The 54,858-nt window shown below is 67.1% G+C and carries 59 protein-coding genes, 2 tRNA genes and 1 pseudogene (1 of these 62 only partly in view); 38 read left to right on the plus strand and 24 right to left on the minus strand.

The annotated features are described in order from the left end of the window. A pseudogene (locus ACFVAV_RS04665) lies at positions 1 to 105 on the plus strand (alpha/beta hydrolase); the annotation flags it as partial. A gap of 33 nt (positions 106 to 138) precedes the next feature. Here the strand turns inward: ACFVAV_RS04665 and ACFVAV_RS04670 are convergent. Then, positions 139 to 1,035: a LysR family transcriptional regulator ArgP gene (locus tag ACFVAV_RS04670; protein WP_379030013.1), complete on the minus strand. Its 897-nt coding sequence runs from the start codon at positions 1,033 to 1,035 to the stop codon at positions 139 to 141. 72 nt (positions 1,036 to 1,107) lie between these two features. On the opposite strand from ACFVAV_RS04670, the gene ACFVAV_RS04675 reads away from it, so the two are divergent. Next, a complete protein-coding gene (locus ACFVAV_RS04675) occupies positions 1,108 to 1,728 on the plus strand; it encodes a LysE/ArgO family amino acid transporter (protein WP_379030016.1) in 621 nt (206 codons plus the stop codon). 10 nt (positions 1,729 to 1,738) lie between these two features. Here the strand turns inward: ACFVAV_RS04675 and ACFVAV_RS04680 are convergent, their stop codons facing one another. The 3 genes from ACFVAV_RS04680 to ACFVAV_RS04690 all read right to left on the minus strand — a co-directional run bounded on the left by ACFVAV_RS04680 (position 1,739) and on the right by ACFVAV_RS04690 (position 3,498). Next, positions 1,739 to 2,083 (minus strand): hypothetical protein, encoded by a 345-nt coding sequence (locus ACFVAV_RS04680; protein WP_379030019.1) that lies wholly within the window; start codon positions 2,081 to 2,083, stop codon positions 1,739 to 1,741. A gap of 74 nt (positions 2,084 to 2,157) precedes the next feature. After that, entirely contained in the window at positions 2,158 to 2,805 is a 648-nt protein-coding gene (locus tag ACFVAV_RS04685) for a transglycosylase SLT domain-containing protein (RefSeq protein WP_379030022.1), read from the minus strand. A 620-nt stretch (positions 2,806 to 3,425) separates the two neighbouring features. Then, positions 3,426 to 3,498, minus strand: a tRNA-Lys gene (locus ACFVAV_RS04690). Positions 3,499 to 3,853: 355 nt separating this feature from the next. Here ACFVAV_RS04690 and ACFVAV_RS04695 point away from each other — a divergent pair. Further along, positions 3,854 to 5,062 carry an Ig-like domain-containing protein gene (locus ACFVAV_RS04695; protein ID WP_379030024.1) on the plus strand — a complete coding sequence of 403 codons (1,209 nt, stop codon included), beginning with the start codon at positions 3,854 to 3,856 and terminating at the stop codon, positions 5,060 to 5,062. An 87-nt stretch (positions 5,063 to 5,149) separates the two neighbouring features. On the opposite strand, the gene ACFVAV_RS04700 is transcribed toward ACFVAV_RS04695, so the two are convergent. Both ACFVAV_RS04700 and ACFVAV_RS04705 read right to left on the minus strand, forming a co-directional pair. Further along, complete coding sequence (locus tag ACFVAV_RS04700; protein ID WP_379030027.1) at positions 5,150 to 5,503, minus strand: hypothetical protein; 354 nt, start codon at positions 5,501 to 5,503, stop codon at positions 5,150 to 5,152. A 109-nt stretch (positions 5,504 to 5,612) separates the two neighbouring features. Next, positions 5,613 to 5,789: a hypothetical protein gene (locus ACFVAV_RS04705; RefSeq protein WP_379030030.1), complete on the minus strand. Its 177-nt coding sequence runs from the start codon at positions 5,787 to 5,789 to the stop codon at positions 5,613 to 5,615. A gap of 25 nt (positions 5,790 to 5,814) precedes the next feature. Here ACFVAV_RS04705 and ACFVAV_RS04710 point away from each other — a divergent pair, with 25 nt between their 5' ends. Beyond that, the gene (locus tag ACFVAV_RS04710; protein WP_379030033.1) at positions 5,815 to 6,342 is read left to right on the plus strand and encodes a CGNR zinc finger domain-containing protein; all 528 of its coding nucleotides are present in this window, start codon (positions 5,815 to 5,817) and stop codon (positions 6,340 to 6,342) included. 89 nt (positions 6,343 to 6,431) lie between these two features. On the opposite strand, the gene ACFVAV_RS04715 is transcribed toward ACFVAV_RS04710, so the two are convergent. The 3 genes from ACFVAV_RS04715 to orn form a co-directional block, all read right to left on the minus strand. Beyond that, positions 6,432 to 7,742, minus strand: coding sequence for an FAD-binding oxidoreductase (locus ACFVAV_RS04715; RefSeq protein WP_379030036.1), 1,311 nt, complete (start codon positions 7,740 to 7,742; stop codon positions 6,432 to 6,434). A gap of 126 nt (positions 7,743 to 7,868) precedes the next feature. Next, positions 7,869 to 7,941: transfer RNA gene (locus ACFVAV_RS04720), tRNA-His, on the minus strand. A 55-nt stretch (positions 7,942 to 7,996) separates the two neighbouring features. Next, positions 7,997 to 8,635 (minus strand): oligoribonuclease, encoded by a 639-nt coding sequence (gene orn, locus ACFVAV_RS04725; RefSeq protein ID WP_379030038.1) that lies wholly within the window; start codon positions 8,633 to 8,635, stop codon positions 7,997 to 7,999. A gap of 101 nt (positions 8,636 to 8,736) precedes the next feature. Between orn and ACFVAV_RS04730 the strand changes: the two genes are divergently transcribed. After that, the gene (locus tag ACFVAV_RS04730) at positions 8,737 to 10,395 is read left to right on the plus strand and encodes a helicase HerA-like domain-containing protein (RefSeq protein ID WP_379030041.1); all 1,659 of its coding nucleotides are present in this window, start codon (positions 8,737 to 8,739) and stop codon (positions 10,393 to 10,395) included. Between the two features lie 11 nt (positions 10,396 to 10,406). On the opposite strand, the gene ACFVAV_RS04735 is transcribed toward ACFVAV_RS04730, so the two are convergent. From ACFVAV_RS04735 to cmrA, 3 genes are all read right to left on the minus strand, one after another. Then, positions 10,407 to 10,763, minus strand: coding sequence for a hypothetical protein (locus ACFVAV_RS04735; RefSeq protein ID WP_379030044.1), 357 nt, complete (start codon positions 10,761 to 10,763; stop codon positions 10,407 to 10,409). A gap of 133 nt (positions 10,764 to 10,896) precedes the next feature. Beyond that, complete coding sequence (locus ACFVAV_RS04740) at positions 10,897 to 12,198, minus strand: diaminopimelate decarboxylase family protein (protein ID WP_379030047.1); 1,302 nt, start codon at positions 12,196 to 12,198, stop codon at positions 10,897 to 10,899. Between the two features lie 153 nt (positions 12,199 to 12,351). Further along, positions 12,352 to 13,155, minus strand: coding sequence for a mycolate reductase (gene cmrA, locus ACFVAV_RS04745; protein WP_379030050.1), 804 nt, complete (start codon positions 13,153 to 13,155; stop codon positions 12,352 to 12,354). Between the two features lie 129 nt (positions 13,156 to 13,284). On the opposite strand from cmrA, the gene ACFVAV_RS04750 reads away from it, so the two are divergent. Continuing rightward, on the plus strand, positions 13,285 to 13,443 hold the full coding sequence (locus tag ACFVAV_RS04750; protein WP_379030053.1) for a hypothetical protein: 159 nt from the start codon (positions 13,285 to 13,287) through the stop codon (positions 13,441 to 13,443). Beyond that, the gene (locus ACFVAV_RS04755) at positions 13,440 to 14,729 is read left to right on the plus strand and encodes a phosphotransferase enzyme family protein (RefSeq protein ID WP_379030055.1); all 1,290 of its coding nucleotides are present in this window, start codon (positions 13,440 to 13,442) and stop codon (positions 14,727 to 14,729) included. The genes ACFVAV_RS04750 and ACFVAV_RS04755 overlap by 4 nt, the downstream gene beginning before the upstream one ends. A 160-nt stretch (positions 14,730 to 14,889) precedes the next feature. Here the strand turns inward: ACFVAV_RS04755 and ACFVAV_RS04760 are convergent, their stop codons facing one another. Together ACFVAV_RS04760 and ACFVAV_RS04765 are read right to left on the minus strand one after the other, a co-directional pair. After that, entirely contained in the window at positions 14,890 to 16,920 is a 2,031-nt protein-coding gene (locus ACFVAV_RS04760) for an FAD-dependent oxidoreductase (protein WP_379030058.1), read from the minus strand. Next, positions 16,917 to 17,471, minus strand: coding sequence for a PadR family transcriptional regulator (locus ACFVAV_RS04765; RefSeq protein WP_379030061.1), 555 nt, complete (start codon positions 17,469 to 17,471; stop codon positions 16,917 to 16,919). The genes ACFVAV_RS04760 and ACFVAV_RS04765 overlap by 4 nt, the downstream gene beginning before the upstream one ends. Before the next feature lie 114 nt (positions 17,472 to 17,585). Here ACFVAV_RS04765 and ACFVAV_RS04770 point away from each other — a divergent pair, with 114 nt between their 5' ends. Continuing rightward, entirely contained in the window at positions 17,586 to 18,914 is a 1,329-nt protein-coding gene (locus ACFVAV_RS04770; RefSeq protein ID WP_379030064.1) for an MFS transporter, read from the plus strand. A gap of 125 nt (positions 18,915 to 19,039) precedes the next feature. On the opposite strand, the gene ACFVAV_RS04775 is transcribed toward ACFVAV_RS04770, so the two are convergent. Then, positions 19,040 to 19,687, minus strand: coding sequence for a TetR family transcriptional regulator (locus ACFVAV_RS04775; protein ID WP_379030067.1), 648 nt, complete (start codon positions 19,685 to 19,687; stop codon positions 19,040 to 19,042). A 143-nt stretch (positions 19,688 to 19,830) separates the two neighbouring features. On the opposite strand from ACFVAV_RS04775, the gene ACFVAV_RS04780 reads away from it, so the two are divergent. The 3 genes from ACFVAV_RS04780 to ACFVAV_RS04790 are packed head-to-tail and all read left to right on the plus strand — an operon-like array spanning position 19,831 to position 22,430. After that, positions 19,831 to 20,922, plus strand: coding sequence for a ferredoxin reductase (locus ACFVAV_RS04780; RefSeq protein WP_379030070.1), 1,092 nt, complete (start codon positions 19,831 to 19,833; stop codon positions 20,920 to 20,922). Between the two features lie 14 nt (positions 20,923 to 20,936). Next, complete coding sequence (locus ACFVAV_RS04785) at positions 20,937 to 22,085, plus strand: fatty acid desaturase family protein (protein WP_379030073.1); 1,149 nt, start codon at positions 20,937 to 20,939, stop codon at positions 22,083 to 22,085. After that, on the plus strand, positions 22,086 to 22,430 hold the full coding sequence (locus ACFVAV_RS04790; protein ID WP_379030076.1) for a hypothetical protein: 345 nt from the start codon (positions 22,086 to 22,088) through the stop codon (positions 22,428 to 22,430). Between the two features lie 3 nt (positions 22,431 to 22,433). On the opposite strand, the gene ACFVAV_RS04795 is transcribed toward ACFVAV_RS04790, so the two are convergent. Further along, a complete protein-coding gene (locus ACFVAV_RS04795) occupies positions 22,434 to 22,964 on the minus strand; it encodes a DUF4254 domain-containing protein (RefSeq protein WP_379030078.1) in 531 nt (176 codons plus the stop codon). 355 nt (positions 22,965 to 23,319) lie between these two features. Here ACFVAV_RS04795 and ACFVAV_RS04800 point away from each other — a divergent pair, with 355 nt between their 5' ends. Next, complete coding sequence (locus ACFVAV_RS04800; protein WP_379030081.1) at positions 23,320 to 23,640, plus strand: hypothetical protein; 321 nt, start codon at positions 23,320 to 23,322, stop codon at positions 23,638 to 23,640. A gap of 7 nt (positions 23,641 to 23,647) precedes the next feature. Here the strand turns inward: ACFVAV_RS04800 and ACFVAV_RS04805 are convergent, their stop codons facing one another. From ACFVAV_RS04805 to ACFVAV_RS04825, 5 genes are all read right to left on the minus strand, one after another. Next, positions 23,648 to 24,640 (minus strand): ATP-binding cassette domain-containing protein, encoded by a 993-nt coding sequence (locus ACFVAV_RS04805; RefSeq protein ID WP_379030084.1) that lies wholly within the window; start codon positions 24,638 to 24,640, stop codon positions 23,648 to 23,650. A 2-nt stretch (positions 24,641 to 24,642) separates the two neighbouring features. Beyond that, positions 24,643 to 25,476 carry an ABC transporter permease gene (locus ACFVAV_RS04810; RefSeq protein ID WP_379030087.1) on the minus strand — a complete coding sequence of 278 codons (834 nt, stop codon included), beginning with the start codon at positions 25,474 to 25,476 and terminating at the stop codon, positions 24,643 to 24,645. Further along, positions 25,469 to 26,344, minus strand: coding sequence for an ABC transporter permease (locus ACFVAV_RS04815; RefSeq protein WP_379030090.1), 876 nt, complete (start codon positions 26,342 to 26,344; stop codon positions 25,469 to 25,471). Before ACFVAV_RS04815 ends, ACFVAV_RS04810 begins: the two co-directional genes overlap by 8 nt. Positions 26,345 to 26,405: 61 nt before the next feature. Then, entirely contained in the window at positions 26,406 to 27,776 is a 1,371-nt protein-coding gene (locus ACFVAV_RS04820) for an ATP-binding protein (protein WP_379030092.1), read from the minus strand. A 235-nt stretch (positions 27,777 to 28,011) separates the two neighbouring features. Further along, positions 28,012 to 28,962 (minus strand): LysR substrate-binding domain-containing protein, encoded by a 951-nt coding sequence (locus ACFVAV_RS04825; protein ID WP_379030095.1) that lies wholly within the window; start codon positions 28,960 to 28,962, stop codon positions 28,012 to 28,014. Positions 28,963 to 29,066: 104 nt separating this feature from the next. Between ACFVAV_RS04825 and ACFVAV_RS04830 the strand changes: the two genes are divergently transcribed. Both ACFVAV_RS04830 and ACFVAV_RS04835 read left to right on the plus strand, forming a co-directional pair. Continuing rightward, positions 29,067 to 30,926, plus strand: coding sequence for a glycoside hydrolase family 5 protein (locus ACFVAV_RS04830; protein ID WP_379030098.1), 1,860 nt, complete (start codon positions 29,067 to 29,069; stop codon positions 30,924 to 30,926). A 65-nt stretch (positions 30,927 to 30,991) separates the two neighbouring features. Further along, positions 30,992 to 31,171 carry a hypothetical protein gene (locus ACFVAV_RS04835; protein ID WP_379030101.1) on the plus strand — a complete coding sequence of 60 codons (180 nt, stop codon included), beginning with the start codon at positions 30,992 to 30,994 and terminating at the stop codon, positions 31,169 to 31,171. Positions 31,172 to 31,304: 133 nt separating this feature from the next. On the opposite strand, the gene ACFVAV_RS04840 is transcribed toward ACFVAV_RS04835, so the two are convergent. Beyond that, positions 31,305 to 32,216, minus strand: coding sequence for an MBL fold metallo-hydrolase (locus ACFVAV_RS04840; protein WP_379030104.1), 912 nt, complete (start codon positions 32,214 to 32,216; stop codon positions 31,305 to 31,307). A gap of 15 nt (positions 32,217 to 32,231) precedes the next feature. Between ACFVAV_RS04840 and ACFVAV_RS04845 the strand changes: the two genes are divergently transcribed. After that, complete coding sequence (locus tag ACFVAV_RS04845; RefSeq protein WP_379030107.1) at positions 32,232 to 32,840, plus strand: helix-turn-helix domain-containing protein; 609 nt, start codon at positions 32,232 to 32,234, stop codon at positions 32,838 to 32,840. Between the two features lie 108 nt (positions 32,841 to 32,948). On the opposite strand, the gene ACFVAV_RS04850 is transcribed toward ACFVAV_RS04845, so the two are convergent. After that, positions 32,949 to 33,074 (minus strand): hypothetical protein, encoded by a 126-nt coding sequence (locus ACFVAV_RS04850; RefSeq protein ID WP_379030110.1) that lies wholly within the window; start codon positions 33,072 to 33,074, stop codon positions 32,949 to 32,951. 111 nt (positions 33,075 to 33,185) lie between these two features. Here ACFVAV_RS04850 and ACFVAV_RS04855 point away from each other — a divergent pair, with 111 nt between their 5' ends. The 23 genes from ACFVAV_RS04855 to ACFVAV_RS04965 all read left to right on the plus strand — a co-directional run bounded on the left by ACFVAV_RS04855 (position 33,186) and on the right by ACFVAV_RS04965 (position 53,631). Then, positions 33,186 to 33,821 (plus strand): TetR/AcrR family transcriptional regulator, encoded by a 636-nt coding sequence (locus ACFVAV_RS04855; RefSeq protein WP_379030113.1) that lies wholly within the window; start codon positions 33,186 to 33,188, stop codon positions 33,819 to 33,821. Positions 33,822 to 34,014: 193 nt separating this feature from the next. Continuing rightward, positions 34,015 to 34,458, plus strand: a complete 444-nt coding sequence (locus ACFVAV_RS04860) for a hypothetical protein (RefSeq protein WP_379030116.1) — start codon at positions 34,015 to 34,017, stop codon at positions 34,456 to 34,458. A 1,151-nt stretch (positions 34,459 to 35,609) separates the two neighbouring features. Continuing rightward, on the plus strand, positions 35,610 to 35,972 hold the full coding sequence (locus tag ACFVAV_RS04865; RefSeq protein WP_379030119.1) for an alkyl sulfatase C-terminal domain-containing protein: 363 nt from the start codon (positions 35,610 to 35,612) through the stop codon (positions 35,970 to 35,972). A gap of 474 nt (positions 35,973 to 36,446) precedes the next feature. Continuing rightward, positions 36,447 to 36,992 (plus strand): HD domain-containing protein, encoded by a 546-nt coding sequence (locus tag ACFVAV_RS04870; protein WP_379030122.1) that lies wholly within the window; start codon positions 36,447 to 36,449, stop codon positions 36,990 to 36,992. Positions 36,993 to 37,037: 45 nt separating this feature from the next. Next, the gene (locus ACFVAV_RS04875) at positions 37,038 to 37,889 is read left to right on the plus strand and encodes a hypothetical protein (protein WP_379030125.1); all 852 of its coding nucleotides are present in this window, start codon (positions 37,038 to 37,040) and stop codon (positions 37,887 to 37,889) included. A 109-nt stretch (positions 37,890 to 37,998) separates the two neighbouring features. Next, positions 37,999 to 38,673, plus strand: a complete 675-nt coding sequence (locus ACFVAV_RS04880) for a GntR family transcriptional regulator (protein WP_379030127.1) — start codon at positions 37,999 to 38,001, stop codon at positions 38,671 to 38,673. Between the two features lie 159 nt (positions 38,674 to 38,832). Beyond that, positions 38,833 to 39,045 carry a DNA-binding protein gene (locus ACFVAV_RS04885; protein WP_379030130.1) on the plus strand — a complete coding sequence of 71 codons (213 nt, stop codon included), beginning with the start codon at positions 38,833 to 38,835 and terminating at the stop codon, positions 39,043 to 39,045. A 101-nt stretch (positions 39,046 to 39,146) separates the two neighbouring features. After that, positions 39,147 to 39,314 (plus strand): hypothetical protein, encoded by a 168-nt coding sequence (locus ACFVAV_RS04890; protein WP_379030133.1) that lies wholly within the window; start codon positions 39,147 to 39,149, stop codon positions 39,312 to 39,314. Next, the gene (locus tag ACFVAV_RS04895) at positions 39,314 to 39,463 is read left to right on the plus strand and encodes a hypothetical protein (protein ID WP_379030135.1); all 150 of its coding nucleotides are present in this window, start codon (positions 39,314 to 39,316) and stop codon (positions 39,461 to 39,463) included. Before ACFVAV_RS04890 ends, ACFVAV_RS04895 begins: the two co-directional genes overlap by 1 nt. Continuing rightward, a complete protein-coding gene (locus ACFVAV_RS04900; RefSeq protein ID WP_379030138.1) occupies positions 39,460 to 39,864 on the plus strand; it encodes a hypothetical protein in 405 nt (134 codons plus the stop codon). Before ACFVAV_RS04895 ends, ACFVAV_RS04900 begins: the two co-directional genes overlap by 4 nt. Next, the gene (locus tag ACFVAV_RS04905; protein WP_379030141.1) at positions 39,861 to 40,181 is read left to right on the plus strand and encodes a hypothetical protein; all 321 of its coding nucleotides are present in this window, start codon (positions 39,861 to 39,863) and stop codon (positions 40,179 to 40,181) included. The genes ACFVAV_RS04900 and ACFVAV_RS04905 overlap by 4 nt, the downstream gene beginning before the upstream one ends. Then, positions 40,178 to 40,591, plus strand: a complete 414-nt coding sequence (locus tag ACFVAV_RS04910) for an RRQRL motif-containing zinc-binding protein (RefSeq protein ID WP_379030144.1) — start codon at positions 40,178 to 40,180, stop codon at positions 40,589 to 40,591. Before ACFVAV_RS04905 ends, ACFVAV_RS04910 begins: the two co-directional genes overlap by 4 nt. Beyond that, a complete protein-coding gene (locus ACFVAV_RS04915) occupies positions 40,588 to 41,367 on the plus strand; it encodes a hypothetical protein (RefSeq protein ID WP_379030147.1) in 780 nt (259 codons plus the stop codon). Before ACFVAV_RS04910 ends, ACFVAV_RS04915 begins: the two co-directional genes overlap by 4 nt. After that, positions 41,364 to 43,487: a hypothetical protein gene (locus tag ACFVAV_RS04920; RefSeq protein WP_379030150.1), complete on the plus strand. Its 2,124-nt coding sequence runs from the start codon at positions 41,364 to 41,366 to the stop codon at positions 43,485 to 43,487. Before ACFVAV_RS04915 ends, ACFVAV_RS04920 begins: the two co-directional genes overlap by 4 nt. 29 nt (positions 43,488 to 43,516) lie before the next feature. Further along, complete coding sequence (locus ACFVAV_RS04925) at positions 43,517 to 44,032, plus strand: hypothetical protein (protein ID WP_379030153.1); 516 nt, start codon at positions 43,517 to 43,519, stop codon at positions 44,030 to 44,032. Between the two features lie 2 nt (positions 44,033 to 44,034). Continuing rightward, positions 44,035 to 44,616 (plus strand): hypothetical protein, encoded by a 582-nt coding sequence (locus tag ACFVAV_RS04930; RefSeq protein ID WP_379030156.1) that lies wholly within the window; start codon positions 44,035 to 44,037, stop codon positions 44,614 to 44,616. Between the two features lie 33 nt (positions 44,617 to 44,649). Beyond that, positions 44,650 to 46,638, plus strand: coding sequence for a hypothetical protein (locus ACFVAV_RS04935; protein ID WP_379030159.1), 1,989 nt, complete (start codon positions 44,650 to 44,652; stop codon positions 46,636 to 46,638). Further along, positions 46,635 to 47,660, plus strand: a complete 1,026-nt coding sequence (locus tag ACFVAV_RS04940) for a hypothetical protein (protein WP_379030162.1) — start codon at positions 46,635 to 46,637, stop codon at positions 47,658 to 47,660. Before ACFVAV_RS04935 ends, ACFVAV_RS04940 begins: the two co-directional genes overlap by 4 nt. Beyond that, positions 47,657 to 47,986, plus strand: a complete 330-nt coding sequence (locus ACFVAV_RS04945; RefSeq protein WP_379030165.1) for a hypothetical protein — start codon at positions 47,657 to 47,659, stop codon at positions 47,984 to 47,986. Before ACFVAV_RS04940 ends, ACFVAV_RS04945 begins: the two co-directional genes overlap by 4 nt. After that, a complete protein-coding gene (locus ACFVAV_RS04950; protein WP_379030167.1) occupies positions 47,983 to 48,780 on the plus strand; it encodes a DUF2637 domain-containing protein in 798 nt (265 codons plus the stop codon). Before ACFVAV_RS04945 ends, ACFVAV_RS04950 begins: the two co-directional genes overlap by 4 nt. An 87-nt stretch (positions 48,781 to 48,867) precedes the next feature. Further along, a complete protein-coding gene (locus tag ACFVAV_RS04955; RefSeq protein WP_379030170.1) occupies positions 48,868 to 49,311 on the plus strand; it encodes a hypothetical protein in 444 nt (147 codons plus the stop codon). A gap of 1,708 nt (positions 49,312 to 51,019) precedes the next feature. Then, a complete protein-coding gene (locus ACFVAV_RS04960) occupies positions 51,020 to 51,850 on the plus strand; it encodes an HNH endonuclease (RefSeq protein WP_379030173.1) in 831 nt (276 codons plus the stop codon). A 287-nt stretch (positions 51,851 to 52,137) separates the two neighbouring features. Beyond that, on the plus strand, positions 52,138 to 53,631 hold the full coding sequence (locus ACFVAV_RS04965) for an HNH endonuclease (protein WP_379030176.1): 1,494 nt from the start codon (positions 52,138 to 52,140) through the stop codon (positions 53,629 to 53,631). A 726-nt stretch (positions 53,632 to 54,357) separates the two neighbouring features. Here ACFVAV_RS04965 and ACFVAV_RS04970 read toward each other — a convergent pair. Next, a protein-coding gene (locus ACFVAV_RS04970; RefSeq protein WP_379030179.1) for a tyrosine-type recombinase/integrase crosses the window boundary here: on the minus strand, positions 54,358 to 54,858 show its 3' portion. The gene runs 432 nt beyond the window's last position; only the last 501 of its 933 coding nucleotides appear in the window; its start codon lies off the right edge, out of view; it ends in the stop codon at positions 54,358 to 54,360.

The following is a 54,858-nucleotide window of genomic DNA, read 5'->3' on the forward strand; positions in this document are numbered from 1 at the left end:
CCGGGCGCCCGCTACGCCGAGATCGAGCGCTGCGGGCACTACGGCTACCTCGAACAGCCCGACGAGATCAATCGCGTTCTCGTCGGATTCCTCTCCGCCGCTTGATCACCCATCCCGATCGAGCAACCTGACTCCGGTTCAGGAGGGCTGGATCAGCTTGTCCGCCGCGGCTGCCGCGATGACTTCCGCCGCGGCGCTCAGTGCTGGGGAGTCGAGCTTCCACTGCTGCCAGTACAGCGGCACGTCGATGTGGGACCGGCCGTTGAGATTGACGAGAGTTCCTGCGGCCCTGTCTTTTTCGGTTTGCAGATCAGGCAGCATGCCCCAGCCCATGCCGAGCCGCACCGCATCGCCGAAGGCGTTGGAGGACGGCACGAAATGCGTCGGGGGATCGATCGGCCGGGACGACTGGCTGCGGACATGCCGGAATTGCAGGTCGTCCTTGCGGTCGAACTGGATCATCGGCACGTCCGCGTACGAACCGGGGCGCGCGCCGTCGGGGAACCAGTACTGCGCGAAATCGGGGGTCGCGAGTGGCTGGTACCGCATGGCGCCGAGCGGTTCGACCTTGCAGCCCTGCACCGGAGTCGCCGTCGCGGTGATCGCCGCCATCACCGTGCCGTCGCGGAGCAACCGGGTGGTGTGTTCCTCGTCCTCGCGGTGCAGTTCGAAGTAGATCCGGCCGCGCACCTTGGCCAGGGCGGGCATCACCCAGGTCTCCAGCGAATCGGCGTTGACGGCGATCGGAATCCTGGCGGGGCGGCCCGCGGGCCGATCGGTGTCGCCGAGTTCGCGGGCGGTGTCACCGGTGAGCAACTCGACCTGACGCGCCAGCCGCAACACCGCGAGCCCGGATTCGGTGGCGCGCACCGGTTTCGAGCGCTGCACCAGGATGCGGCCCGCCGATTCCTCCAGTGCCTTGATCCGCTGGCTGATCGCCGACGGGGTGACGTTCAATCGCCGCGCCGCTGCCTCGAAGGTGCCCTCGGTGAGTACCGCGTCGAGCGCGCGCAACTGGTCCAGTTGCAGATCCACGTAAGCAATTCTAATGGTAGTGAAGAATCATTAGCTGGCCTGAAAATTGATGGTCTCTTAACGTCGAAAGACGTGACGGCATCTTCCGCGGCACTGGCCGCCCTCTCCGGATTGGGCTTCGGGCTCTCCCTCATCGTGGCGATCGGCGCGCAGAACGCCTTCGTGCTGCGTCAAGGCGTGCGCGGTCAGCACGTGCTGCCGGTGATCGCGGTCTGTGCCGTCTCTGACATCGTGCTGATCGCGGCGGGGGTGGCGGGCTTCGGGACCGTCGTCGAGGCGGTGCCCGCCCTCCTGACCGTCGCCCGGTACGCGGGCGCGGCCTTCCTGATCGGGTACGCGGTGCTGGCGATGCGACGTGCGATGAGTTCGTCGGCGCTGATCGCCGAAGCCGCGGGCGCCTCGGTGGCCGTCGGCGCCTCGGTGCTCACCTGCCTGGCCCTGACCTGGCTCAATCCGCACGTGTACCTGGACACGGTCGTGCTGCTCGGTTCTTTCGCGAGCACCTACGCGAGTCCGGATCGCTGGTTCCTTGCCGCGGGCGCGATGGTCGCCAGTGTCGTCTGGTTCCTGGCGCTGGGTTACGGCGCGCGGCGCCTGGGACCGCTGTTCGAGCGTCCTGCCGCATGGCGCGTTCTCGATTCGCTGATCGCGGTGATCATGCTTGCGCTGGCGGTCGGCCTCGTCGTCTCCTGACAGTGCCCGCTCAGGACTCGGCGGCCCACGGTTTGAAGGGTGGTTTCACCCAGAGCAGCTTCTCGTCCGCGTGCGTGCGCACCGCGGCGGCGTGGTCGGGGTTGCGGGCCGCCCAGGCGTCCTTCTGGTCGAGCAGGTCCGCGACCGCCTGCCAGGTCTCGCCGGTGCTGGGGGGATTGGTGTCGGCGGCCCTGGCCAGTTTGCGCAGGGTGGACGCGGGCAGGTCGAGGAGTTCGGCACCGCGGATATCGCGGGACCAGGCGTAGCCGGCCAGACGGCGGGCCTTGGTGGCCCGGCTCGCGGTGGCCGCGTCGGAATGCGCGTGATCGGGTGCCTGATCGGCGCTGTCTGGCACGGGTCGATTCTACGACGAACGCCCGCGCTCCGGTCGGCGGTGACCGGGGCGCGGGCGTTGACCCGTCAGGAGGCTCAGTAGGCGCTGTTGACGTTGTCCATCGAGCCGTAGCGGTGCGCGGCGTAGTTGCAGGCCGCGACGATGTTGGAAACCGGGTTCCAGACGTCGAACGGGGTGCCCTCGACGTGGTACGCGGCGAAGGTCGGGTCGATCACCTGGAGCAGGCCCTTGGAGGGGATGCCCATCGCGGCGTTGGAGTCCCACAGGTTGATCGCCTGGGGGTTACCGGTCGACTCGCGCATGATGTTGCGGTGGATGCCCTCGTAGCTGCCGGGGATGCCCTTGGCGGCCATGATGTCGAGGGCCTCACGGATCCAGCCGTCGAGGTTGTCCGCGTACACCGGCGGGGCGGGAGCGGGCTCGGGCATCGGGGCCGGGGCGGCCTCGGGAGCAGGCGCGGGGGCGGGAGCGGGAGCGGCCTCCGGCGCGGGGGCCGGGGCGGGGATCGCCTCGATGGCGGGGGCGGGGGCGGCGGCGACGGCGGGGATGCTCGCCGCCTGCTCGACGACCATGGCTGCACGCTCGGGCACGCTGTCGTCGGCGAAGGAGACGGCGGAGGACGCGGCTACGGCGACCAGACCGACCGCGGCGACCGCCACGGTGAACGCCTCACGGCGCGAACGACGGCCGATAACGGTGCTGAGCTTGTCTTTGTTGAGCATGGCTTTTCTGTTCCTTCATCTCTGTCTGGCGACGCAGGCCCTGGTAGGGGCTCGGTGGATCGCGCAGCGCGCGCAGCGGCGCACGCCGGTCAGGCGATGTGTTGTTTCTGTCTGTATGGGAATGTGCGACGCTGTCGGGGTCGGACTCGCTCGATGGCGGTCCGCGCGTCGCACGGTGCTCCACAGCTGGCTGCGGGGAGACCACGCGCTGTTCGGTTCTCGTGCTCCGGAAGTTGGATACCTCGGGGCTAACCAAACCGCAGGTCTGTTTGTGACCTGATTGCAGAATGGTCACGACGGGTTAACACAAGGTGAACGGAATCTGAACGGCAAACGCTGACGATCTTGGTTGCTTCCCCGGGCAGTTGCAGAATCGTTATCTATGCAGGGGGTTTGCCGCTGTTTCGGGTGTGCCGCGCGTCACAGAAAAAGTTTGCCCAAATCTGGTTTCACGATCATTTGCGCAGCTCCAGCGTGTCCGGATCGGGACTGCGGTGGCGTACCGCGGCGCTGTCCAGGTCGGTTTGATAACGACATCGTGACCGTTGTCGAACGTGAAGACCTGACGCAGAAAGACCGCATCCCGGCAGTTTCGGTAACTGCCGGGATGCGGTCTGTTGTGCGCCATCAGGGACTCGAACCCCGAACCCGCTGATTAAGAGTCAGCTGCTCTGCCAATTGAGCTAATGGCGCTTGGTTTGCTCGGATCGCGACTCTAGGAGAGAGCCTCTCGGCTTCTCCGTTCGCCCCGCTCTCCGGTGCGGAACAAACATTAACAGGCTTGGGGCCGGAAAGTGAAATCGGGCTCTGACCAGCGACAATGCGAGCCTGTTCGAGTTGTTAACGATCGGGGGGCCGACGCGTATCTAACGATTGTGACTTGGTCGTGTCGCGGGGGGCTATCCCGTTGGTCACGACCGGGCGGGCTGGCAGAATGGCGGGACGACGATCTCGGTCGCCCCCGTCGACGCGGATGGCACGAACGATAGGCGTCGGTGGGATCTGCGGCGCACACACGTGATTGCGTCGGTACGGAAACGGGGTTGACATGGGTATGAAGCGGGGGCGACCTCGGTCGCTGCGGACGATCGTTCCGGTGGCACTGCTTGCGGTGTTCGCGCTGGGGGCGTCGGCGTGCTCGGCGGCGGAGGGGGCTGGGGTCGAGGTCGCGATCGACCGCAACCCGATCACCGAGCTGATCAAGCCGAAGCTGGTGTCGACGATCAAGGACGGGCAGGTCGGTGTCTCGCCCGGCATGCCGATGGCTTTCCAGGTCGAGGACGGCAAGTTCACCGAGGTCACGCTCACGAACAAGGAAGGCCGTCCGGTCTCCGGGCAGCTGGCCGGCGACGGCCGCTCCTGGGCGACCACCGAGGTGCTCGGCTACGGCAAGACCTACAACCTGACGGCGTCGGCGATCGGTCTCGGCGGGGTGAACTCGTCGACCCTGAGCTTCACCACGAGCTCGCCGAACAGCCAGACCAAGCCCTACCTGCTTCCCGGCGAGGGCGAGGTGGTCGGCATCGGCCAGCCGGTGGCCATCCAGTTCGACGAGAACATCCCCGATCGGCGGGCCGCGCAGGACGCCATCAAGATCACCACCGAACCCGCGGTCGAGGGCGCCTTCTACTGGGTGAACAATCGCGAAGTGCGGTGGCGGCCGGAGAATTTCTGGGCGCCGGGCACCAAGGTGACCATCGACGTGAACGTCTACGGCAAGGACCTCGGCAAGGGGCTCTACGGCCAGGACAACATCCACTCGTTCTTCACCGTCGGTGACGCGCAGATCTTCACCGCCGACGACAACACCCACCAGGTGACGGTGGAGCGCAACGGCCAGGTGATCATGACGATGCCGACCTCGATGGGCAAGGACAGCACGCCCACCGACAACGGCATCTACATCGTCAGCGACCGGCACGAGAAGATCATCATGGACTCCTCGACCTACGGCGTCTCGGTGAGCTCGCCGGACGGCTACCGCACTCCGGTCGACTACGCGACGCGAATCTCCTACAGCGGCATCTTCTTCCACTCGGCGCCGTGGTCGATCGGGCAGCAGGGCTACTCCAACGCCAGCCACGGCTGCCTGAACCTGAGCCCGGCGAACGCGCGCTGGGTGTACGAGAACGCCAAGCGTGGTGACATCACGATCATCAAGAACACTGTCGGCGGCACCCTGTCCGGTGTCGACGGTCTGGGCGACTGGAACATTCCGTGGCCGGAATGGAAGGCGGGCAACGCCGACGCTGCCTGATCAGCGCGCCTGATTCGCGCGTTTCATCCGCATAAAAAGCAAAGGGCCACCGGAACATCCGGTGGCCCTTTGCTTTTGAACGGTGGTTCAGGCGGGTGTCGGCAGGTCGCTGCAGTCCATCATTGCCTCGCCCGCGACAGCCAGTGCGCTGCCGAGTGCGCCGCACAGGATGCGTCCGCCGAACAGCAGCCGGTCCAGATTGGGCAGGCCGGCCGAGCCGGTGCCGGAGGATCCGGTGGTCTCGACGCCGGTGGTGGAGCCGCTCTGCGCCGAGCCGGACTCGGGCTGTTCGGTCGGCAGGCCGAAATCGCCGGTGGCCGTCGGCGCGGCGGCGACATACGGGGACAGGGGCAGGCCGGGCGACTCGGCCGCCGCGGTCCCCGCGATCGGGCCGAGCGCGGTGGCGGCCGCGAGGGCCGCGACGACGGTGGAACGCTTCATCAAGGGGTCTTTCCGGTCGAACTCTGACGAGATATGCCCCACATCTGGGCAGTGGTCCAGAGTGTAGCGGGCAAACGTGACGTTCGTCATGGCTCTGGCCGCCTGCGAGCTACGCCGTGGCGGCGAGCCCGTGATCGTCGCCGTGGAGTTCGGCCGAGATGCTGACGCCGGGGTCGCCGACGACGACCCGCCGGGCCCCGCAGCGGCACCGTTGATAGGCGATGAGGCCCTCGCTCGTCCGGTGGCAGGACTCGATCCGCCAGGTGTGCGTGATGTGGCTGTTCATGCTTCGAGTCTGTTGTAATGGCATTGTGCATTACAACCATTACGGACGGGAGCCGGTGCAGCTCGGGGTCGACCTGCTCAACGAACCGTGTGGGAGCGCCGCGGAGCTGGGGCGGCGCTGTGCGGCGGCGGGACTGGTGCTGTCCTGTGCGCCGACGGCCGCCGATCTGGCGTCGGTGACGGCGTTTCTGGCGCGCTGGCGGCGAGTGGTGGCGTGCGGCGCGGATCGGACCGAACGCGCGGCGCTGCTCAACGCGCTGCTGGCCGAGTACGCGTCGGCGCCCCGCCTGACCGATCACGCGGGTGACGGTTGGCACCTGCATTTCCGTGACCCGGGGGTACCGACCGATCGCCAGATCGCCGCGCTGATCACCGTCGGCAGCGCGCTGCACCTGACCGGGCTGGGCATGGACCGGCTCGGCGAGTGCGCGGCCGAGGGGTGCGCGCGGGTGTATGCCGACACCTCGCGCAATGGCAGGCAGCGTTTCTGTAGCCCCGCCTGTGCGAACCGGTCGGCCGTGCGCAGGCACCGGGCCGGCCGCGCCGCCGGGTGACAGTTCCGGCCCGGCGCCAGGCTTGGCGCATTGCCGGGTGACGGGCCGATGTCACCCGGCGCCGGGAGGGTCGTGTCGCCGGGCCGGTGTCACTCCAGCACAGGGAAATTGGCGCGCAGGACGTTGTGCGGGTCGCGTGCCCGCTTGATCTGGCGGAGCCGGGTCAGCGTCGCCGGGTCGAATGCCGCGCTCGCCGATTCGCCGGGCGCGAGGAAGGTGTAGGGCTTGGCGCCGGTGATGTGCGGGCCGAGTCCGTCCAGGATCGTGGCGAAACCGGCGGTGACGTCATCGATCAGGTGCGGCAGGCCGAGACCGAGCAGGTAGAGGGCGTAGGGCTCGGTGACCTTTCCGCGCGCGCCGTCGTCCGGGCCGCTCCGGGCCAGCGCGCCGCCGAGGCCGCGGATCTGGATGTTGAGCAGCGGGGCCACCGGTGCGTCGATGATCGTCTTCACGACCGCGTCGCCGAGATCGGTGAGCAGTTCGCCGCGCGACAGGGACGGGCTCGGATCGGTGGGCTCGGCCGTGATGGTGCCGATCTGGTCCGGCGTCATGGCGCCACGGGTGTCGGCGAGTGTGCCGGGGAGGGTATCGAGGATGCGGGTCAGGGCACGGCCTTCGGCCGGGTCGCCGAGGTAGGCGAAGTCGATGGCGACCGTCGGCGCCGCGCCGGGCAGCTGATAGCGCTGCAACCACACCGACAGCTCGGCGGGCGCATCGGTGGTGAGCGCGGTGAACATCTCGAACACCGCGCGGGTCTGCTCGGCGGGCCAGCTCACCCGGCCGCCGTAGAGCTGGGGCAGCTCGACGAGGTCGAACTCGAGGGCGGTGACGATCCCGAAGTCGCCGCCACCGCCACGCAGCGCCCAGAACAGTTCGGGATCGGATTCCGCGGTCACCCTGGTTCGTTCGCCCGCGGCGTCGACGAGATCGATCGCGCGGACCGCGTTCGCCGCCCAGCCGTGCGCGCGGGCCAGCCAGCCGAACCCGCCGCCCAGGGTGTATCCGGTCACACCGACGACAGGGTTGCTGCCCGCCAGGCCGGACAGGCCGTGCGCGGCGGCCGCGGATTGCACCCGTCCCCACTGGGAGCCGGAACCGACGCGCGCCAGGCGCCGGTCGGGGTCGATCGTGATGCTGTCGAGCTTGCCGGTGCGGATGAGGACGGCGTCTTCGATGTCGCCGGTCGCGCCGTGGCCGGTCGGCTGGGTCACCACCGTGCGACCGGCGCGGCGGGCGTAGCGCACGACGCCGGCGATGTCGTCGGCGTCGGCGACCTCGACGACGGCGGCGACCGACTGGGTCACCGCCACGTTCCACGGCCGGGCCGCCTGTTCGAAGCCCTGGTCGCCCGGCAGGAACACCGTCCCGCGGACGGCGCCGCGCAGTTCGTCGATACCCATGGCCGAATCCTCATTTCTCTCGGTTGTCTACCGAGTCGACGACGGAGGACCGGCGACTGTGACATCCATGCCAGTCCCGGTGAAACGCAGAAGGACCGGTCCTCGCGGACCGGTCCTTCTGTTCGGGGTGACTGACGGGACTCGAACCCGCGACAGCCAGGATCACAACCTGGTGCTCTACCAACTGAACTACAGTCACCATTGCCGGTTATTCACCGGCGCGGTAAATACTAGCTTGTCTCAGCCCCCAAGCCCTAATCCGCTGGTCGGGGGCTTGATCCGGTCACGTCGATGGCCTCGGTGACGGCTTCGGCGACGGCCGCGATCTCCGTGGTGGAGGGTCCGGGCAGCGGCACGAACGCGGTGCGGCGGTAGTACTCGAGCTCGCGGATGGATTCCTTGATATCGGCCAGGGCGCGGTGCGCGAGGCCCTTCTCCGGCTGGCCGAAGTAGATCCGCGGGTACCAGCGCCGGCACAGCTCCTTGATCGAGCTGACGTCGACCATCCGGTAGTGCAGGTGCTCGTCGAGTTCGGGCATGTCGCGGGCGATGAAGCCGCGGTCGGTGGCGATCGAGTTACCGCACAGCGGCACCGTGCGCGCGGTGGGCGCGTATTGGCGGATGTAGTCGAGCACTTCGGCCTGCGCCTGCTCGAGGGTCACGGTGGAACGCCGAACCTCTTCGGTGAGACCGGATTTCGCGTGCATGTCGGCAACGACAGGTGGCATGCAGGCGAGTGCGGCGTCGTCGGCGTGGATGACGATGTCGACACCGTCACCGAGGATGTTCAGGTCGCTGTCGGTCACGAGCGCGGCGATCTCGATCAGCTTGTCGCTGTCGAGACGGAGCCCCGTCATCTCGCAATCCATCCAGACCAAGAGTTTGTCGGACACCTGAGCCACCCTAACGGGCGATACAGTTTGCTTGGAATTCCCCGCAGACGTTTCGAGCATTTCTTGCGTACGGCAGTGATGACCAGACGGAGGACGCGCGAATGACCACTCCCCAGGAGAAGGCGGCAGCGGCACGCAAGGCGGCCGAGGAGGCCGCGCGGGTCGCCGCCGAAGCGGCCGCGGCAGCGGAAGCGGCCGAACAGGAAGCCGCCGCCGCGGGCACCGAACCAGCTGCGGCAGCCGGCGAGGCCGGGGAGATCGCGGCGGGTTACGCGTTCGACGGACCGGCGCTCGAGCTCGGCACGGTGATGGTCGACGGTGCGGCGGATCCCGCGGCGCGCGTGCGCATTCCGCTGCGGATGATGAACCGGCACGGACTCGTCGCCGGCGCCACCGGCACCGGCAAGACCAAGACGCTGCAGGGCATCGCCGAACAGCTGTCCCGCGCGGGCGTTCCCGTGGTGATGGCCGACGTGAAGGGCGACCTGTCGGGGCTGAGCGAACCGGGCGAGGACAACGAGAAGATCCGCAGCCGCGCCGCCGAGACCGGCGCGAGCGACTGGGCGCCGAGTGGTTTCCCCACCGAGTTCGTGTCGCTCGGCACCGGTGGCATCGGCGTGCCGATCCGGGCGACGATCACCTCGTTCGGCCCGATCCTGCTCAGCAAGGTGCTCGGCCTCAACGACACACAGGAATCCACGCTCGGGCTCATCTTCCACTGGGCCGACCAGCGTGGCCTCGCACTGCTGGATCTGAAGGATCTGCGCGCGGTGATCACCCATCTCACCAGCCCAGAGGGCAAGGAAGATCTCAAGGGCATCGGCGGTGTCTCGGCGCAGACCGCGGGCGTGATCCTGCGCGCCCTGGTGAATCTGGAGGCCGAGGGCGGCGACACGTTCTTCGGCGAACCCGAACTCGACCCGGCCGATCTGCTGCGCACCGCGGGCGGGCAGGGCGTGATCACGCTGTTCGAGCTCGGCCAGCAGGCGGCGCGGCCGGTGCTGTTCTCCACCTTCCTGATGTGGGTGCTCGCAGACCTGTTCCAGACGCTGCCCGAGGTCGGTGACGTCGACAAGCCGAAGCTGATCTTCATCTTCGACGAGGCGCATCTGCTGTTCGCCGACGCGTCCAAGGCGTTCCTGCAGCAGGTCGAGCAGACGGTGAAGCTGATCCGGTCCAAGGGCGTCGGCGTGTTCTTCTGCACCCAGTTGCCCACCGACATCCCGAATCCGGTGCTGTCCCAGCTCGGCGCCCGGATCCAGCACGCGCTGCGCGCCTTCACCCCCGACGATCAGAAGGCGCTGTCGAAGACGGTGCGGACCTATCCGAAGTCGACGGTCTACGACCTGGAGGAGGCGCTGACCTCGCTGGGCACCGGTGAGGCGATCGTCACCGTGCTCTCGGAGAAGGGCGCGCCGACACCGGTCGCCTGGACCAAGATCGCGCCGCCGCGCTCGCTGATGGACACCATCGGCGACGACACCATCAAGTCCAAGGCGCTGTCGAGCGCCCTGCAGGGCAAGTACGGGCAGAGCATCGACCGGGAGTCGGCCTACGAGATGTTGCTGGCCAGTGTGGCCGCGGCCGCGCCGACGCCCGAGATGCCGCAGGCGCCGGGCCGCTCGCAGGCACCGCAGGAAGAGGACTCGGCGGCCGAGCGGATCATGAAGAACCCGGCGGTGAAAAGCTTCCTGCGCTCAGCAGCGAGCGCCGCCGGTCGCGAGATCAGTCGCAGTATCTTCGGCACCCGGCGGCGCTAGCGGAGTCCGGCTCAGCTGCTGCCGAACCAGCCCCAGGGGAACCAGTTGTTCCAGCCGTAGCCGCCGTAGCCGCCGCCGTGGCCGCGGTCACAGCGGTCATAGCCACGGCCGTACCAGTCGTTGTCACAGCGGTAGTTGCGGTCGCAGTTGTAGTCACAGCGGTAGTTGCGGTCGCAGCGGTCGTAGCCGTAGCCGCGGTTCCAGTCGTTGCACCGTCCGCGGTCGGTCTGTACCAGGTCGGGGACGGCGGCGGGCAGGGCGAGTGCTGGGGTCGCCGTTGCCAGCGGGAAGGTGACTGCCACACCGGCAATCGCCATGCTCATGAGTAGCCGGCGCACGCCGACCTCACGCGTTCTGTAGATCTTCATGGCTGCCTTTTCCGGCGCGCTCGTCATCGGACTCGGCGCGCCGTCTGTCGAGTTGGGTTGATTTTCCCCGACTTATCTGATACTAGGCGCGCGACGGTGCCGCCACCAGACCGGTGGCGGCGGAAATCCCCCCTTATTCGGCGAGTTCGCGCATCAGCAGATCGGCGGTCGTTTCCCGGCGCAGCAACTGAGTGGCACGGCCGTCGGCGACGGCGACGATCGGCGGCCTGCCGACGGTGCGGTAGGTCGAGGCCAGCCCGTGGTGGTAGGCGCCGGTGCACGGCACGGCGATGACTTCCCCCGGGCGCAGATCCGCGGGCAGACGCACACCGGTGGCGATGAGCTGCCCGGATTCGCTGTGCCTGCCCGCGATGGACGCGGTCAGCTGCGCGCCGATCGGGTGCCGGTTGACCACGACAGCGCCGCCGTGACCGCCGCCCTGGCCGCAGCCGCCGCCGTCGACGATCACCCTGGTCCCACCGTCGGCGGTCTCGGTGACGGCCAGCACCCGATACAGGGTGACGCCGGCCCTGGCGACGATCGCCCGCCCGGGTTCCATGGTGAGCGCGGGGCGGGGGAAGCGGTGCCGCGCGCAGGCCGCGTCCAGTGCGTCGTCGAGGATGTCGGCGAGCTCGGGCAGGTTGAGCTCGGCGTCACCGCTGCGGTAGGCCACCGCGTGCCCGCCGCCGATGTCGAGATGGGTGAGCAGCAGGCCGTATTCGTTGTCGATCCAGGCCATCTCGCCGATCATCCGGCGGATCGCCTCGCCGTAGTGGTCGGGGTTGTGGATCTGCGCGCCGAGATGGCAATGCAGTCCGATGAGCTGCAGGTTCGGCTGGGTGGCGATCCTGGCGACGGCGGTCTCGAACGAATCGCCGCGGAGCGGGAAACCGAACTGGGGGCCGCCGGGCACCTCGATGCCGGGCTCGACGCGCAGCAGCACCTGCTGCGGTGCGGTCGCCAGCGCGGCGAGCAAGGTGATCTCGGTGAGCGAGCCGATCACGATGCGGCCGACGCCGCAGGCCACGGCGGACTGCAGTTCGTCGAAGGTCTTGCCGTTGCCGTGCAGCACGATCCGGCGCGGTTCGATGCCGGCGGCCAGCGCCACCGACAGTTCGCCCGCGGACCCGACCTGCACGGACAGGCCTTCGTCGGCGACCCAGCGCGCCACCGCGCCGACCATCAACGCGGTGCCCGCGTAGACGATCTCGGCGTCGGGAAAGTACTTGCGGTAGGCGCGGCAGCGTTCGCGCACCTCGGCTTCGTCGACCACGTGGACCGGAGTGCCGAACTGGTCGGCGAGATCGGCGAGCGCCACCGCGCCGAGGGTGATCCGGCCGTCGTGGTCGTAGTGGGTGTCGGCCGGCCAGACCGCGGGGTCGAGCCGCGGCACGGTGGTCGCACGCAACGACGGGAAGATGTCGAGCAACGTCACGGTGGTCTCCTGGGGACGCCCCCGCGCTCCGATTGCGGGGCCGATTCCAGGACTACGCCGCTCGCGGGCCGCTGAACTCGTTGTTTACGGGTCCTTGACCACCTGGACGACGTTCCTGACGGGTTGCTGACGTGGCGGCCCGCCAGGAGGGTGTCAGCTGCCCAGCTTCTTGTAGAACGCGCCCGCGATCGGGGCGGTCACCGCGCGCGGGCCGTAGTTGCCCGCGACGCTCATGCCCTTGCTGATCAGGCCGGGCACGATGCGCATCTTGTTGCGGGCCAGCGCGTCGATGGAGACCTTGGCGGTGTATTCCGAGGAGACCCAGAGGAAATCGGGGACCATCTTGTCGACGATCGACTCGTCCTCGGGCGCCGGGGTTTCGGTGCGCACCGGACCGGGCGCCAGCAGAGTGACATTGACGCCGCTGCCCTTGAGCTCGCCGCGCAGCGACTCGGAGAAGGTGTTCGCGAACGCCTTCGACGCCGCGTAGGTGGCGTTGTTCGGGATCGGCATGTTGCCCGCGGCCGAGCCGCTGATCAGGATGCCGCCCGCTTTGCGCTCGATCATGCCCGGCAGCACGGCCAGGGTCAGGTCGTGCACGGCGGTGGCGTTGAGTTCCATCTGCATACGCTCGTAGGCGAAGTCCAGCTCGGCCACCGGGCCGAAGGTGGCGATGCCCGCGTTGTTGCACAGGATCGCGATATCGCGCACCGCGAGTTCGTCGACCAGGCCGGCCCGCTGCGTGCGATCGGCGAGGTCGACCGCGCGCACCTCGGCGGTGATCCCGTGCGCCAGCGTCAGCCGCTGGGCCAGTTCGGTGAGGATCTCACCGCGCCGGGCGACCAGGATCAGCGAGTAACCGCGCCCGGCCAGTTCGGCGGCCAGTGCGGTGCCGATGCCGGAGGACGCGCCGGTGACGACGGCACGATTGTCTGCAGTGGGGGAGGGCAAGCTCACACGGGGAGCTTAGGGGATCGGCGTCGACCGGGCGGTGGCCACGTCGGGCGGCCGGTGCGACGCGAGCGGGGCGGGTCGTCCGCGGAGGTCGCGAGATCCGGTCGCCGGGCCCATAGGCTGAGAGCTGTCATGACGACCGACGCACCAACCAGCCGGGCCGACCGGGAGGCGCCGCTGCCGCTCACCACCGAGCCGCCGCGCACCTTCGGGTTCACCGACCAGCCCGCCTTCTGGACCACGGCCCCTGGCATCGGCGGACCTCGACCGACCCGAGCGTGCCTGTCGTGACCGACCCGCAGGTGTTCGGGATGGGTGATGAGCCGACGGCCGCGCCCACTTGGCCTTCGCCGACCGAGGACGAGATCGCCAGGGCTGTCGCCGCGACCTGGGGCGGACCCGAGCCCGCCGAGATCGAATGGCGCAGCGCGCGTCCGCTGTCCTCGACGGTGGGCGTGCGATTGAGCGACGGCGCGCGGGTTGTCGTGAAGCGCCTGCCGCTGCGGCTGCGTGACCAGGCGGCGCTCGCCGAGGAACACCGGTTCATGGCGCATCTGCGCAACGCGGGCATTCCGGTGCCCGAAGTGCGGTCCGCCGTGGGTAATTGGGCCACACCATCCGGTCTAACGCGGGAACCTGCCGGGCACGTAGGCGACGCCGACGACTCGTCGCCGGACACAGAGGCGCCGGGAGCCGCTGCTCGAGCACCGGAAGCCGCCCACATACGGTGGCGAGCCACCACCGTGCTCCCGCAGGGGATGGCCGGGTATGCCGCGGCGCAGGGCGGGGCTGCTGCAGCTGATCGAGTGTCCGACGGCTTCGTTTACGAAGTGCACCGTGCGGGTCTGGGGGAGGACCGGTACCGTGCCGACTTCTCCTGGACGCCGTACCGCGACCCGGGTGACGTCACTGCGGCCGGGATGATGCTGGCCCGATTGCACCTGGCTGCAACAGGTTTCGAAGCGCCTGTCCGCCCCGCGCGTCCCCTGGTGGCCAGTCTGCACGGCGACAGCGTCGCAGGCGCCTTCGAATGGCACATCGCCCACCGGCCGGCCGTCGCACGGTTCCTCGCCGACCGCGAGTGGCGTGCCGAAATCCCTGATCTGCGCGTCGATCTCACCGTCGTCGCCCCGCTGTGGACGCACGGTGACTGGCACCCGACCAATCTGCTGTGGGAATCCGACGAGGTGACCTCGGTGTTCGATTTCGGCCTCGCCGACCGGACCACCGCCATCTTCGACCTCGCCACCGCCATCGAACGCGTTGCGGTGGACTGGGTTTCGCTCCGTGACGGCGGACCGGCGCACGTCCGCGAGGATCAGGTGCGCGCGCTGATCCAGGGGTACCGATCGGTGCGCTCGCTGTCCGGCGCCGAACAAAACCTGCTCGCCGACCTGCTTCCACTCGTGCACATCGGCTACGAGCTCTCCGAGATCGACTACTTCCTGACCATCGCCGCCGAATCACGCAACGCCGAGATCGCTTACCAGGATTGGCTACTCGGTCACCTGTCCTGGTTCCGGACACCGGCCGGACAGGAGCTGCGCGCCCTCGTCCGCGATGTGGCCGCCGAATAGCTCACCTGAGCGCGGCGCGGCCGTTGGTGCTGATCCGCGGTTCGGCCACCGAGGCATCGTCCGGCCCCGGTACAGAACACCGCCCCGCGCACCGGATGCGAGTTCGGTGTGCGGGGCGGTGCGACGATCGTCCGTCGCGTCGGACGACCGGGTTCGGGGATTACAGGCGCGCCGCCAGGCGGGTGCCCTGGTCGATGGCCCGCTTCGCGTCGAGTTCGGCGGCCAGGTCGGCGCCGCCGATCAGATGCAGGTCGACGCCGGCCGCGCGCAGCGGCTCCTCGAGTTCGCGCACCGATTCCTGGCCGGCGCAGACGATCACATTGTCGACCTCGATGACGCGGGGCTTCTCGCGCTTCTCACCGAAGCTGATGTGCAGGCCTGCGTCGTCGATGCGCTCGTAGTTCACGCCGCCGACCTGCTCGACACCCTTGGCCTTGAGCGCGGCGCGATGCACCCAGCCGGAGGTCTTGCCGAGGTCCTTGCCGAACGGGGTCGACTTGCGCTGCAGCAGCACGACGTCGCGGGCGGCGGGGGAGGGCTTGGGCTCCTTGAGCTGACCGCGGGCCTGCTCGTCCTCGGAGTCCACACCCCACTCCTCTTTCCACTCGTCGAGCTTGAGCGTGGGATGGCCGTCGACGGTGAGGTATTCGCTCACGTCGTAGCCGATGCCGCCCGCGCCGATCACCGCGACCTTCTTGCCGACCGGCTTTTCCTCCTTCACCAGCTCGGCGTAGGACAGCACCATCGGGTGGTCGATGCCGGGGATGTTGGGGATGCGCGGGCGCACACCGGTCGCCAGCACCACCGAGTCGTACTTGCCCGCGATGAGTTCGTCGGCGCCGACCCGCTTTTCGAGGTGCAGGGTGACGCCGGTGAGCTCGATCTTGCGGCGGAAGTAGCGGATCGACTCGTCGAACTCCTCCTTGCCGGGGATGCGGCGGGCGATGTCGAACTGGCCGCCGATCTTGTCGTCGGCCTCGAACAGGTCGACGTGATGGCCGCGCTCGGCGAGGCTGACCGCGGCCGAGAGCCCGGCCGGACCGGCGCCGACCACCGCGAAGCGCTTGGCGCGCCGCGTCGGCAGCAATTGCAGTGTGGTCTCGCTCCCCGCGCGCGGGTTGACCAGGCACGACACCTTCTTGTTGCCGAAGGCGTGATCGAGGCAGGCCTGGTTGCAGGCGATGCAGGTGTTGATCTCGTCGGTACGGTCACCCTCGGCCTTGTTGGCCCATTCCGGATCGGCCAGCAGCGGGCGGGCCAGCGAGATCAGCGCCGCGTCACCGCGGGTGAGGATCTCCTCGGCGATCTCGGGCATGTTGATCCGGTTCGACGCGCAGACCGGGATGTTCACCTTGCGGGCGATCTTGGCGGTGAACTCGACGAACGCCGCGCGCGGCACCGAGGTGACGATGGTGGGCACCCGCGCTTCGTGCCAGCCGATGTCGGTGTTGAGGATGTCGACGCCCGCGGCCTCCAATTCCTGGGCCAGGGCGATGATCTCCTCGAAGGTCTGGCCCTTCTCCACCAGTTCGGCCATCGACAGCCGGAACACGATGATGAAGTCGGGGCCGACCTTGGCGCGGATGCGCTTGGCGATCTCGACGGGCAGCCTGCGCCGGTTCTCCGGCGTGCCACCCCATTTGTCGGTGCGCTTGTTCACCCGCGGCGCGAGGAACTGGTTGATGAAATAGCCCTCACCACCCATGATCTCGCAGCCGTCGTAGCCGGCGAACTTGGCCAGCTCGGCACAGCGGGCGTAGTCGTCGATGGTGTTCTCGACGCCCTTGCCCGACAGCGCGCGCGGCTTGAACGGGTTGATCGCCGACTTGATCGCCGAGGCCGAAACACTGGTCGGCATATAGGAATAGCGACCGGCGTGCAGGATCTGGATGGCGATCTTGCCGCCCTCGGCGTGCACCGCCTTGGTGATCCTGCGGTGGCGGTAGGCCTCGGTCTTGGTGGTCAGCTTGCCGCCGAACGGGAGCAGCCAGCCGGTCCGGTTGGGGGCGTAACCACCGGTGATGATCAGGCCGACACCGCCGCGGGCGCGCTCGGCGAAGTAGGCCGCCAGCTTGTTGGTGTCCCAGGCGCGGTCCTCCAGGCCGGTGTGCATGGAGCCCATGACCACACGGTTGCGCAGGGTGGTGTGGCCGAGGTCGAGTGGCTCGAACAGGTGGGGGTAGGCAGTCATGGGCGGTCGTCACCTTTTCGCGGTCGCAGGGCCTGCAGTACTTCGTCGCACCATTCGACGTAGCCGGACTCCGCGCGGATGCCCGCGCGCAGCACCAGATACTGGTGCAGAGCGGCGCCGGAGAGCTGGTCCGGTGCCGGGAAGAATTTCTTTTCGCTGAGCCGGTACTCGTCGAGTCGCTGCGCGTGCTGGGCGCGGTGGCGGGCCACCTCGGCGCAGACGGCGTCGATATCGCCGTACGCGGCGCCACGGATCTTCACGCCGAGCTCGTCGTGGGACGGGCTGGACTCGGTGGGTTCGGCGATCCAGCGGGCCAGTTCGGTATGGCCGGCGGGGGCGACCGAGTACACCTTCTTGTCGGGTTTTCCCTGCTGAGTCACCGATTCCACGGTCACCCAGCCGGAATCCTCCATACGCTTGAGTACCCGGTAGATCTGCTGGTGGGTGGCACTCCAGAAATAGCCGATCGACTTGTCGAATCGGCGAGCGAGTTCATAGCCCGAGCCGGCCCGTTCGCTGAGCGAGACCAGCAGCGCGTGCTCCAGTGCCATGGGACGAGGATATCCGGAACGCGCGGTACTATGCAACCAGGTTCATATGAATTGGCGCGTGCCGAAACGCCGATGTGTCCTGCCCGGCGCCGCGATCCCCATTACGCTTCGGCCATGACCGAGGTGAACGCGTCCGAGACCGTCGGCGAGGCGGCCGGACGCGGGCAGGTGCTGGCGTGGGGGCTGTGGGACTGGGGGTCGTCGGCGTTCCAGGCCGTCACCCTGACCTTCGTGTTCTCGGTGTATCTCACCGACAAGGTCGGCGACGACCTGCCGGGCGAGACGCCGGCCAGCGCCTGGCTGGGCTGGGCGCTGGCCGCCGCCGGCCTGGTCGTCGCGCTGACGGCGCCGGTCTGCGGGCAGTACTTCGATGCCGTCGGCTCCCGGAAACGGGCGCTGGCGACCTTGACGGCGCTCACCGTCGGCGCGATGTCGCTGATGTTCTTCGTCCGCGACGACTACCACGACCTCTGGTTCGGGCTTGCCCTGCTGGCCTTCGCCTCGGCGGTGTTCGAGCTGGCCGGGGTGCCCTACAACGCCATGATGCGACAGGTGTCGACTCCGGCCACGGTCGGCCGGGTCTCCGGATTCGGCTGGGCGATGGGCTATTTCGGCGGCATCGTGCTGCTGCTGATCTGCTATGTGGGGTTCCTGGCGGGTGACGGCGATACCCGTGGTGTGCTCGGGATGCCCACCGATCAGGGCCTCAATGTCCGGCTGGCCATCGTGCTCGCCGCGGTCTGGTTCACGGTGTTCGCGCTGCCGGTGCTGTTCGCGGTGCCCGAACTACCGCGCACCACGGCCGATCCCGGCGCGGCGCGGGCCGGTTTCCTCGGTTCCTACCGCGTGCTGTGGCGTGATGTGCGGGAACTGTGGGCGCAGGACCGGCACACGGTGTGGTTCCTGCTCGCCAGCGCGGTGTTCCGCGACGGGCTGGCCGGGGTGTTCACCTTCGGCGCGGTGCTCGCGGTGCAGGTGTACGGGTTCGCCGACGCCGATGTGCTGCTGTTCGGCATCGCCGCCAATGTCGTCGCGGGCGCGGCGGCGATCACGGCGGGGCGCTTCGACGACCGGCTCGGGCCCAAGCGGGTGATCGTGGCCTCGCTGGTCGGGATGATCCTGTGCGGGCTGGTGCTGCTCGTGGTGTCCGGCACGCTGATGTTCTGGATCTTCGGGCTCGCGCTCACCGTGTTCGTCGGGCCCGCGCAGGCCTCGGCGCGCTCGTTCCTGGCGCGTCTGGCGCCGCCGGGACGCGAGGGTCAGCTGTTCGGGCTGTACACCACGACCGGACGGGCGGTGTCGTTCCTCGCGCCCGCGCTGTTCGGCCTGTTCGTCGCGGTCTTCCACAATGACCGGGCCGGGATCGCCGGGTTGCTCGTCGTCCTGCTCGCGGGATTGCTCGTGTTGCTGCCGGTGCGCGCGCCCGCGACCGTCGCGGCCTAGTGGTACTTCACCAGGTTCGCGCGCTCCGCATTGTGTGTACGCCCGTACTCTGAAATACCCGCTGTGCCGGATGTGGGACGTGCTACACCATGGACCGCATGTGGCGACAGCAGCGGAAATACCCCTCAGTCAGCGGCTTTGGGAATCCAGCCGCCGATGCCCAAGGAGATCAGGCGCATCTGCATGACCGTGCGCGCGACCACCGCAGCCTCCTCGCGCGGCGAGGCGGCGACGTAGGCGGCGATGCCGTCGGTGACCGTGGTGACCAGTAGGTCGGCCGCGATCTCGAGCTCGGTCGTGCTCCAGTTGTCCAGCGCGCGCAACCGGGACAGATCGGCCACGATCTCGCGCACGATCAGCTGCATCTCCATCGCGATCGCCTGGCGCAGCGGGGCTGGCCCGCCGTGGCGTTCGCGGATGAGGAAGCCGAACAGCGCGCGCTTGGCCCGTACCTGCTCGAAGACGAAGCGCACGGTATCGACCAGATGCGCGTCCGGCTTGCGCCTGACCTCGCGCAATGCCAACCGCAGCGCCGTCACGCCCTCGTCGACCAGCGTGGCGCCGAGATCGTCGAGCGAGGCGAAATGGCGATAGAACGCGGTCGGCACGATGCCGGCCGAGCGGGCGATCTCCCGCAGGCTCAGCGCCGCGAATCCGCGGTCGGCGGCCAGCGTCAGGGTGCCTTCGAGGAGGGCCGCACGGGTGTGCGCCTTGCGCTCGTTGCGGGTTCCTGCCTGCTCAGTCACATCGGTGAGCATACATCCGTTCACCATAGTCGCTTCCCTGGATATGTTGCCCGCCTCACATCTTTGCCGGTTGACAGCGGGATGGGTCCATCCGGCACACTGGTGAGTGTACAGGCGTGCACTGAAATATGAATCGCATGCCGCAGGACTTCCGCAGAGGGGCAAGACGCATGGTGGGACTGATCGACCTGGTGCAGACGTTGACGACGCCGCACCCGCTGGACCGGTACCTGGAGCTGGTCAGCCCCGCGCTCACCGCGCGGGAACTGCGCGCCGAGGTCACCCATGTCTCGCATGCGGTGCCCGGCTCGGTGACGCTGACCCTGCGTGCCTCCCGGCAGTGGCGCGGCCACACCGCGGGCCAGTACGTGCAGATCGGCGTCTCGATCAACGGCGTGCGGCACACCCGCTGCTACTCGCCGATCGATCCGGAGAGCCGGGGCGACCGATTCATCCAGCTCACCGTCCGTGCGCATCCGGGCGGGCTGGTGTCGAACTACCTGCACGAGCACGCCAGGCCCGGCATGGTCGTCGACCTGGCTCCCGCCGCGGGCGTTTTCGCGCTGCCCGAGCGCAGGCCGGACAAGGTGCTGCTGGTCAGCGGTGGCAGTGGCATCACGCCGGTGCTGTCGATGCTGCGGACCCTCGACGCCGAGGGATACACCGGCGACGTGACCTTCCTGCACTACGCCCGTCAGCCCGAGCTGGTGCCGCACCGTGCCGAGCTGACCGCGATCGCGAACCGCCGCCCCAACGTCCGGGTCGAATACCGCTACCCGGTGGAGCCGGGCACGGTCGTCGACGGCGAAACCTCCGCCGGCAGTGGCTTCTTCGACTACGACGAGCTCGAGCGGGTGGCCCCCTGGTTCGCCGACGCGCAGACCTTCGTCTGTGGTCCGCCGCCGCTGATGCGGGCGGTGCACACGATCTTCGAGGCCGAGAATCTCGCGGATCGAGTGCACAGCGAGGAGTTCACGCTCACCACCGTCCCGGCCGACCCGGCCGAGGCCACCGGCACCATCACCTTCTCCGGCAGCGACGTCGCCGCCGGTAACACCGGAGCATCGCTGCTCGAACAGGCCGAATCGGCGGGCCTGACCCCGGAATACGGCTGCCGCATGGGGATCTGCTTCTCCTGCACCGCGACCAAGGTCTCCGGCTGCACCCGCAACCTGCGCACCGGCGAACTCGACGCCGACCCCGACAAGCAGATCCAGATCTGCGTGAACACGGCCGTCGGCGACGTCGACATCGCCCTCTAGAAAGGAACCCTTCCATGACGATCCTCACCGAAGGCAAAGACGGCCCGGTCATCCTGACCCCGGAGCAGGTCGAGGAGCTCGGCCAGGCGCTCGACGAACTGCGCGCCCGCGTCGAGGCCGACCTCGGCGAACGCGACCGCGACTACATCTACAAGATCATCAAGACCCAGCGCGGCTTCGAGCTCGCCGGCCGCGGTCTGATGTACCTGGGCTTCCTGCCGCCGTTCTGGCTGGCGGGCGTGGCGGCGCTCGGTGTGTCGAAGATCCTCGACAACATGGAGATCGGCCACAACGTCATGCACGGTCAGTACGACTGGATGCGTGAGCGCGGCATCAACTCCCGCGAATTCGACTGGGACACGGTCTGCCCGGCCGACCAGTGGAAGCACTCGCACAACTACATGCACCACACCTACACCAACGTCCACGACATGGACCGCGACATCGGGTACGGCATCCTGCGCATCGACGAGGGCCAGAAGTGGAACCCCTACTACCTGGGCAACCCGATCTACGCCTTCCTGCTGATGGTGCTGTTCGAGTGGGGTGTGATGGTGCACGACCTCGAGGCCGACAACATCATCAAGGGCAAGCGCAAGTGGTCCGACCTCAAGCCGCTGCTCAAGGGGCAGGGCAAGAAGGCGGGCAAGCAGGTCCTCAAGGACTACGTGGTCTTCCCCGCGCTGACCGGCCCGCTGTTCCTGCACACCCTGGCGGGCAACGCCGCGGCCAACCTGGTGCGCAACCTGTGGACCTTCTCGATCATCTTCTGCGGTCACTTCCCGGCTGGTGTACAGACGTTCACCAAGGAGGAGACCGAGGTCGAGACCCGCGGTGAGTGGTACGTCCGGCAGATGCTCGGCTCGGCCAACATCAAGGGCTCCAAGCTGTTCCACATCATGTCGGGCAACCTGTCGCACCAGATCGAGCACCACCTGTTCCCGGACATCCCGGCCAACCGGTACCCGGAGATGGCGCCCGAGGTGAAGGCGCTGGCCGAGAAGTACGGCCTGCCCTACAACACCGGCCGTTTCGCCAAGCAGATCGGCTCGGTCTGGGCCAAGATCTTCCTGCTGTCGGTGCCGGATCGCTTCGTCAAGAGGGCACCCACCCCCGGTGTTATCGTTGTGCGTAATCGGAAGGCAACCGAAGTGGGCGTGTAAATGATCGGCAAATTCGAAAGCAACAAAGATCTCGTCCAGGAATTGACCTCATCCGGTGCCAGGCACGTCGGCAATATCGCCACGCTGATCACCGGGGCGGTCGCCGAGGTCGCGCGCGAGATCGGCGAGTTCGTCACCGACGCGATCGAGATGAACGAGGCCGCCGCGGCCGCCCGCCGGGACGCCGAACAGCAGCGAGACGACGAGCGCGCCTACGGCGAGTTCGTCGAGGCCGAGGATCCGGTCGCCCCGGCGGGCGACGACGCCGCCGCGGCCACCGTGTTCGTCGAGGCCGAGGTCACCGAGTCGGTCGACGCCGAGCCGGCTCCGGGCGACAAGAACTGAGCGTCACCACACCGGCAACCGCCTGCGGTGCTCAGTGACATCGGTGATCAGATCCCGGTAGCCGTCGGTCAATTCGGCCAGCCGGGACCAGTGCAGATGGATCCGGGCCTCCCACTGCCGCGGTGTCGTCGGCTCGACCGGATCGCCGCCCAGCGCCTGCTGGGCGGCGATCCATTTCGCTGCCATCCGGTCGATCACCGCGCCGAGAGTCTCGGTGTGCAGGGAAGCGCCTTCCCGGTGCGCCACATTGGCGGCGACCCAATCGTCGATGCGGGTGATGAGGGCGGCGCGATCGTGGTCGATGTCGTCGATGAGCCTGCCGCAGGCCGCGACCCGGCTGCTCGGCGCCTCCGGTGCGCGCGCCGCCTCGATCGCCGTGCGCCTGCGGTCGTGGCAGCGGGCGAGCCGGGCCGCCGCGTCGAGCACCCGGTGCCGTAACGGGTCGGGGTCGCTGGGTTCCAGAAAAGCCCGCAACAGCGCCGAGGGCGGCGGGAGTTGCGCGGCATCCACACGATGGCCGGGATCGATCGGCATGGTGCACGCCCCTGAATACGCTGAATTCGTGCATGGATACGCCAGAGCCGGGGAGGATTCGGGGGAGGTGCACTCCCCGGCACCGGCGTAGCCCCGCCCGGGCGTCGACGAATATCCGCGACGCTGCGGTGAGGAAGACGGCCCGGGGAAAATCGGGACACTCTCAGGAAAGCGCGATTCGGCGCGACCGCGCAATAGTATGGTGTACGAATTCCGGGGTCGGCGGAAATTGTTATCGACCGTTACGGCCGGGTCACCACGAGACGTCCGCGGTGTTACTTATCGGCGCATTTCCGGCAATCCGATCGCCTGCGGCTCGCCGCGGACACCGCTACATGCACTAACCTCGACAAATGTGCCCGCCTATGTGTCCTCGCCCGAGCTGACCTTCGGGTTCCTGTTCGCCCTGGAAGACCCGCAGCGAATCGCCGACGTCGTCGGCGACCTCATGGAGCGGCGCGCCGTCTCGGTGTTCCGGATCGCCCGGCTGTCCGACGACGACGGCCCGCCCGAGCGCTACGTGGTGAACTGGGCTGCCATCCCGCAGATCTCGATCACCACCAGCGCGCCCGAGGACTCCGACCTGCAGGCGCAGCGGATCATGCTGGTCAACGCCTTCCTCGGGGAGAGCGGCGAGATCAGCCTGTACTCCGGAAATCCGAACGCGCCGAGCTGAACCCGCCTCAGCGCGCCGACTCGTAGATCCGGCGCACCACGTCCTCGATGCCGGGCTCCTCGATCGACAGGTCACGCACCTGCGCCCGATCCGAGACCGATGCGAGCAGCGCCGCCGCCGTGGTGTGCTCGGCGTCGAACGCGAGTCGCTGGCGCATGCCGCCCGCCTCGCTGGACAGCAGTTGCGCGCCGCACGGCAGATCGTCGAGATCCGGTGTCGGCGCGGCCAGATCCACCACGAGCACCCGGCGGGCGCCGACGGTGGCGCCGAGTCCGGTCAGTGAACCGTCGTACACCAGCCTGCCGTGATCGACGACGAGGACCCGATCGCAGAGCCGCTCGATATCGCCCATGTCGTGGGTGGTGAGCAGCAGCGTCGTCCCGCGTTCGATTCGCTCGGCCCGCAGGAATTCGCGCAGCCGCTGCTTGGACAGCACGTCCAGGCCGATCGTCGGCTCGTCCAGGATCACCAGTTCCGGCGAATGTAATAGCGCGGCAGCCACTTCGGCGCGCATGCGCTGACCGAGCGAGAGCTGGCGCACCGGGGTGTCGAGGGTGTCGGCCATCTCGAGCTGCTCGACCAGCTCGTGCGTGCGCTTGTCGGCGATGTCGGGGTCGAGGCGGTGGATCGCCGCCAGGATCGAAAACGATTCGTGCAGTGGCAGATCCCACCACAGCTGGGAGCGCTGCCCGAACACGACGCCGATCCGCGAGGCCAGTTCCTTGCGCTGGCGTACCGGTTCCAGGCCGCAGGTGCGGACGGTGCCGGTGGTCGGCACCAGGATGCCGGTGAGCATCTTGATCGTCGTCGACTTGCCCGCGCCGTTGGCGCCGATATAGCCGACCGCCGACCCGCGTTCGATCCGGAAACTCATCCGGTCGACGGCGGTGATCGTGTCCCGGTGTCTGCGCCAGCGGCTGCCGTTCTTGCGGTAGACCGTGAACTGCCGGGTGAGGTCGTCGATGTCGATGATCTGTTCCGACCCGCTGTGCTCGTCCATCGTTATCCCCCTCCTCCCTGATAGTGCCTCGTCCCTATCCGCCACGCTGCGAACGCCAGCAACCACACCCACGCCGCCGCGACCGGTGTCAGCCAGGCCGACCACGCGGGCAACAGCGGCGGTCCCGGGAGACCGAGCAGCGCTATCGTCGGCACGTAGGCGGTGAACGCGACGGGAATCGCGAACCCGAACAACAGCTTCAGCGGCGCGGGGAACACCGAGGCAGGCTGCATCGCGGCGAACGAACCGCCGTAGGTGAAGCTGTTGGTGAGCTCGGCACCGTCGATCAGGAAGAACTGTAGTCCGGCTGCGCATACGAAAAGGCCACAGAACAGCGCGATTCCGCTCAGCAGGGTGATCACGATCAAGGTAACCGGGGCGATGCCCCAGTCGATTTCGTTGCGCCACAACCCCACGGCGAGCACGATCACCGCGACGGCCGCTCTGGCGAGCCTGCGTAAGGAGATATCGCTGGTGATCAGCTGGAGTAGCAGCGGTTGCGGGCGCAGATGGTAGGCGTCGAGGGTGCCCATCCGGATCATCTCCGGCAGCGAGTCCAGATGCCCGACCAGCACCTGGGCCAGCGCGAACGAGGTGTTCGACAGCCCGAACAGCAACAGTGCCGCATTGGTGTCCAGACCGCCGAGCGTGCCGACATTGTGGAAGATCACCCACACCTCGGCGAACTCGACCAGTCCGATGAGGAAGGCGCTGAACACCTCGGTGGCGAACGAGAGCCGGTACACCTGCTGTGCTTTCACACGCGAACGCAATACTGCGAGATAGGGGGTGAACCAGGTCCCGGACACGATGCGCGCGGAATCGGGTTCAGCCACCCTGTACCTCCAGCCTGCGTTGTCCTGCTCGCAGCAACACTCTGCCGAGAAGTCCGATCAGCAGGACCCAGAAGCCTTGCGCCGCAACGGTGATCACGGCATCCATCCCGGTTACCCGCCCCGACAGCGTATCGATCGGTGCTTGCAGGATGGAAGGAAACGGGGTAGCCATGGCGGTGGTCCGCAACCAGTCGGGAAACATGTGGACCGGGACGAAAAGGCCTGCGAGGAAGGTGCCGACGATCTGGTACAGCACCCGGATCCCGCGTATCTCCACCACCCAGAACCCGATCAGCGCCACCGCGAACAGGCACAGGAACGACAGCGCCACCGCGAGCAGCACACTGACCAGCCCGAGCAGGTAGGCCACCGGCGTGGTCGGCATCGACAGGCCGAAGGTCGCCGCGCCGATGACGATGCTCGGCACGCCGCGCGGCAGGAAGGTGCAGGCGGCCCTGCCCATGTCGGTGGCCAGGTAGCCGAGCTGGACGTCGACCGGGCGCAGGAAATCGATGGCGACATCACCGGTCTTGATCCGCTCGACCAGGTCGATCGGCGGCCCCATGAACTGCGTCGCGCCGAGCAGTGCCTGCGAGAGCCACACGTAGGCGCCGATGGTTCCCTCGTCGTAGCCGCCGAAATCGCCCGCCGCGCGGACCGCGGCCACCATCACCGCCGCGCGGACGAAACCGAACACACAGTTGGTGAACAGTCCGGCGAACATCGCCAGCTTGTACTGCGCCTGCCGTTTGAACCCGGCCCGCGCCAGCTTCCAGTACACTCCGGCAGCGCTCGGCCTGCGGCGGCGGAACGAGCAGCGGCCCACCGCGATGGCAAGCCGGCCGTCCCCCTCCACATCGCCCCGCACAATCAGTCAACTCTAGGCGGCCCCACCGCGATCCGGACGAAAACGGCTCTATCGCGACTGCTCAGCGCAGCGGCACCCCGACGTCGCTGCCGCCCTCCGGCGTGATCCGCGTATTCACCTTCACCAGGGCGGGCGCGGGGACGAAACCACCGGCGAACAGGGCCTCACCCTGGCGGAACCAGGGTGAGCGGTCGAGCAGGGCCGACGGCGCGTAGCCGAAGTAGGTGCCGAGTTCGGCGAGGTCGACGGGCGAGGTCATCTTCATCAGGGCGAGGTTGTCGCACTGGGAGATGAGGCCGGGGTGCACCTTCGACGGCCGCTGTGTCGAGAGCAGCAGCCAGAGGCCGAATTTGCGGCCCTCGGCGGCGATCTGGATCAACCGCTCGCGCACCGCGACGGCGATCGGCGAATCCAGCCGGGGCGAGGCCAGATTGTGTGCCTCGTCGATGACGAGCAGGACGGGCCGCCGTTCCTCCCGCCGTGCCCACAGGTCGTCGAGCAGGGCCAGCGCGACGACGAGTTGCTGTGCGGCCGTGGAGAATCCACCCAGATCCAGGACGGTGGCATCAGGTCGCTCGTCGACGACCTCGGTCACCGCCCGATCCTGGCGCGCCCACACCTCCCAGTCGAGCAGCCCGAGGTTCTCGATCCGCATGGCGAGGCGCCGCTGCGCCGCGGAGTCCGAGAGTTTCAGTGCGGGCAGGGAGTCGTCGAGTTCGGCGGCGGCGAGCTGGTCGGCGAGATGGATCAGCTCGTTGAACTCCTCCCGGTCGGCGATCGGATCGACCTGCAGGATCGCGGCTTTGGAGGTCAGCGGCAGCGTGGTGAACCTGGCCCGCAGCGGCTGCCCGGAGTGCGGGCGCAGCACCCGGATGTCGCGGGCGCGCAGCGCGTCGGCAGTGGGGCCGCTCGCGTCCGGGGCGGTCTCGCCGAGCCGGACGAAATCGGAATTGGGGTCGAAGATCACCACGGGCAGCGCGGTGTGCGCGATCACCTGTTCGAGCACGACACCGAGCGCGTAGGTCTTGCCGGAACCGCTCTGACCACACCAGAAGGTGTGCCGGTTGAATCGCTTGGGCAGCAGCCGGGCCGGTCCGCCGGGCGGGGTGAGGTTCACCCCGACGTCGAGCAGAGCACCGGTCGTCTCGTGCAGGGTCCGGACCGTCGCGGCGTCGACCATCTCGACCGCGCCGTCGGTGAACGCGTAGCCCGCGCGAACGTCGATGCCGTCGTCGACCAACTCGCCGATCAGACGGCCGCGCAGGCGAGCCGGTGTCGTCTCCGACCGCTCCTCGACGAGGACGAGCTGACGGCGTTCGGCCGCGACGATCACGGCCAGCGAACCGGCGACCAGCGCGCTGCCGGTGGCATCGGAGACTACGAACGAGCGGCCGTCGTCGGACCGCGCCCTGGGCTGGCTATTGGTCGGCACCCACTGATCTTCTCACCTGACCCCGGAATCGAGGCCGGGTAGCTATGCGACAGCTACCGGAATGTCGTCAGTGCTCCGGGAATCCGGTGGCGAACAGGATCGCAATGATCACGGAGCTGACCACGGAAATGGCGAGAATGATCCACATGAGGGGAAGGTTACCCGTACCCGGGTGTGTCGCCGTCATCGCACCGCTGTGCTGGAACGTCGCCGCAGGTCACGGCAGTTTCGGCGGTCAGAGCTGGGGCGGCACCGAACAGTCCGCGAAGTCGGGTTCCTGGAGCTCGCGGACGAGGTCGGGGTGTGCCTCGCGCACCGATCGGGCGATCTCGACGAAGGAGCAGACCAGCGGTGTCTCGTGGTCGGCGCGCCAGCCGACCGCGACCTCGTTCGGCGGGGTGTCGGCCACCGGGACCAACCGGACCCGGGGAAACGGAATCCATCGGGCGCACGCCGCGGTCAAGACGATCCCGACGCCGGTCGCGACCTTGTTCAGTTCCTCGAGCAGGGAGGTCGACCGGCCGACCACGGGCGCGGGCCGCCCGTCCCGATGGTCGGCCAGCTCCCAGTAGGCATTCCAGACCGGGTCCGGGGTGGCGGCGCCGAGCAGTGGTTCGTCGAGCAGTTCGCGCGCCGAGACCTCGGTGCGGTCCGCCAGCCGATGGCTCGACGGCAGCATCACCATCAGCGGTTCGGTGAACAGCGGCTCGAATCGCACGCCGTCGTCGACGAACGGGCGCCGGGCGAACGCCACGTCGACCGAACCGTCGGTCAACCCGACGGCCGGGTCCTCGTAGCTGAAATGCCGCAGCTCCACCGTCACCTCGGGATGACGTTCCCGGAACGCCGACAGGATCGGCTCGGTCAGGGTGAGTGCACCACCTTCCAGCAGTCCGAGTACCAGTCGATCCCGTTCGCCGCGGTGCACCGACCTGGCTCTCTCGATCGCCGTGCTCAGGCCGGTCAATGTCGCCCTGGCGTCCTGCAGGAACACCTCGCCCGCGGCGGTGAGTCGGACCACGCGGGTGGTGCGGGCGAACAGTGCCACGTCCAGCGCCCGCTCCAGCCGTGTGATCTGGGTGCTCAAGCCCTGCTGGGACACGTGCAATCGCTGGGCGGCGCGGGTGAAGTTCAGCTCCTCGGCCACCACGACGAAGTACCGCAACTGGCGGGTGTGCACCTCCATGGCGCGCAGCCTAGTGCGGGTGCGGTGATTGACAACCGAAACCGGTCAATCGGTGAAATTGGACTGTTTCACAGGAACTTTCCGGTGCGTTAGCGTTCGTCCGCATGCAGCTCAGGATCTTCGCCGTCGTCGCCTGCGTGTTCGGGGCGCTCCTCACCCCGCTTCTGCGTGACAGCGCACCCGCGGTGGCCGATCCGGGCGGAATTCACGGCCCGCTCAGCACCAGTGGGCGGTACATCGTGGACGCGAGCGGGAATCGGGTCAAGCTGAAATCCGGGAATTGGCACGGGTCGAGCGGCACCTGGAACGGCAGTGGCGACGACGAATCCGACGCCGACAACTTCGCGCAGGAAACCGGGCACCGGGCGCCGCTCGGGCTGGACCGGGTCCGCATGGACACTCTGATCGCCGACTTCAAGGCATTGGGGCTCAACAGTATTCGGCTGCCGTTCTCCAACGAGATGATCACCGACGCCCGTCCGGTGCGGGGGCTGACCGCCAATCCGCACCTCAACGGGCTGCGCCCACTGGAGGTATTCGATCGCGCGGTCACCGCGCTCACCGACGCCGGGCTCGCCGTCATCCTCAACAACCACACCACCTCCACCCGCTGGTGTTGCGCCGTCGACGGGAACGAGCGCTGGAATTCCGGACAGTCGTGGGACGAGTGGATCGACGACTGGAAGTTCATGGCGGCCCGCTACCGAGGCAACTCCGGCGTCATCGGCGCCGACCTGCGCAACGAGGTGCGGCGCGACACCTGGGACGATCCGAACTGGGGTCTGGGCGACAACCACGATTGGTACGACGCCGCGCAGGAGGCTGGCGATGCCATTGTCGGCGGCGCGAATCCGGATCTGCTCGTGATGATCGAAGGCCTCAACTGGATCGGCATCCCCACCGATCTGACCCCGCACGAACGTCCCATGCTGGAGCCGTTGAACCGGCTGTCGGTGACGCTGAAGCGGTCGCACAAGGTCGTCTACGCGGCCCACTTCTACGGCTACATCGGCCGTCATCACACGGGCGCGACCGGCCTGGGGGAGACCACCGACCCGAGGTTCCGCGATCTGTCGCGCGCCGAGCTGTTCCAGGCCATGAACGAACTCGCCGGGTATGTCGCCACCACGCCGGACCGGCATTTCACCGCGCCGGTGTGGATCAGCGAGTTCGGTATCGGCAAGGACGCCGAGCCGCTGGACCGCGCCTGGTTCGGCGCCCTGGTCGACTTCCTCATCGAGAAGGATCTGGATTTCGCCTACTGGCCGATCGTCGGATTCCACCGCAACGATGCGGGCAATCAGTGGGGTCTGCTGCGCTACGACACCGGCGGCGGTCTGCGCAGCGTCACCGACGCCGACGACTGGCGTGGCGCGCAGGTGCGCAGGTTGCTCGCCGCGGACGGCAAGACCGGGCAGGTCGCGCCCGTCCGGACGTGGTCCATGCTCAACGGGATCCACGAGGACGACAACCGCTCGGTGCGGGCCGCCGCCGACTGGGACAGCGGTGCGCACAAACTCGTCTGCCCCGACGATCAGCGTTTGATCGGCATCAGCTCCCGCGGCCAGGGTGGGCTGTGCACCGACGCCGTCGAGGGCGAGCTCTGGCAGCCGGGCACCACGGCGGTCAAGGTCGACTCGGAGCGGGTCAGCACCGACTGGGCCGGTGGATTCACCAAATACCAGTGCCGCGACGGGCAGTTCATGATCGGCTACAGCCTGCGCGGCGACAAGATGTCGGCCATCCTCTGCGCACCCGCCCGCCTGCCACTGGCAGGCGTGGGCCGCACCCTCTGGGACGACCGCGGCGACAGCCGGCCCGCCTCCGGCGAAGGCGGTGACTACGCGCACGGGTACTACAAGGCCCAGTGCGCGGCGACCGAATACGCCGCGGGCATCGCTTTCTCCTGGGCCAACGCCCGCGGCGCCCATCCGGACGCGCTGTATTGCCGCGCGCTGCGCTGAGCACCTCGCAGCCCTGGTTCGCCGGGGGCATTGGCACCGCCGCGTCGTGGGCGGACACTAGAGGAATGGTTGACAGGGAGCAGCGCACGCCCTTCTACGGGGTGGTGATGATTATCGCGGCGCTCGGTGCGTCGATGGCGGTCAGTTACTACGGGCCGACTTGGTTCCGCGTCACGGTCTACATCCTCACGGCGATCATTGTCGTGGTCGGCGGCGTCATGACGTTCCGGGACTACTCGCACTGACGTTGCGAATACGCAGGCACGTCGCCCCGGCAAACCAGGGGCGACGTGCACCGATGCGTCGGTTCGGAGCCAGCAGACGAGCTCGCCCTCCTCGGCCGCCATTGCGAGCGCGGCCCGGTGCCGACGGGCTCGATCAGCCGATCGGTGGTGCGAGATATTCCAGCGCGTAACCATCGCCAGAAGGGGTTACGCGGGCAATGCCGGGTGAGTCGAGGTGGGCGCCCGCTACGAAGTGGTCCGGTTGAGTCAGCTGTTCGAGCAGGGCCGCCCGCGCGGCGCGGGCCTGGGACTGGTTGCCGTCGAACTCCCAGGACACGTTCGGCTGATCGAATTGGAGCGTGGGAACGTGAACGGTGTCGCCCCAGACGAGAAGGTGGCCGGTGCCGCTCCTGACGTCGTAGACGGTGTGACCGGGTGTGTGGCCCGGTGTCGGGATCGCGGTGACCCAGTCATTGATCGCGACCTTCTCCGACACGGGTACGACCCGGTCGCGGATCGGCTCGAGCCGCCCCGTGAACACCGAGGTGTCGCCCGCGCCGATCCACACGCGCTCGAGTTTGGTGAACGCCTCTGAACCGTCCGGCGCGATCAGGCCGCTCACGTGGTCTTCATGGTTGTGGGTGATGGCCACGTCGGTGACATGCGCGCGGTCGATTCCCGCTTCGTCGAGTGCGTCGTAGATCAATCCCATGGTGGGGTCGTGCCAGACGTTGGACGCGCCGGTGTCGATGAGAACCGACCGCGTGCCGTCGGTGACGAAGAAGGCGTTGACCGACAGCCGCAAGTTGTCGCCGGCCAATGGCACGGCGGTCGGCAGCGTGGGGAGCGGGCGCCCGTCCTCGTCGCGGAGTCGTGTCGGTGGCATATCGATGTACCCGTCTCGCAACGAGATCACCTGCAGACCGCCGAATTCGAACGTCGCATGGTGCCGGCCACTCGAGATCAAACGCATGGAACCTCCATCGTGTTGGGCGCGTATCGCACCTCTCTGATAGAAGACTAAATCTTCTTTAGGAGAAAGTCTACACTGCAGCGAGGTATCCATCGATCGAGGAGCACGGTGGTCGAGCAAGACGGAAACGTGGCCGAACCACAGCACCGTGATGACCTGGCAGGCGCGTTCGGCCGTAACGTACGGCGACGCCGCGAGGAGGCGGGCCTGACGCTGGAGCAGCTGTCCACGCAGTCGTCGGTCAGCCGGGCGATGCTGTCCAAGGTCGAACGCGGTGAGAAGAGCCCGACGATCGGCGTCGCGTCCAGGATCGCCCACGCGCTCGACGCGTCGCTCTCGGACCTGATCGGTGGAGCAGCTGCTGCCGCGTCCGGTGTGGCCGTTGTCCTGCGCAAGAACGATCGCCCCGTTTTCCGTGACCCGGAAACCGGCTTCGAACGGCACATGGTGTCGGCGGCCCCGGGCGCAGGAGGCGGCGAGATGGTTGTCCACTACCTCCCCGCACAGGTCTCTACCGGGCTGCTGCCCGCGTATCCGCCGGGTACGGAGAAGCAACTCGTGGTGCTCGAAGGCACCCTCACCGTCGCGATCGGCGGGGTCATCGAGATCCTGAATACAGGCGACTCCCTGTTCTTCCAGGCCGACGCGGACCACGGCTTCGCCAACCGAACGGACGCTCCCTGCGAATACATCATGGTCATCTCGCGCAGAACCTGAACGGCCGCAGCTTGCGGGCCCGGACAAAGCTGACCTCTGACCTGCGGTTTTTGTTCTTGTTGTGGCGCATGCACATCGCTGACCACACCTGACCTGCGTAAACGCAGGTCAGGACTCCCAATCGCAGCAGTGCCGCATCCCGGCAATCACGAAGTGGTCCGGTTCCAACGCGCCGACGCGCGCGATCACGGGATGCTTCCGTGTCATCCGGATACAGGCGACGAACGCCTCCATCAAATGAGTGTTGCATTCGTTGTGGTCGCCGATCATCAGGCCGGTGAGCCGCGGACGGCCTTTTGCACACCTTTGCGCAGGTGTGGGATGGTGGTGGGTGAAAGGACGGACGTGACTGCGACGACGCATTCGACCACCGTCGGCCTCGGGCCGCGTGCGCTGGCCAACCGACGACGCATCGTCGCTGTGGCCGGGGACGAGTTGCTGCGAAATCCCCTGGCGAGTATGGAAGACATCGCTGTTGCCGCGGGGATGGTCCGCCGCACCCTCTACGGTCATTTCCCCACCAGGGAAGCGCTGATCGACGGCATGCTCGACGAGGCCTTCGAGCATGTCGGTCGCGCACTCGACGGTATCGACACCGCGCAACCGCCCGCCCGGGCGACCGCGGATATGGCGGTCGCGCTGTGGGCTGTCGGCGACGAGTTCCAGCTGCTGCTGCGCCTGGACGAAGCCGGGTCTCGGGCCCGGATGGCCGACCGGCTCGCGCCCGTCCGCGCCCGGCTGATCACGTTGATAGCGGCTGGTCAAGCCGACGGAACCTTCGCTGGTCACCTTCCGCCCACAGCGTTGGCCGGAGTACTCACGGCGCTGGTGCTCGAGCTGCTGAATGCGCACAGCGATGGTGAATGGGTCGCCGCCGAAGCCGCGCGCGACGCTGCCCTGGCTTGCCTGATCGCGGTCGGCGTCGACCGTTCGGGTGCCGCGGAGATCGCCCGGTCCGCCGCGGAGGCCGCGCAGCACTGATCGCAGGTGCGCTCGTCGGGCGATCGCTCATCGAAACATGCTGTCCCCGAATGGATCCAAGGTGTGCTCTCCGGCACGAACCCTGGGCGGCTGTGAGTCCCTTCACGAGTTCTTGCACATTGGTGTGCAATGGACGTAGTTTCACAGCTACGTGCAATTGCACGAAGGTGTGAAAACGTCGAAGGAGCGGGATATGACCAGCCAGGTGGCAACCGTGCGCATGGCGTACGCGACCAAGACCTCCACCGGGGGTGCCCCCGTCGATGTGTCCTCGTGGATGCTGCGCGGTGTGGGCGCGATCCGCGTCCTGTACGGGCTCGTCCCGTTCGCCACGCTGATCCTGGGGACCGATGTCGGCACCGGAATGGCCGTCCCTGTCTTCGTCGTGGTCGGCCTGGTGTCCGTCCTGCTCGGCTTGGCCACCGTTGCGCTGACTCCACGGCTACTGGGCCGCGACGACGCTGTCCTGGCCGCCGTTGGCGTCGACGCGATCCTCGTGCTCCTCGGCGTGGCCGCGCTCATGGTGGGCTGGGATCAGTTCACGGTCGCCGCCGCCGCGGTCGTCCTCGGCGGGGTGGTGATCGGGGCGTTGTCCGCGGCGGTCGTCGCGATCGTCACGGCGGTGCGCGAAGCCTGATCCGCGGACACGGTGCGAACTGCCCGAACGGCGCCCCGGAATTCCGGAGGCGCCGTTCGTGATTGGATGCGGTGCGGGTGATGCGATCGCTGAAGGTGCCGACGACCACCCGCCGTGTTCCTCGAACGCCTCCACCGGTGCGGGGATCTCAGGGCGGAGTGGTTCCTTGCCAGTGCAGGGTTTCGAGGGCGACGGTGATGTGAACGCTGGATCGTCCGAGCGGCGGGTAGGGGTTGCGGGCGCGAGTGAGCCTGCGGAGCAAGGTATTTCGTTGGATGTAGGGCCGATCGAGCTGGCTGGTCGAGCCATCGCCTTCGCGTACCGGCAACCACAGCACGTCACCATCCGCGAGATCGTTCTCGCCGCCACCGTCAGGAACCTTGAAGGCCCATCCGCAGGCCGACGATATCGGTATTCGCGGCATGGCAGGGCATCGGTGATGCCAGGAGGCGTAGAGCACTGCGGGATCACCAGCTCGGCGGGCTGCTGTCTCGACGGCGAATGCGGTGGCTGTGACGTGACGGACGGCACCGACGACTTGTTTGTTCGAGATGCCGATCCCATTGCCCAGGTTGTAGATTCGGTGCTCGCCTGGCGGATGGCATCGAGCGCTAGCAGATGTGCATGTGCTAGGTCGGTTGCGTCACCAGCTACGTGGGCAGCTGCCCGCCGGCAGCCCGACGAACCCGCTCTGCTCGAAGACCTGCCACGTCTGGCGCTACATCTCACCCGCGCCCCCGACGTCCTGCAACGAGACCTGTACGAGGCATTCGGGATCAAGATCGTCTACGACCACACCAGGTCTTCGGTCCTGGCCACCACGGCCGTCTCGCAACCACCGCGAGACCCACGCCAGTCAGATCGTGTGCGGTGAGTACCGGCACCGGTTGCGTGGGGAGGCTGAGCTTGGCACCGAGATCGATCACGAGAAGTCGGTGAGCTGCGTGGGTGATCACGCTGAGGCGCTCGAATGAGGTTTGACGGCCGGGGATGGCGGGCGTGTTCGATTCCAGCCGGTGCTCGATGCGAGGTCGATGGTGTCGGGGATGGTGGTTGCGGGGAAACCAATGCGGTCGACGACAGGCCGCACGAGGCCGGGAACGCGTGCGACCAGTGCATTCCTGCGGGGGCTGCGGACTTGGCGTGCCGTTGTGAACGCTCGCGCACCCGGCCATCCGGTTGCGCGCCGCCACCGCGCGGCCATGGAATTGCGCGACGGAGTCCAGACCGAGGGCCAGATGAACACCGACAGCACGGACACCATTCTGGCCATGCCGGTGGATCTGCGCTTCGACTACGCGGCCGTCCACATCGACGGACCGGCGGCAGCCGAGGTCGACCTGCGCGTCAACTTCACCGTCAAGGAACCGGTGAACGAAGACTGGACCATGTGGGTGCGGCACGGCGTCCTGAACGCGCGCCGCAGACACGTCGACGGCGCGGAACTGCGCCTCGCCGGCCTCGGTCAATGCACGGTCGGTGCAGGGGGACCGGATCAGAAGGTTCCGGGGTAGAGGACGGGGGTCCGGTCATCCCCGGCTCCTGCAATAGGCGGCCGGGAGTGCGACTATCAGTCGATGCCGGCCTTGCGGCGCGCCCATTCCTCGAACGATCGGATACCGGCGATCTGTTCGGCGAGTCAGCCACGCTGCGGGTAGTGGGCTGGAAGTAGTTCAACCTGCGCGTTTGCGGCGAAAAGGCTGAACGAAGTCACGGTTCCCATAGGGATCGAACCTGCAACGCTAAAACTAGCCCTCCACCTGCGGAAACGCAGGTGGAGGGTTGCGCCCCCGGCAGGAATCGAACCTGCGACCTAGGGATTAGAAGTTCCTCAGGCTTTAACGCTGTGCTGAGCTGGGGAAATGCTGCACACGGTGGAGCGAATGCGCAAAGTTTCTAGGTGAACGATTCTGCGCTGTGGCCGGGTCGTCGGCGCCAGTTTTCGAGGGACAGGCACGCGCCTACCCTTGGACGATACCGTGACGTGCATGACTGACGATCTGGTCACATGGGCTGAGATGCTCGCCCGCGAACAGCTTCACGAGCTGCCTCGCCGACTGGCACACGTTGAAGGTGTCGCCCGACAGGCCGAGCGGGTCGCCGACGCGGTGGACGATCCGGAGCTGCTCGTCGCAGCTGCCTGGCTGCACGACGTCGGATACAGCCCCCGAATTGCTGTTACCGGGTTTCATCCGGTCGACGGCGCGGAGTTCCTCAAGGAGCAGGGCGCGCCCCACCGATTGTGCGCGCTCGTCGCAAATCACTCCGGCGCGCACGTAGAGGCACGATACCGCTCGATCGGGCTGGAGTGGCCCGACGAACGCAGCACGCTGCGAGACGCGCTGTGGTGGGCGGATATGACCACAACGCCGACGGGCGGCACCACTGATGTTCGTCGGCGCCTGGCCGAGGTTCGGGAGCGGTATGGGCCTGACCATGTCGTCACGCAGACCGTGACGGCGGCAGAGCCGGAGTTGGTGGAAGTGGTGGCGCGTATCGAGTCGCTGCGCCAGGCGAAGATTAGGAGTCGGTAGCCGTTCGCTGCATACGCCGAATGCGGCGCAGGCACAATGGGATCCATGACAGCCTTCGCGCTTTCGCCTGACCGCCGTGACCAGCTGGCAGAGCTTCTTGACGATGAGGCTCGCTTCAACCTGGAGTTCCCAGGCCTCGCCGACTACCTGGCGACGGCGCCTGGATTGCCGGGGACAGGCAATGCCGAACAGGACCACGTATTCGATCTGCGGATGCTCCACTTCATGACTGGCGGCGCGAGTGCGAATCCGTACTGGGACATCGTCGAGCCGCTCATTACCGCTGGGCCGGACAGTCGCGGCGGTCGGCGGGAAGTCAACGGCGGGAGCGACCGCGGTTCGGGCAGGCTCGCCTATGCGCAGATGGCCCTTCAGGCCGCGTACGCGTATGCGATCCCCTCGCCGGGCACCTTGGACTGGATCGCGCAGGTGTGCGACGGCCGCGCATTGACCGAGGTCGGAGCCGGTCGCGGCTACTGGGCGCATCAGCTGAGCGGGCGCGGATTGGTGGTGAGCGCCTATGACTCCGCGCCGCCGGATTCGGTCGAGAACAGTTCGTTCCCGTCGTCGCCGGGACAGCCATCGGTTTGGCACCCGGTGGCGGGTCTGGATGCACTCGAACAGGCGCGTCAGTCTGGCGAGTACGGCCGGAGCGTCCTGTTCCTGTGCTGGCCGCCCGGGTGGGGCGATCCGATGTCGACGCAGGTTCTCGCCGAATATGTCGAGGCCGGGGGCGACCGACTGGTCTACATCGGTGAGCCGAAGGGCGGAAAGACAGGGGCCGATGAGTTCTTCGATGCGCTGGCAGCAGGCTGGACCCTTCAGAGCTCAGACCATTCGTTCGTCTCCTGGTGGAATCTCTCCGACGTCGCGCAGTGCTGGGTTCGTCGGACATAGGTGACATCGCCGACCATAGATGGGCATGGTCCTGCGGTTATGTCAGAGGTACATTATCTCTGTATACGGAGGATCGGGCCTCCGTGTCGGATCGCGAGAGGGGCGATTGGTGGCCGAGCCGAAGTACGTGGCGATTGCAAACAAGTATGCAAGTGAGATCCGGAGAGGGGTGTTGCCGCCGAATGTGTGGCTGCCGAGCTACCCGGAGATCGCTCGCGAGCACGGAGTGTCAGAGATCGTCGTCCGGAAGGCGATCGAGCAGCTGAATCGGATGGGTCTGGCGCAGACCGTAATCCGGCGCGGTACGAGGGTTCTAGGCGAGGCGACTCGGACGCGGATCTCGCCCGAACGGCAGATGGAGAGCCCGGAAACCACCTACGAGAACGAGGCGATGGACGCGGCAGCAGTTTCTATCGAGCGCGATGTTGCTGACGCTGTGGCCGACGAGGAATTGGCCGGCGAGTTCGGCATCGGTCCGGGGGAGATCCTGACGCATGTTGTGACGCGAGCGGCGGAAGGCGGGCACCCGATTTCTGTGTCTGATACGTACCACCTTCCAGGCGGGGATGACCCTGACGCGGCATTCCTGGAGGAGGTTCTGACGGAAAAGGTTCCGCCGAACTCCCATGCGGCATGGTTGCAGACGTCCGATGGGCAATCCGTCATGACGGTGCGCCAGCGGTATCTCGATGATGCTGACCAAGTCCTGATGGTCTCGGACGTGTCGTACGCACCTGGGAGATACCGGAACTACTCCTTCAGGATGGCGCTGACGCGCGAGTGAAGTAGTCAATAGAACAGCCTGTCAAGAGCCCTGATCAGTCTTCTGATCAGGGCTTTTTGCTGTCTTCATCGCTGTCTGTATACGGAACACTTGTCCGCATACAGAACTCTGGATACAGTACTCTGTATACATATAACGCAAGCGACGAAGGAGCTGCATATGAGTACAGGTCAAGGCACGACATCGGGACAGGGGCTGATCAGCCTTCGCGCCGCCGCGCAGCTGGCCGGGGGAGTTCATCCGACGACCGTCCGGCGGTGGGTCACAGCAGGTCGGCTGAAGGGGTTCCAGGTCGGTCCCCGTCTGATCAAGGTCGACCGTGCGCAGGTCCTCGCGTTGATCCAGCCTCTGGGCGATGGCGGTGCGGAATGAGCACGCCAGTCGAACGCACGCTTCAGGCGCGGATCGCTGCGCATGAGTCATGGGCGCGAACCCCGGACCGTGCCGCACGCACCGCTAAGGCTCGAAATGCAATGCAGAGCAAGTTCGACCAGTTGGTTGATCCGGACGGTCTGCTCACCCCTGAGGAACGCGCCTACCGCGCAGACCAGGCACGCAAGGCGCACTACACGCGGCTCGCGTTGAAGTCCGCTCAGTCTCGTCGCCGCCGCTCGCGCCGCGCGAAGGGCGGTGAGCGCTGATGCGCGGCCGGACGGTCATGACGGCCGTGGCGCTGCTGTCAGTCGGTTACATGGCGCTGGTCGCGCCGGGTGCCCTCGGGTTTGTCCTGATGGTGGTTGGCGCGGTGTGGCTGTGGCGCGCGTCGAAGCGGGTGGGGGTGCGGCGATGAGCACCGAGAACGGCAATGAGCAGTTCGGCGACGCCGCGGAGGTGGTGGCCGAGATCGACAGCCTGATCCGTGATCAGGCTGAGCTGCGCCAGCGTGCGAAGCAGTTGCACGCCAAGCTGGTCGACCTGCGGATGAACGGTGACCAGTTCTTCAACGGGTGGGACAGCGAAGCCGAAGCGTTCGTGCACAGCGGAGTGCGGATCGAGTGGGCCGGGCGCAACCTCGGTACTTGGATCAAGTGGTCCCTGCAAAACGAGGCCAGTCTCGATTTGGCCCGGGATTGCGCTGCTCAGGTTCGCAATGCGCCGCGACAAGCCCAGGAAACGGCTGCTGGCGAGTCGAGTAACGCGGTCGCGGAGGCGATTGCACGCGCCGCCGAGCGAGCGGGTGTCGAGCGATGAACGGGCGAGAGGGTGCCGTTTCGCGGTACCGCCGTGCCGACGATCGCGACCAGGTCGGCCGCAGTGCTCTGCGTTCGATGGGCGGTCCGGAGTTCACCAGCGTCAGCACGGTTTTCGCGCCGCTGAGCTACCTGCCTGCCGGTCTGCGGTTGATCGCGCTGGTGGTGCTGGTGTTCGTCGGGATGGTCGGGTGCTCGGTCGCCTGGATCGATCAGCAGTCCTACGTCGAGTCGCCGAACATCTGCGCTCCGTCGCAGGTCGAGCGCACCGATTGCGTGCACGTCGAGCGTGCGCCGCGTGAGCAGGTGGCTCGATGAGTGAAGGGATTCCCACCTACGAGTGGCGGACCGCGCCCGCACATTTGCGGACGCGTCGCCAGCTGGCTGCCGAGGGTTTGCGCCCGAACGGCCAGGACATCGCGGGCCGGATCGTCCGGTCGCGCGGCAGTCGCAAGGAACCGCTGGTGGCGCACCTTTTCGACGTCGAGAAGGCCGCGCCGAAGCGTCAGCCGAGCGAAGCCCAGCGGCAGGCGCTGGCGAAGGCGACGCGCGAGCGCCAGCTCCGCGCAGCGGAACGCCGGGGGATCGATCGTGCCGAGTTAGACGGACCGGCAGGAGATCCGGGGCCCGCGTGGTCCGCGCCGAACAGCGCGCTGGCCAGCTACTCCGGCAACGCCGTGGCCGACGCACTTGCCCGCAATACCGATCGAGAAGGGATGGACCGATGACTATCCGGTTCTCACCGCGGGACATGGTCAGTTTGACAATCCTCGCCGAGATGTACGGCGCCCCGATAGACGTCGTCGCCGAGGTGCTGGGCGTAAGCATCAACCGCGCTTACCGCATCACCGCCAGGTGGGAGGAAGGCGGGATGATCAGTGGCCGGCGGATGCGCCCGGTTCCTGGACCGTCCTGGATCTGGCCTACCAAGCCAGCTGCGGAGGTCTTGCTGGGACGGCCGGTCCGCTACTGGGTACCGACGCCGAAAATGGCTGCTCACACGAAGGCCGCACTTCAGTTGCGGCTGGCACTGACCGGGATGGACTTGGACCGGTGGATCTCGGAACGGGCCTTGCGGGCCGAGGTCGGTATGACCCAGGCAGGAAAGCCTCGCCCGCACATCCATGACGGCCGCTACTACACCGAGACCGGCGAGCTGTGGGCTATCGAGGTCGAGCTGACGGCGAAAAACATTGTTACCGCACGTACTTCAGTGTTCCAGGCGTGGAAGGTCGCCCAGACCGCCGAATGCGTCGGGGTCGCCTACTACTGCCGCGGCGAAGCGGCGAAGAACGTCATCCGGACGGTAACCGGCGCCCTGGACCTCTCGGACGGGCCGCGGATGCGGCTGTTCGACCTCGACGAGTTCCTGGCCAAGCAGAAGGTCCAGCCGTCCTCTCCCGACCTGCGACCCGGGCTCCGGGTGATCGCGGGCGGAGCCGCTGATCACGAAACACCCCAGGTCACAGACCGAACCGAGAACGGAAAGGCAGTGTCGCAATGAGCTGCACACCAGTGATTACCCCGGCCGACTGCGCACCGTACGCGCCGACACCGGTGCTGTCGGCCACGCCGACCCCGGCCGAGACGCCGGAACTGCCCGTCGGCCCGCAGATGCCGCCGATCGGCCTGGACAAGGACCCGCTGGGCTGGCTGCCGGACTTCGCGTCCTGGTCGCTGGAGGGCGTCGCCGACGGCGCGCTGTTGCTGGCGGCGTGCGTGGTGGCGATCCTGGTCATGACCGTCATGATCCTGGTCCCGGCGACCGCGCTGGGCTGGAAGCCGACCCGGCTGCGGAACTGGCTGATCGGCAGCCTGATCGCGATGCCGGGCGCCACCGCGCTGTGGGCATGGGACGTGCTGGCGCCGGGCACCATGGCGACCGAGGCGTCGCGGCAGTTCATGGACGGCCAGTACACCGCTGGTCTGCTCGGCATGGCCGTGGTGCTGGTGCCGATGGCGTGGATGACCGCGACCATCGTCCACGCCAACCGCCGCGTGCAGCTGGCCACTGTCGGTCTCAAGTCGCCAGCGCGTACCGAGCGGGCGTTGTGGGCCCAGGCCCAGCGCGAGCAGCGGGCCGCGGCTCGCCTGTCGCGCCGCCGGTTGCCGTTCACGTCCGGATGGTGGAGCCCGCAGCTGGTCATCGGCCGCTTGTCGACCGAGGCCGACCAGGCGCCGCCGACGAGCAGGTTCCGAATGCTGTTCGGGCGCAACGAGACCCGGCTGATTTTGCCGTGGATCAACGTCGCCGAGCACATGACCACTGTGGCCTCCAGCGGCTCAGGTAAGACGACGCTGATGCTGCGTGTGCTCGTGTCCTGGTTCGTCACGACCTGGACCCGGCACCGGCAGTGGTGGCGTGCCGACCGGCCCGGTCGTCCGCTGGTGATCATCGTCGACTGCAACGGCGGCCCGGAATCGCGCAAGGTCGCAGCCCGGATGAAGACATGGTTCACCGCGCTCGGTGTCCGTCCGGAGCGGTTCGGCCGGTTCCCCGATGACGTGTCGTTGGCGATGTGGCCGAAGGCGGACTTCGACACCCTCGACGACGAAGCCCAGCAGGCCATCGTCGATGACCTGCGGTCGATCCTGTCGGCGATGGTCTCCGGCGGTTCCACGCCCACGACCGACACCGAGAAGTACTTCCACGAGATCCGCGAGACCCTGATCCACCTGATCGTGGACGCCCCGGCGCGGGTCGAGCCGGTCGGCGGTATCCAGACCCCGATCGGGCACAACCCGCCCCGGTCCTGGAGCGAGTTCCTGTCCCGGTTCGACCCCGCGACGCTGGCGAAGCTGTGGGGTGGCGATCCCGACGTGCGTCCGTGGCCGGGCGTGATGGGCATCGACAAGGAGATCAGCTCGACGATCGATGGCAAGCAGCCGGTCCTCAACAGCGCCCGCGCCGAGTTCGCGAACCTGTACCGCTCGCTCGGTTCGTCGTTCGACGGCGACAAGGCCCTGACCGACTTCGACGTGATCTACATCGTGCTCGAGGGCGTGAAGACCCCCGACCGTGCCCGCAGCCAGTTCGGTGCGCTGGGAACGATGTTCGAGCAGCTGGCCGACAAGCAGCACGGGCGCACCTCGCTGATGGTGGTCGACGAGTTCTCGGCGGTCTCCGACGGCAAGACCCGCGCGGTGAAATGGGTCGAGCGCCTGCGCAAGGCGGGCATCGGCTCGTGGTGGATCGCGCAGTCCTGGCAAGGACTGGGCCACGACGACGACAACCGCACCGCCCTGGTTGCCGCCGCCTCCGGTGGCTCGCTGCTGGGCCGCTCCACCGACCCCGAGGTGCTGTCGAAGATCTACGGCACCCGGCCCAAGTTCGAGCTCAGCCGCAAGTTGATCGGCGGCAACGCCACCGGCGACGAAGGCAACGTGCAGAGCAGCGACCAGTTCCTGGTTCCGCCGAACCGCCTGCGCGCCATGCAAAAGGGCGATGTCGTCCAGGTCGCTGGCGGCCGCGCCCGCTGGGGCCGGGTGTCCCCACTCGACGACGCCGAACTCAAGCGGATTCGCCCGCTGCCGGGCATCGCAACCTTCACCGCCCTTGCCGAGCCCGAAGACGCCGACGCGCTGGCGCCGGTGATCGACATGTCCAAGCGCCGCGGCGCTTGAGATTTCCAGCAGGACAAGGAGTTACGACCATGGCAATCCCAAACCATCTACCCGAACCCCACGACGACGGCGAGGAGCTGGGCGGACGCAGCGCCGCTGCGAAGGCCCACGAGCAGGCGGTGCTCGACAGCCTGGCCGCCGACATGGAAGGCACCACCGCCCAGAAGCTGGCCGCCCAGCTCGTGCCGGTCGTCCAGGACGGCGGCAGCTTCGGCCGCACCGTCCAACCGCACGTCAACCGGGCCACCAAGGTCCAGGACTGGGCCCAGATCTGGGGCCCGGCCGTGGCCGGTACCGCGGTCGCCGGGACGGCGGTGGCGGTGCTGCCACTGCCCGGCCCGCTGGCGCTGTACGTGCTGGCCGTCGGCGCTTTCGGCTGGTGGCACTGCGCCGGACGTCCCGGTGTCGTCGAGTCGGTCCAGATGTTCGTCTACGCCATCACCGACGCGGGCGGCTGGATCCGCCGCCACGTCGAGGCCCTGTCTGTCCGGCGTGCCCGCTACGAGGGCCGCCGCACCTCCAACCCCATCAAGAAGGAGAAGTAACCATGTCCAACAACACCATCCAGATCGCCGCGATCAGTCTGACCGCCAGCATTGCCGGGGTCATCGCGTTGGTCGCCGCCGCCGATTCCGGCGTCGATGTCCGGGTCGAGCAGTGGGTTCGCCGGATGTGGATGTCTGCAGACGAGCGCGCCGAGTTCGACGCGCTCGAGGAACAGATCGAGCAGCGCCGACAGGCTCGTGAGGCGTTTCTCGACGCCCGCACGGCCGAGGCCCGCGCGAAATTCCGTACCGAGCTGGTGTCCACCGTGACCGGCCGCTACGTCCACGAGCTGGCCGAGTTCACCGTGGCCGAGCTGGTCGAGGAGATCGCCGCGGTCAAGCAGTGGCTGAACACCGAACGCAAGTCGATGTCCTACAGCGACACCCCGCAAGCCACCGAGCACCGGGCCGCGATCGATGCCCGCGACGGGCAGCTGGCCGCGCTGACCGCCGAGTTCGACTTCCGCAACGACTGGCCGCGCCGCAAAGACCTCGGACACCTGGACGGGCAGCGTCTGCGCGCTGCGTCGGACATGGTCCGTGACGGCAGCGAGTGGCCGTCGACCGTGAACCCCTTCGCCTGATCCCCGTTTCACCTACTCACACAAGGAGATTCGATGTTCACCTTCACCGACAACAACTCCGGCCACAGCGGCGGTCCGGCCGCTGAGGACGAGATCGTCCGCGACACCGGCCGGGCGATGGGCCAGATCCTGGCCGCCGCGCGGGCCTTCATCCTCTCCCGCGCCAACCGGGGTAGCAAGAAGGGCCTGCCGAAGCTCTCGCGTCAGGAACGCAAGGATCTGGCTGAGGCGATCCGCGTGCAGGTCGGCGAGCAGAAGATCGCTGCGGCTTGGTACACCAAGCGCGTCAACGACTACCACGCCGAGGTCGTCGCGGCCGGATTGCGCCGTCAGCAGCCGGGATTCACCGAGCAGGACGCGGCGCTGGACCGGGAGCGGTTGGCCGGGATCCGGTACTCGATTGAGTCGACCCTGCACGAGCAGCAGTCGCTGCCGCTGGAACGACGCGGACAGGTCGCACTCGCGCTGAGCGAGGCCGACCGCAACCCGTCTCAGCCTTACGGCGCGATCTTCAAGACGATGGACGCTCGGCAGGCTCGTGTCGCCCGTCAGGTCGCGGTCCTGTCCGAGGGTTGGGTCGCCGAGCGGCGTGAGCACAACGCGCGGCTGGTCGCCGAGCAGCGGGAGCAGGCCGCCAAGCTGGCCGAGGCCCGCCGCGAGCTGCGTCCGCCGCGAGGCTATGACGAGCTCGACCAGCGCCAGCGCAACGCGGTGCAGCGGCTGCGCAGCGCGCACCTGGGCGTGGACCGGGCCGGTCGGGCACTGGATCCCGAAGTGGCGGAGACCGCGCGCGAAGCTACCGAGCGGGCCGCGTTGTCGGCCGGTCTGACCCGCCGCGAGATCGCCCACGAGATCGACTACATGGCCGAGCACACCAGCTACACCGCGACCTACGGCATGCCCGGCGGCGGCCAGGTGACCAATCACTACCCGGTCCGCGAGGAAGCACTGTCCGAGACCGTGCGGGAGATGAGCTGGGATGCCCGCCTGCCCAGGGACGCGTCGGTGTTCGTCGAGGTCGAGGCTCGCGCTGACGGGCTCGCCGCCAGCGATGTGGAGCGTCGCAGTGTGATGGCCCCGCGTCATGAGGCGGTCAACACGGTCGCGCGCTGGTCGCGTGAACCCGAGACCGAGTACGCCATCGCCGAGCCGCACGAGGTCGCGGTGGCCCGTATCGAGCCCGGCACCGGCAAGGTGCTGGCCAGCGAGATGTCCACGGTCGGCAGCGAGACCGCCGCGCTGGACTACGCACACGACAGCGTGAACAGCGCGTCGTCGGACACCGCGCGGATGCGGGTCGAGATCACCGACCCGCAGCAGCCGGGGCACCCCCGCTACGAGTCCTACGGACTGCCCAAGACACTGACCGCGAATCTGGCCGATCAGAGGGTCCTGACCCGCGAGCGGCTGCTCGACAAGGCCGAGTTCGACCGGATGAGCCTGGCCCAGGAGCACGCGAGCCTGCGCCAGCGCCACAGCCTGTCGATCGAGCACAACGCGAACCTGACCGACCACAACGCCGATCTGACGCGGCAGCTGGCCACGATGATCGCCGAGCGCGACCAGGCCCTCGCCGAAGCGAAGACGATGCGCGGTGAGCGTGATGAGGCGGTGTCCAAGCTCGTAGAGACCACCCGTCCCTCCGAGCGGTACGGCAGCGCAGAGCGTCAGGCCGCCGCGTCACGGGGGAACAAGCAGATGGACGAGATCGTCGGCCTGATCGCGCGAGCGGGCGCACTGGACGGTGCGCTGGCGCGGATCGGTGTTTCCGAGGAGACCCGTGGCCGGGTGAAGCAGGCAGTGATCGAGCACGACCGCCGCGTCGATGCCGGTCAGGCCGCCCCGGTCGTCGTCAAGCAGGAGCGCGCGGAACAGGCGGAGAGGTCGCCGGCGACCGAGCACGAGTCCGCGGTGCCGGAGTTCAGCAGTGTCGACGCGACCAGCGGGGTGGCGTCCGGCTCGGGCAACGCGTTGGCCGATGCCCTGGAGCGCCAGGCCGAACGCGAAGGCATGGACCGGTGAGCGCGCCGACCGGAACCGACGATCTCGACGACCCGTTCATCGCCCGCTACGCCGAGCGGGTGTCCGACGAGGTCGAGGTGCTGTGGCGGGCGGACTTCGCCCGCATGGTCGACATGCGCGAGCGCGCTTTCGACGGGGACACCTCGCTGTTCGTGCAGGCCGACGAGATCGAGGCGTACTGGCTGTCCGACCCGCAGGTCGACCCGCAGTGGTCGCACCTGAACGAGATCCACGCCGCCTGGATCCACGCACCCGAGGCGATGCGCCGGGCCCACGAAGTGACCATGCCGGGCGGATTGCAGCCGCCCGGCATGGACCAGCCGCTGTGGTCCTCCCACATGCAGGCACGCGAGATGACCGGCCACGGCTACTGGCCCGGCTTCGAACCCACCCAATCCCTGAGCAGCCACGAAAGGCACGAACCGATGACGAACACTACCCCCGCCCACGTCCTGGACTCCGAGACCGAGAGCGACATCGAGCGCCAGATGCGCACCGACTACGAGCTGGCCGCCAAGTGCCACAGCCGCGATCCAGAGGAGTACGACCCGGCCGACTCGATCGACGCGCACGAGTACGCGTCGCCGTGGATGAACCACCAGGACCACCGCTACATGCACGAGTGGAACAACATCAGCGAGGCCGAGGAACTGTGGCTGGCCGATCCCGACGCCGCCGCCGCGCAGCTGGCCGATGCGAACACCGCGCCGTTGCAGCGGCGCCACCTCGAGCACGGTCGCGATCTCTCTCGCGGGATCTACGCCCGCGACGTCGAACCGGTCTCCTACGTGACCGGCACCGACAGCAGCGACTCGGGCCCTTACGTCCCGCCGGTGCCGAACGCGTGGAATCTGGCCGAGAACCAGCTACCGAGCTTCGATGCCGCCCGCAACAATCCGGCACGCCCGGTGCCGGAGTTCGGCGGTGTGGCCGAGCGGACCAGCCTGCTGGCCGCATCCTCCGGTAATGCCCTGGCCGATGCCCTGGAGCGCCAGGCCGAGCGCGAAGGCGCGGAGCGGTGATCCCGGCAGCGGTCGAGCAGACCATGCCCGCGGTCGCGGCCGAGCACGACCAGGCGAGCGAGCTGGCGCCGGTGATCCCGCTGCGGCCGACGCGTGCGGAATCTGCCTCCACCGCCGCCACGGTGACCGATCCGGCGACCCGGATCGCGGAGCTGGAGGCCCTGGTCGCAGACCTGCAAGACCGTAACCGTGAGCTTGCCAGCGACCTGGATAACGCCCTGGATCAGCTCGCCGGGCACGCCCTGCATTCCGAGCAGGAACGCCTTGTCTCCTTCGACACGTGGAGCCCGTGGCCCGCGTCTACCCGAGAGGGGTACGACCGATGAACACCCGTACAGCCGCTGTACAGGCCGTCAAGCGCCCGTCTACCCGAGGCATCGACTGGGCGGAATTCACCGCCCTGGCGATGACCATCGTGATCGCGCTCGGCGCGTTCGCATGGTCGTTCGCGGCGCTGTCCGATCTGGCCGTGATGGCTGGAATCACCCCGCGTCTAGCGTGGGTCGGCCCTGTCTTCGTCGACGGAGCCATTGTCCAGTCGGCCGTCGCGCTGGTTTCGCTACAGCGCCGGGCCCGCCAGAACATCGAGATCCCGACCGGGACAAAGGTGTTCTTCTGGACCCAGCTGTTCACGGCCGAGCTGATCTCGGTAGTCGGAAATGGCCTGCACGCTGCGGAATCGGGCGGCCGATTGCTGCCCGCCACCGTCGCGGCAGCAGTGGCCGGTGCGGCTCCGCTGGCCGGTCTGGCCGCCACTCACGGCCTGACCGCACTGATCGAGGTCCCGCGGGCACCGGAACCGCCGAAAGCAGCCACCGGGCTCAGCCTGACACGACTGGACAGCGACTCGACACCGCTGGACACGCAGTGGACACCACTGGACACCAGCCGAACAGCACTGGACAGCGGGTCGACACCAGCTGTCGAGGTAGTGGACGCCGAGCCCGTGCCGGACCCGGTCGTCGAGCGTGACTCCGAGATCCTGCGCCGCCGCGCGGCCGGTGAATCCACCCGCGCGATCGGCGCCGCGGTCGGCCTGTCGCACTCCCGTGTTGCTCAGATCATCGCCGCCGCCGAGACCGGCGATGACGGCGGGGAGGTACTGAGCCTGGTTCGCTGACCGATTGCCACGTGGGGCAGGCGCCCGTGTCTGCCCCGCTTTCCTCCACTCGCTTCACACCAAACACCACGAGCAAAAGGACACATCATGACCAACGCACTGACCGACATCGAGCAGATCAACGCCGAGCTGATGGCCGGCGGCGCCCGCAACCCGTTCGGCCGCGAGGTCCAGGCCGGGGACGGGGTGAGCGGCGAGATCATCGCCGTGGTGCGCCGCCACCGCCACAACGGCCAGGGGCAGCCGCTGTTCTGGGTCAACCGCAAGCCGCAGCCCGCGCAGTCCGGTGACCCGGTGATCGACTCGCAGCTCATCCTCGAGACCGATGCCCGCGACGACGACCAGGACGACGGTCTGCGCGCGATCACGATGGACCGCGACGTCCAGCGCGCCATCCGGATCGGTCTGCGCCGGGCCCGCTCCAACGGCGTCGCGATCGGCGGCCGTATCGAGGGCCTGTTGTTCGTCGGCCCGGCCGAGGGCGGCGTCGGCCGCGTCTATGACCTCGGCAGCTACACTGCGCCCGCGTAATTCAGCCGCGCAGTAGTCCAGGAGCCCCTGGCCCGTGATCGGGTCGGGGGCTTTGTCGTGTTCCAGCCCGCTCGGGTTGGGAGGTGCTGCCGCACGAGCTTCGCTCGCTTGCCTCGGAGGATCTGCCTGCCGCGGTTCGGTGGTCGGGCGGTTCCTGGTTTCCCCAACTGTTCCCCTGGCCCTTCCTCCGAAGGCTTCACGAGCACGGACGGTGGGTTGCTCAAGGGTGGCCGCAGGCCATCGCCGTAGGCGACGCGACGAAGGAGCGCCCTTGAACTGCCCGCCGTCCGTGCTCACGCTGTCATGCCGAGGAAGGGCGATCTTTTCGTGGTCTCGAAGGAGGCAGAAGTCGATCTTGGTGGAGGTCGAAGCCGCGAAAACTCCGCGAATTTCTAGCGAATCAGGCATACAAACTAGTGCGGGTTTTTCGCGCTCTCATCCACCACTCCTCCCACCCTGTGAGCTGCGGTTAAGGGCGGGATTTCTGCTCACTCCCCACCCCCACCCAGTTCGACATCTCATCACCCACTGCGTGTCCAATGAGATGTCGAACTGGGTGGGGGTGGGGAGCAATCAGAAATCAAAAGACAAGTAGGGGATGGGTGGAGTGGTGGTTGAGAGAAAAAGAAGTGGTTGCGTTGGGAGTACATCGGAAAGTTTGCGAATGGGTTGCGTTGGGAGTCGGTAACGGTGGTGCTGTCAGGTGTGCGAGGCTGCGGTCTACTGCCGCGGCTGTGGTGGTGGGTGGTGGGCTTAGCGCGTGTGCCGGTGGGTGCGTGGTGCGCTGGCTCGTGAGTATGGTCCTTGAGGTGACGCGGGTCAGGCCCGGGAGCGGGTATCGCGAGCTGCGCTCGCGCGGATCCTCGCGGGGCGTGGTGTCCGTCCCTCTCGGCGTGGCCTGATCTGAGGGCTATCACCACGGCTCTGGGAGTCAAGGGCGCCTACGGCGTCGGCTGCGCCGATGGCTGCGCCACCCTTGACGCCCGCCGCCGTGGTGATCGAGTCGCCCTCAGGCCACACCGAGAGGGACAAACACCACACAGACCGGCCGTCGCTCAGATTCGGAGATCACGGCCGGTGGCCGTGGAAGGGCATTCCGCTCGTCGCGGGGGCAGGCCGCCCAAAAGGGTGGGCCGGGGCAGGACCGATTGGCGGGTCTACCGCGGCCACAAGCACGCGGATTGGTCTGCTTCATCGGATTCTGCGCGCAGCAATCACATGGCTATGTGGACAGCTATGTCTTGGCGATCTGCCGCGATGTGCCGCTGTCAGGTTGCGAATCTGCGGCGAGATTCTGGCACACGTGCAACCTGAAAATTGCTGGTAGTTGGCATATTTGGCCGTACTAGAGCCTGGACTGGCGTGTATGACATCTGAATCCGCGGACGCCCGGCCCAGGTTGTTGCGCCTCGTTGTCAGTGGGGTTGTGTCGGTGGAGGTCGGTAGCCTGGTCGATCGGGCCGGTAGAACCGGCCGCAGATGACTTGTGAAGGAGACGGCCATGCCGGCGTGGGCGTTCAAATCGGTTGGTGACGATCGCGATTGGCAGAGCAACGACGGATACCCCGACGTCCACGGATCCCAGTACGTCTACAACAACAAGGTCGGAAACTCCCAAAACGTCAAGACCGGCGACATCGTCGTGGTGCACGACCGCAAGGTCGTCCACGGCGTCTCCCGGATCGAAGACATCAAGGTCGAACCCGATGTGCCGGTGCTGATCCGACGATGCCCGAACCCCAAATGTCGGAAGACGGGCGCCGGACTCCGCAAGACCAGGACGCCGCTATACCTGTGTGGCAAGTGCCGCCACGAGTTCGACGAACCGATCATCGAATACGAGTCCCGGACCGTCTACACCGCGATCTTCGGGGCTGAGTGGTGCACCGTCGACGGGCCTGTATCAGCCGATGCGCTCAAGTCGGTGCTGATGGTTGCCGACACACAGAGCGCGATCCGCAAAGCTGACCCTGACAAACTCGCCGATCTGCTCGGCGAAGTCGCGGCCGACGATGCGGCACTACTGGACGAGACACCAGCCGCCGATCTGGATTCGGCGAATCCGATCGCCGGCGGCCGGCGCCGCCGCATGGTTACCGTTCGCAACAACCAAGGACAGTTCCGCCGCGCGGTGATCAGACGAGACGGACTCGTCTGCGCCATCACCGGACCCGCGCCGTCGAGCGCCCTACATGCCGCACACCTACGTGCCTTCGCCGTGCACGAGTCCCACAATCCCAACGAAGGATTGATGCTCCGCACCGATATCCACGGACTGTTCGACGCCGGTCTCCTCGCCGTGGATCCAGACACCATGGAGATCGTGGCGTCACCCGAACTCGTTGCGTATCCGCACTACTGGAGCCTTCGTGGGACCAGGATCGAATCAGGTCCGTGGAGAGCAGCGTTGGCTGACCACTTCGCGGAGGTGTCGCAGGGCTGGCCGTGCTCGAATGCGGAGGAGGCCAGGAACCGCGGCACACGCTCCACGACGGTTGAGGCCGGTCGCGAACCTCGATCTGAAGGAGATCCGCTGTGACGGTCTCGTGCGTGGACTGTGATGCCCAAATTGATGCACGGCCGAATCGAAAAGGCCCGAGTCGCAGGCGTTGCGCTTCCTGTAATCGCGTTCGACGCCGAGACTTGCAACGCGCACGTGCGGATATGCATCGTGCTGCACAGTGGGGCGTTCCTTCCGAGGTAGTCGTCGCCCGGAAGATATTCGAGCGGGACGAGTGGATCTGCCACCTGTGCAGCAAGGAGATCCCAGCTTCTCTTCGTACCACACGCAAGGTCGGTAGCGCGTACGAGCCTCTATCGCCGGTCATGGATCATGTAATTCCGCTTTCGAAAGGTGGTCCCCACACCGAGGGAAACTGCCGTACTGCGCATTGGACATGCAATGCAAAGAAGTACATCGGAGAGCCAGAATCAGTCACGAAGCCTCCGATCGATAAAGTAGTTCAGCATATCGTCCCGCGACCAACGAAATCAGGAAAGCGGTGTCGGGTCAATCGCTGCCCGAGGGAAGTCAAGACCGCGTCGTATTGCGGACCCCATTATCACCGCTTGCGAAAATATGATGACCCTCTGGCAGTAAAGTGTGGCTGTGGGTGTGGCGAGATCCTGCGAGTCAAACCCGACTTCTTTGGCATATTATATATGTCCGGGCATGGGATTGCCGGAAAGCCTCTGTCGCCAGAGGAAAAATTGCGCGAGAATCTGAAGCGGCAGCCAGTGTCGGAGTATGGTCGGGAAGCGTACGGGGTGTTCGACGACTGTTTAGTGTGGACTGGTCCGAAGAATCCGCAGGGTTACGGCAAGCTGTACGTGGGTGTGCCAGGTATGAAGCGACGTGGCAAGACCTACTTGGCGCATCGATTGGCATATATTCTTGCTTATGGACCCGATTCCGTCACAAATCTGTCGGTCGACCATCTCTGCTATGTACCGCTATGCTGCAATCCAAACCATTTGGAGGCGGTCACCCTTGAGGAGAACGTTCGGCGAGCCGGGGAGAGAGTCACTCACTGCCCCAAGGGGCACGAATATTCGGGTGGAAACGTCGACTCGAATGAACACGGCCACCGGCGCTGCCGTCAATGCAATACTGACCGCTACCACATGGAGATCCTGGGACATGAGTTCGTCGAAGATCTAGCCGGAACCAGCATGAAGAGGCGCTCCTGTCGAGTATGTAATGAGGTGAAGGCGAAGACGGCGAGCTACTGTCCGCAGGGGCACGAGTACGACGAGGGCAACACCCGGATCGGTACCGACGGCAAGAAATATTGCGTCCAGTGCACGCTAGATCGAACCCATATACCGCAATTTGGTCATGCATTTGAAGTTGACGTGGCGCACTCGTCACCCAAACGGAGACGTTGTCGAATTTGCATGGACAGTGCGCCCACCGTAACGCACTGTGTACAAGGGCACGAATACAACGAGCTTACCCTTGAATTTACCGGCAAGGGACATCGCCGCTGCGCATTGTGCCGACTTGGTGCCGGACACAAAGAAAAGACAGGGCATGATTATGTGATCGAACTCGGAGGCGAATCGAGCTCGAGAAGATGTGCTACTTGTCGACTGGATAAGGAGTCGACGCCGCAATTTTGTCCGGCCGGACATGAATTCACGACAGAAAATACTTTCTATAAGAACGGCTGGAGGAATTGTAGAGCGTGTAACTTCAACCGTGCACACCTTCGTGATAAGGGGCACGAATTCGAAAATGACCCGAACTTCGTCAGCAGTAAAATCAGGCGATGCAGGATCTGTTACGAACGAAGGGTTGCGTCAAAAGTCCGAGGGTAGAAGAACGGCTGACGAATGGCTTTTGCGATTACCCCGCTGCGGGCATCGTATCTGCCGCGCGGGCTCGATGCGAAGGACGTGCACATCGCGGTTCCGGACCGATGAGACGAGACTACGGTTGCCTACTTCTGGATGACCGAGCCCGGCATTGATTTTGACGCCGACGGGATGGTGGGCGGACCGCTGACGTTGGCCAGCGGCCGTCGAGTTTGGTTCTCGGCTGGGACGGAGCAAGTGGACCAGTTGGAGGAGTATGACATCGCGGGTTCGATGATCGAGCCCACGATTCCCGGCAAGCGCGACGTAGCGGCACCAGGGTTCTTAGTGAGAGGGCCCCGATGGGGATAGGGTGCGGCAACGTTGAGCGCGTTTCGGTACCTGTGAGGGCGAGGACGCACCGAACAACCGTCCGTCTCGCCTCGCTACCGAGACCGCGGACCTGATCGAGCAGAATTGCTACCGTGCCTGGTGGGCTGGGAGTGCCTGAAGCGGCGCAGCGTTCTGCCTGTCTGGCCTTGCAAGGCGGATGGCCGGCAGTCTCCGCCGCTTTGCGTGGGTGTGGATCCACGCGGGATGATCGACAGACTACCGTTGACGACTAATAGATTATGCTCGAATGCTCGTCTACCAGCACTGTCGTTGCAGGTCAGCACAACGCTGAAAGTGTTTGATCTCATAATCCGCTGGTAGCAGGTTGTCCTGATCTGTACTGCCGGACCCGCGCCGTTACAGCTGGTCTCCCAGCCGCGCCCTGCGGTGTGCATCTCTGGCCCGCTCGTCGGCGACCGACGCGCCGTAGCGGCTGAGCATCTGCCTGGATCGCCAGCCTGCCAGCATCATCAGGTCCTGTTCCTGGCCACCGTTGGCGAGCCAGTTGTGGGCGAAGAAGTGCCGCAATTGGTGGGGGTGGATGTGGTCGATCCCCGCGGCTTGCGCGCGCCTCTCGATCATTTGCTGGATGCCAGAGGCTGTCATCGGGCCGAACCGACCGAGCCACAGGGCAGGGCTGTCGTTCGCCGCAGCCGGGTGCTTGGATCGGGCGCGCAGGTACCGGCGTAGGGCGGTGCGTGTCTTGTCGCCGAACGGCAACGTGCGCGGCCGACGACCCTTGCCGAGGACCATCACGGTGTTCTCTGTGAAGTCGAGGGCGTCGAGATCGAGGTTGGCGACCTCGCCGATGCGGGGGCCGGCGTCGGCCATCAGCCGAATGATCGCAGAGTCGCGCCG

It is taken from the genome of Nocardia sp. NPDC057663, assembly GCF_042799895.1.
GTDB lineage: Bacteria > Actinomycetota > Actinomycetes > Mycobacteriales > Mycobacteriaceae > Nocardia.

Excerpts from the sequence above, each read along its gene's own strand:
- ACFVAV_RS04685 (WP_379030022.1), bottom strand. The coding sequence starts at position 2,805 with ATGCTCAACAAAGACAAGCTCAGCACCGTTATCGGCCGTCGTTCGCGC.
- ACFVAV_RS04695 (WP_379030024.1), top strand. The coding sequence starts at position 3,854 with ATGGGTATGAAGCGGGGGCGACCTCGGTCGCTGCGGACGATCGTTCCG.
- ACFVAV_RS04700 (WP_379030027.1), bottom strand. The coding sequence starts at position 5,503 with ATGAAGCGTTCCACCGTCGTCGCGGCCCTCGCGGCCGCCACCGCGCTC.
- ACFVAV_RS04705 (WP_379030030.1), bottom strand. The coding sequence starts at position 5,789 with ATGAACAGCCACATCACGCACACCTGGCGGATCGAGTCCTGCCACCGG.
- ACFVAV_RS04715 (WP_379030036.1), bottom strand. The coding sequence starts at position 7,742 with ATGGGTATCGACGAACTGCGCGGCGCCGTCCGCGGGACGGTGTTCCTG.
- ACFVAV_RS04730 (WP_379030041.1), top strand. The coding sequence starts at position 8,737 with ATGACCACTCCCCAGGAGAAGGCGGCAGCGGCACGCAAGGCGGCCGAG.
- ACFVAV_RS04735 (WP_379030044.1), bottom strand. The coding sequence starts at position 10,763 with ATGAAGATCTACAGAACGCGTGAGGTCGGCGTGCGCCGGCTACTCATG.
- ACFVAV_RS04750 (WP_379030053.1), top strand. The coding sequence starts at position 13,285 with ATGACGACCGACGCACCAACCAGCCGGGCCGACCGGGAGGCGCCGCTG.
- ACFVAV_RS04760 (WP_379030058.1), bottom strand. The coding sequence starts at position 16,920 with ATGACTGCCTACCCCCACCTGTTCGAGCCACTCGACCTCGGCCACACC.
- ACFVAV_RS04765 (WP_379030061.1), bottom strand. The coding sequence starts at position 17,471 with ATGGCACTGGAGCACGCGCTGCTGGTCTCGCTCAGCGAACGGGCCGGC.
- ACFVAV_RS04770 (WP_379030064.1), top strand. The coding sequence starts at position 17,586 with ATGACCGAGGTGAACGCGTCCGAGACCGTCGGCGAGGCGGCCGGACGC.
- ACFVAV_RS04775 (WP_379030067.1), bottom strand. The coding sequence starts at position 19,687 with ATGGTGAACGGATGTATGCTCACCGATGTGACTGAGCAGGCAGGAACC.
- ACFVAV_RS04780 (WP_379030070.1), top strand. The coding sequence starts at position 19,831 with ATGGTGGGACTGATCGACCTGGTGCAGACGTTGACGACGCCGCACCCG.
- ACFVAV_RS04785 (WP_379030073.1), top strand. The coding sequence starts at position 20,937 with ATGACGATCCTCACCGAAGGCAAAGACGGCCCGGTCATCCTGACCCCG.
- ACFVAV_RS04790 (WP_379030076.1), top strand. The coding sequence starts at position 22,086 with ATGATCGGCAAATTCGAAAGCAACAAAGATCTCGTCCAGGAATTGACC.
- ACFVAV_RS04795 (WP_379030078.1), bottom strand. The coding sequence starts at position 22,964 with ATGCCGATCGATCCCGGCCATCGTGTGGATGCCGCGCAACTCCCGCCG.
- ACFVAV_RS04805 (WP_379030084.1), bottom strand. The coding sequence starts at position 24,640 with ATGGACGAGCACAGCGGGTCGGAACAGATCATCGACATCGACGACCTC.
- ACFVAV_RS04825 (WP_379030095.1), bottom strand. The coding sequence starts at position 28,962 with ATGGAGGTGCACACCCGCCAGTTGCGGTACTTCGTCGTGGTGGCCGAG.
- ACFVAV_RS04830 (WP_379030098.1), top strand. The coding sequence starts at position 29,067 with ATGCAGCTCAGGATCTTCGCCGTCGTCGCCTGCGTGTTCGGGGCGCTC.
- ACFVAV_RS04835 (WP_379030101.1), top strand. The coding sequence starts at position 30,992 with ATGGTTGACAGGGAGCAGCGCACGCCCTTCTACGGGGTGGTGATGATT.
- ACFVAV_RS04840 (WP_379030104.1), bottom strand. The coding sequence starts at position 32,216 with ATGGATACCTCGCTGCAGTGTAGACTTTCTCCTAAAGAAGATTTAGTC.
- ACFVAV_RS04850 (WP_379030110.1), bottom strand. The coding sequence starts at position 33,074 with ATGGAGGCGTTCGTCGCCTGTATCCGGATGACACGGAAGCATCCCGTG.
- ACFVAV_RS04860 (WP_379030116.1), top strand. The coding sequence starts at position 34,015 with ATGACCAGCCAGGTGGCAACCGTGCGCATGGCGTACGCGACCAAGACC.
- ACFVAV_RS04870 (WP_379030122.1), top strand. The coding sequence starts at position 36,447 with ATGACTGACGATCTGGTCACATGGGCTGAGATGCTCGCCCGCGAACAG.
- ACFVAV_RS04875 (WP_379030125.1), top strand. The coding sequence starts at position 37,038 with ATGACAGCCTTCGCGCTTTCGCCTGACCGCCGTGACCAGCTGGCAGAG.
- ACFVAV_RS04885 (WP_379030130.1), top strand. The coding sequence starts at position 38,833 with ATGAGTACAGGTCAAGGCACGACATCGGGACAGGGGCTGATCAGCCTT.
- ACFVAV_RS04890 (WP_379030133.1), top strand. The coding sequence starts at position 39,147 with ATGCAGAGCAAGTTCGACCAGTTGGTTGATCCGGACGGTCTGCTCACC.
- ACFVAV_RS04895 (WP_379030135.1), top strand. The coding sequence starts at position 39,314 with ATGCGCGGCCGGACGGTCATGACGGCCGTGGCGCTGCTGTCAGTCGGT.
- ACFVAV_RS04900 (WP_379030138.1), top strand. The coding sequence starts at position 39,460 with ATGAGCACCGAGAACGGCAATGAGCAGTTCGGCGACGCCGCGGAGGTG.
- ACFVAV_RS04905 (WP_379030141.1), top strand. The coding sequence starts at position 39,861 with ATGAACGGGCGAGAGGGTGCCGTTTCGCGGTACCGCCGTGCCGACGAT.
- ACFVAV_RS04910 (WP_379030144.1), top strand. The coding sequence starts at position 40,178 with ATGAGTGAAGGGATTCCCACCTACGAGTGGCGGACCGCGCCCGCACAT.
- ACFVAV_RS04915 (WP_379030147.1), top strand. The coding sequence starts at position 40,588 with ATGACTATCCGGTTCTCACCGCGGGACATGGTCAGTTTGACAATCCTC.
- ACFVAV_RS04920 (WP_379030150.1), top strand. The coding sequence starts at position 41,364 with ATGAGCTGCACACCAGTGATTACCCCGGCCGACTGCGCACCGTACGCG.
- ACFVAV_RS04925 (WP_379030153.1), top strand. The coding sequence starts at position 43,517 with ATGGCAATCCCAAACCATCTACCCGAACCCCACGACGACGGCGAGGAG.
- ACFVAV_RS04930 (WP_379030156.1), top strand. The coding sequence starts at position 44,035 with ATGTCCAACAACACCATCCAGATCGCCGCGATCAGTCTGACCGCCAGC.
- ACFVAV_RS04935 (WP_379030159.1), top strand. The coding sequence starts at position 44,650 with ATGTTCACCTTCACCGACAACAACTCCGGCCACAGCGGCGGTCCGGCC.
- ACFVAV_RS04950 (WP_379030167.1), top strand. The coding sequence starts at position 47,983 with ATGAACACCCGTACAGCCGCTGTACAGGCCGTCAAGCGCCCGTCTACC.
- ACFVAV_RS04955 (WP_379030170.1), top strand. The coding sequence starts at position 48,868 with ATGACCAACGCACTGACCGACATCGAGCAGATCAACGCCGAGCTGATG.
- ACFVAV_RS04965 (WP_379030176.1), top strand. The coding sequence starts at position 52,138 with ATGGATCATGTAATTCCGCTTTCGAAAGGTGGTCCCCACACCGAGGGA.